43 protein-coding genes (1 of these 43 cut by a window edge) are annotated in these 46,338 nt (G+C 75.1%); 6 read left to right on the top strand and 37 right to left on the bottom strand.

Annotated elements, in window-relative coordinates; genetic code table 11:
- On the top strand, nt 1–769 hold a 769-nt coding region (locus tag ACI8AG_RS15565), incomplete at its 5' end, for an HNH endonuclease signature motif containing protein (RefSeq protein ID WP_456597762.1).
- A gap of 26 nt (nt 770–795) precedes the next feature.
- On the opposite strand, the gene ACI8AG_RS15560 is transcribed toward ACI8AG_RS15565, so the two are convergent.
- The 19 genes from ACI8AG_RS15560 to pyrR form a co-directional block, all read right to left on the bottom strand.
- Nucleotides 796–1,296, bottom strand: coding sequence for a hypothetical protein (locus tag ACI8AG_RS15560; protein WP_456597761.1), 501 nt, complete (start codon nt 1,294–1,296; stop codon nt 796–798).
- 25 nt (nt 1,297–1,321) lie between these two features.
- A complete protein-coding gene (locus tag ACI8AG_RS15555; RefSeq protein WP_456597760.1) occupies nt 1,322–2,707 on the bottom strand; it encodes an RsmB/NOP family class I SAM-dependent RNA methyltransferase in 1,386 nt (461 codons plus the stop codon).
- The gene (gene fmt, locus ACI8AG_RS15550) at nt 2,704–3,684 is read right to left on the bottom strand and encodes a methionyl-tRNA formyltransferase (RefSeq protein WP_456597759.1); all 981 of its coding nucleotides are present in this window, start codon (nt 3,682–3,684) and stop codon (nt 2,704–2,706) included. The genes ACI8AG_RS15555 and fmt overlap by 4 nt, the downstream gene beginning before the upstream one ends.
- Nucleotides 3,633–4,166, bottom strand: a complete 534-nt coding sequence (gene def / locus ACI8AG_RS15545; protein WP_456597758.1) for a peptide deformylase — start codon at nt 4,164–4,166, stop codon at nt 3,633–3,635. Before def ends, fmt begins: the two co-directional genes overlap by 52 nt.
- Before the next feature lie 142 nt (nt 4,167–4,308).
- On the bottom strand, nt 4,309–6,291 hold the full coding sequence (locus tag ACI8AG_RS15540) for a primosomal protein N' (protein ID WP_456597757.1): 1,983 nt from the start codon (nt 6,289–6,291) through the stop codon (nt 4,309–4,311).
- A gap of 130 nt (nt 6,292–6,421) precedes the next feature.
- On the bottom strand, nt 6,422–7,636 hold the full coding sequence (gene metK, locus ACI8AG_RS15535; RefSeq protein ID WP_456597756.1) for a methionine adenosyltransferase: 1,215 nt from the start codon (nt 7,634–7,636) through the stop codon (nt 6,422–6,424).
- A 105-nt stretch (nt 7,637–7,741) separates the two neighbouring features.
- Nucleotides 7,742–8,968: a bifunctional phosphopantothenoylcysteine decarboxylase/phosphopantothenate--cysteine ligase CoaBC gene (gene coaBC / locus ACI8AG_RS15530; protein ID WP_456597755.1), complete on the bottom strand. Its 1,227-nt coding sequence runs from the start codon at nt 8,966–8,968 to the stop codon at nt 7,742–7,744.
- A 152-nt stretch (nt 8,969–9,120) separates the two neighbouring features.
- Nucleotides 9,121–9,384, bottom strand: a complete 264-nt coding sequence (gene rpoZ / locus ACI8AG_RS15525) for a DNA-directed RNA polymerase subunit omega (protein ID WP_014376157.1) — start codon at nt 9,382–9,384, stop codon at nt 9,121–9,123.
- Nucleotides 9,385–9,444: 60 nt separating this feature from the next.
- The gene (gene gmk / locus ACI8AG_RS15520) at nt 9,445–10,044 is read right to left on the bottom strand and encodes a guanylate kinase (RefSeq protein ID WP_456597754.1); all 600 of its coding nucleotides are present in this window, start codon (nt 10,042–10,044) and stop codon (nt 9,445–9,447) included.
- Between the two features lie 45 nt (nt 10,045–10,089).
- Nucleotides 10,090–10,446, bottom strand: coding sequence for an integration host factor, actinobacterial type (gene mihF / locus ACI8AG_RS15515; protein WP_456582244.1), 357 nt, complete (start codon nt 10,444–10,446; stop codon nt 10,090–10,092).
- Nucleotides 10,447–10,774: 328 nt separating this feature from the next.
- On the bottom strand, nt 10,775–12,859 hold the full coding sequence (locus tag ACI8AG_RS15510) for a SpoIIE family protein phosphatase (RefSeq protein WP_456597753.1): 2,085 nt from the start codon (nt 12,857–12,859) through the stop codon (nt 10,775–10,777).
- Nucleotides 12,856–14,019, bottom strand: a complete 1,164-nt coding sequence (locus tag ACI8AG_RS15505) for an acyl-CoA dehydrogenase family protein (protein ID WP_456597752.1) — start codon at nt 14,017–14,019, stop codon at nt 12,856–12,858. Before ACI8AG_RS15505 ends, ACI8AG_RS15510 begins: the two co-directional genes overlap by 4 nt.
- A gap of 87 nt (nt 14,020–14,106) precedes the next feature.
- Nucleotides 14,107–14,946: an orotidine-5'-phosphate decarboxylase gene (gene pyrF, locus ACI8AG_RS15500; protein ID WP_456597751.1), complete on the bottom strand. Its 840-nt coding sequence runs from the start codon at nt 14,944–14,946 to the stop codon at nt 14,107–14,109.
- Nucleotides 14,943–16,313 carry a dihydroorotate oxidase gene (locus tag ACI8AG_RS15495; RefSeq protein ID WP_456597750.1) on the bottom strand — a complete coding sequence of 457 codons (1,371 nt, stop codon included), beginning with the start codon at nt 16,311–16,313 and terminating at the stop codon, nt 14,943–14,945. The genes pyrF and ACI8AG_RS15495 overlap by 4 nt, the downstream gene beginning before the upstream one ends.
- Nucleotides 16,310–19,639 carry a carbamoyl-phosphate synthase large subunit gene (gene carB, locus ACI8AG_RS15490; RefSeq protein ID WP_456597749.1) on the bottom strand — a complete coding sequence of 1,110 codons (3,330 nt, stop codon included), beginning with the start codon at nt 19,637–19,639 and terminating at the stop codon, nt 16,310–16,312. Before carB ends, ACI8AG_RS15495 begins: the two co-directional genes overlap by 4 nt.
- The gene (carA, locus tag ACI8AG_RS15485) at nt 19,639–20,805 is read right to left on the bottom strand and encodes a glutamine-hydrolyzing carbamoyl-phosphate synthase small subunit (RefSeq protein WP_456588666.1); all 1,167 of its coding nucleotides are present in this window, start codon (nt 20,803–20,805) and stop codon (nt 19,639–19,641) included. The genes carB and carA overlap by 1 nt, the downstream gene beginning before the upstream one ends.
- The gene (locus ACI8AG_RS15480; protein ID WP_456597748.1) at nt 20,802–22,091 is read right to left on the bottom strand and encodes a dihydroorotase; all 1,290 of its coding nucleotides are present in this window, start codon (nt 22,089–22,091) and stop codon (nt 20,802–20,804) included. Before ACI8AG_RS15480 ends, carA begins: the two co-directional genes overlap by 4 nt.
- On the bottom strand, nt 22,088–23,005 hold the full coding sequence (locus ACI8AG_RS15475) for an aspartate carbamoyltransferase catalytic subunit (protein ID WP_456597747.1): 918 nt from the start codon (nt 23,003–23,005) through the stop codon (nt 22,088–22,090). Before ACI8AG_RS15475 ends, ACI8AG_RS15480 begins: the two co-directional genes overlap by 4 nt.
- Nucleotides 23,002–23,625 carry a bifunctional pyr operon transcriptional regulator/uracil phosphoribosyltransferase PyrR gene (pyrR, locus tag ACI8AG_RS15470; RefSeq protein WP_456588663.1) on the bottom strand — a complete coding sequence of 208 codons (624 nt, stop codon included), beginning with the start codon at nt 23,623–23,625 and terminating at the stop codon, nt 23,002–23,004. The genes ACI8AG_RS15475 and pyrR overlap by 4 nt, the downstream gene beginning before the upstream one ends.
- A gap of 260 nt (nt 23,626–23,885) precedes the next feature.
- Between pyrR and bldD the strand changes: the two genes are divergently transcribed.
- From bldD to ACI8AG_RS15455, 3 genes are all read left to right on the top strand, one after another.
- Nucleotides 23,886–24,446, top strand: coding sequence for a transcriptional regulator BldD (bldD, locus tag ACI8AG_RS15465; protein WP_456597746.1), 561 nt, complete (start codon nt 23,886–23,888; stop codon nt 24,444–24,446).
- Nucleotides 24,447–24,616: 170 nt separating this feature from the next.
- Entirely contained in the window at nt 24,617–25,534 is a 918-nt protein-coding gene (locus ACI8AG_RS15460; protein ID WP_456597745.1) for an ABC transporter ATP-binding protein, read from the top strand.
- Complete coding sequence (locus ACI8AG_RS15455) at nt 25,531–26,562, top strand: hypothetical protein (RefSeq protein ID WP_456597744.1); 1,032 nt, start codon at nt 25,531–25,533, stop codon at nt 26,560–26,562. Before ACI8AG_RS15460 ends, ACI8AG_RS15455 begins: the two co-directional genes overlap by 4 nt.
- 115 nt (nt 26,563–26,677) lie before the next feature.
- On the opposite strand, the gene nusB is transcribed toward ACI8AG_RS15455, so the two are convergent.
- The 15 genes from nusB to ACI8AG_RS15380 form a co-directional block, all read right to left on the bottom strand.
- The gene (nusB, locus tag ACI8AG_RS15450; RefSeq protein ID WP_456597743.1) at nt 26,678–27,085 is read right to left on the bottom strand and encodes a transcription antitermination factor NusB; all 408 of its coding nucleotides are present in this window, start codon (nt 27,083–27,085) and stop codon (nt 26,678–26,680) included.
- 15 nt (nt 27,086–27,100) lie between these two features.
- Complete coding sequence (gene efp / locus ACI8AG_RS15445; protein ID WP_456597742.1) at nt 27,101–27,661, bottom strand: elongation factor P; 561 nt, start codon at nt 27,659–27,661, stop codon at nt 27,101–27,103.
- On the bottom strand, nt 27,662–28,777 hold the full coding sequence (locus ACI8AG_RS15440; RefSeq protein WP_456597741.1) for a M24 family metallopeptidase: 1,116 nt from the start codon (nt 28,775–28,777) through the stop codon (nt 27,662–27,664).
- Complete coding sequence (aroQ, locus tag ACI8AG_RS15435; protein WP_456588656.1) at nt 28,774–29,208, bottom strand: type II 3-dehydroquinate dehydratase; 435 nt, start codon at nt 29,206–29,208, stop codon at nt 28,774–28,776. The genes ACI8AG_RS15440 and aroQ overlap by 4 nt, the downstream gene beginning before the upstream one ends.
- Complete coding sequence (gene aroB, locus ACI8AG_RS15430; RefSeq protein ID WP_456597740.1) at nt 29,205–30,263, bottom strand: 3-dehydroquinate synthase; 1,059 nt, start codon at nt 30,261–30,263, stop codon at nt 29,205–29,207. Before aroB ends, aroQ begins: the two co-directional genes overlap by 4 nt.
- Nucleotides 30,260–30,793 carry a shikimate kinase gene (locus ACI8AG_RS15425; RefSeq protein ID WP_456588654.1) on the bottom strand — a complete coding sequence of 178 codons (534 nt, stop codon included), beginning with the start codon at nt 30,791–30,793 and terminating at the stop codon, nt 30,260–30,262. The genes aroB and ACI8AG_RS15425 overlap by 4 nt, the downstream gene beginning before the upstream one ends.
- Nucleotides 30,790–31,989, bottom strand: coding sequence for a chorismate synthase (aroC, locus tag ACI8AG_RS15420; protein ID WP_456588653.1), 1,200 nt, complete (start codon nt 31,987–31,989; stop codon nt 30,790–30,792). The genes ACI8AG_RS15425 and aroC overlap by 4 nt, the downstream gene beginning before the upstream one ends.
- Nucleotides 31,990–32,061: 72 nt before the next feature.
- Complete coding sequence (locus ACI8AG_RS15415) at nt 32,062–32,724, bottom strand: prepilin peptidase (RefSeq protein WP_456597739.1); 663 nt, start codon at nt 32,722–32,724, stop codon at nt 32,062–32,064.
- Between the two features lie 10 nt (nt 32,725–32,734).
- Nucleotides 32,735–33,541: a shikimate dehydrogenase gene (locus ACI8AG_RS15410; RefSeq protein ID WP_456597738.1), complete on the bottom strand. Its 807-nt coding sequence runs from the start codon at nt 33,539–33,541 to the stop codon at nt 32,735–32,737.
- Nucleotides 33,534–35,120: an endolytic transglycosylase MltG gene (gene mltG, locus ACI8AG_RS15405; protein ID WP_456597737.1), complete on the bottom strand. Its 1,587-nt coding sequence runs from the start codon at nt 35,118–35,120 to the stop codon at nt 33,534–33,536. Before mltG ends, ACI8AG_RS15410 begins: the two co-directional genes overlap by 8 nt.
- 59 nt (nt 35,121–35,179) lie before the next feature.
- Nucleotides 35,180–35,854: a Holliday junction resolvase RuvX gene (gene ruvX / locus ACI8AG_RS15400; protein ID WP_456597736.1), complete on the bottom strand. Its 675-nt coding sequence runs from the start codon at nt 35,852–35,854 to the stop codon at nt 35,180–35,182.
- A gap of 6 nt (nt 35,855–35,860) precedes the next feature.
- Nucleotides 35,861–38,545, bottom strand: a complete 2,685-nt coding sequence (alaS, locus tag ACI8AG_RS15395; protein ID WP_456588648.1) for an alanine--tRNA ligase — start codon at nt 38,543–38,545, stop codon at nt 35,861–35,863.
- 49 nt (nt 38,546–38,594) lie between these two features.
- A complete protein-coding gene (locus tag ACI8AG_RS15390; RefSeq protein ID WP_456588647.1) occupies nt 38,595–38,879 on the bottom strand; it encodes a hypothetical protein in 285 nt (94 codons plus the stop codon).
- Nucleotides 38,879–39,304 (bottom strand): DUF948 domain-containing protein, encoded by a 426-nt coding sequence (locus ACI8AG_RS15385; RefSeq protein ID WP_456597735.1) that lies wholly within the window; start codon nt 39,302–39,304, stop codon nt 38,879–38,881. Before ACI8AG_RS15385 ends, ACI8AG_RS15390 begins: the two co-directional genes overlap by 1 nt.
- A 100-nt stretch (nt 39,305–39,404) precedes the next feature.
- Nucleotides 39,405–40,742 carry a replication-associated recombination protein A gene (locus ACI8AG_RS15380; RefSeq protein WP_456597734.1) on the bottom strand — a complete coding sequence of 446 codons (1,338 nt, stop codon included), beginning with the start codon at nt 40,740–40,742 and terminating at the stop codon, nt 39,405–39,407.
- A gap of 36 nt (nt 40,743–40,778) precedes the next feature.
- On the opposite strand from ACI8AG_RS15380, the gene ACI8AG_RS15375 reads away from it, so the two are divergent.
- Together ACI8AG_RS15375 and ACI8AG_RS15370 are read left to right on the top strand one after the other, a co-directional pair.
- Nucleotides 40,779–41,633, top strand: coding sequence for an aldo/keto reductase (locus tag ACI8AG_RS15375; RefSeq protein ID WP_456597733.1), 855 nt, complete (start codon nt 40,779–40,781; stop codon nt 41,631–41,633).
- A gap of 711 nt (nt 41,634–42,344) precedes the next feature.
- Complete coding sequence (locus ACI8AG_RS15370) at nt 42,345–42,605, top strand: DUF559 domain-containing protein (protein WP_456597732.1); 261 nt, start codon at nt 42,345–42,347, stop codon at nt 42,603–42,605.
- Between the two features lie 10 nt (nt 42,606–42,615).
- Here the strand turns inward: ACI8AG_RS15370 and ACI8AG_RS15365 are convergent, their stop codons facing one another.
- The 3 genes in view from ACI8AG_RS15365 to aspS are tightly spaced (at most 60 nt apart) and all read right to left on the bottom strand, a layout consistent with a single transcriptional unit that may run on beyond the window.
- Nucleotides 42,616–43,539: a hypothetical protein gene (locus ACI8AG_RS15365; RefSeq protein WP_456597731.1), complete on the bottom strand. Its 924-nt coding sequence runs from the start codon at nt 43,537–43,539 to the stop codon at nt 42,616–42,618.
- A gap of 33 nt (nt 43,540–43,572) precedes the next feature.
- Nucleotides 43,573–44,664, bottom strand: coding sequence for a pyridoxal-phosphate-dependent aminotransferase family protein (locus tag ACI8AG_RS15360; protein ID WP_456597730.1), 1,092 nt, complete (start codon nt 44,662–44,664; stop codon nt 43,573–43,575).
- Nucleotides 44,665–44,724: 60 nt separating this feature from the next.
- A protein-coding gene (gene aspS / locus ACI8AG_RS15355; RefSeq protein ID WP_456597729.1) for an aspartate--tRNA ligase crosses the window boundary here: on the bottom strand, nt 44,725–46,338 show its 3' portion. The gene runs 162 nt beyond the window's last position; only the last 1,614 of its 1,776 coding nucleotides appear in the window; the start codon falls outside the window, past its right edge; the stop codon is at nt 44,725–44,727.

Below are 46,338 nucleotides of genomic sequence, written 5' to 3'. Positions count from 1 at the left end.
CATGCTGCGCACCGGAGCCCTCACCGATCTGCTGCTGCGCCCCTGGCAGCAGCAGCCATCGGTGACCGCGCACCTGACCGTGGTGGCCCCGCTGTCCGCGCTGACCCCGGCCGGGTTCCTCGCCGCCGGCGCCCCGGCCCCGGCCGCCTTCACCCCACCCGGCGCCGCGTCCCCGGTCGGGGAGGTGGACGGGGAGCCGATCACCGCCGCCCACCTGCGCGAACTACTCGCCGCCCTCGATGCCGCAGGCGTGCAGGCCCCACCCGGCGGAAGCCTGACCATCGCGCTCACCGACGCCACCGGAAGACTGCGGGCGGTCACCGGCCGCCGCGAAGTGGAGCGGCTGGCCACCCGCGGCTGCACCGACCACCCCGACCGGTCCTGCGACTGCTCGTTGCTCGGCCCACCGGGACCGACCGACCGCTACCGGCCCTCGGCCGCCCAGCAACGCTTCCTCGCAACGCGGGACCGCACCTGCCGGCACCCCGGCTGCACCGTGCCCGCCGGCTGGGCCGACCTCGACCACGTCATCCCGCACGCTGACCGCGGCGCCACCGCCTGCGACAACTTGTGCTGCCTGTGCCGCCACCACCACCGGCTCAAGACCTTCGCCCCCGGCTGGACCCACACCCTCAGCGACGACGGCGTGCTCACCGTCATCACCCCCACCGGGGTCACCCGCACCACCCGACCACCCGGCTACCGCGTCCTCACCGCACCACCGGAACCACCACCGCCACCACCGGCGGAGGACCCACCACCCTTCTGAGGCCCCGCCGCGGGCGCCGGCCGCCGTCAGTCGCGGGCAGGGAGCGCGTTCCACTCCGCCCAGGTGAGGTCCCGGCCGACGAGGCGGGCAGGGGCGGGCAGCGGCCACTCCTCGGCCAGCCACCGGGGCACGAACTCGTCCAGCGCGCGCTCGACGTCGCTGCCCACGAGCCGGTCGACGACCCACCACGACACCTCGGCCCCGACGTCGCCGGTCTTGGTGGGCGGGTCGATGTAGACACAGCCGAGCAGCTCGGCCTCGTCCTCGGGGAAGACCCCGTGGAGAAAGCTCTCGTGCGCGGCGATCTCGCGCTCGTGGTGCGCGAGGTCCTCGCGATCGGCCTCGACCGTCATGTGCGCCGGGGGCCAGCCCCACGCCTCGCCGTAGATCGACCACAGCCGCTCCCGCGATCCCATGACCGCCGGGTGGTCGATCTCGGTGTCCGCCGCCCCCATCGGGCGCAGGTGCTCTCCCGTGGGCAGCTCGGCACGCAGGGGGTGGGTGAAGGTCTCCGGCAACCAGGGCACGCGCCGGAACCTAGCGCCACCGGCGTCAGCGCGTCCGGCGGAGCAGCGCCATGAACATGGCGTCCGTGCCGTGCCGGTGCGGCCACAGCTGCGCGTAGTCGCCGCGTGCGATGCCGGGGACCTCGGGGAACAGCGGCGCGACCGGCAGCACCTCGACGTCGTCCCGGGCGGCGGCGGTGTCGACGACGGCCACCGTCTCCTCGGTGTGCGGCGAGCACGTGACGTAGGCCAGCACGCCGCCCGGGCGCACCGAGGCGAGCGCGGCGGCGAGCAGTTCGGTCTGCAGCTCCACCAACGGGGGGACGTCCTCCGCCGTCCGCCGCCAGCGGACCTCCGGACGGCGCCGCAGCGCGCCGAGCCCGGTGCAGGGCGCGTCCAGCAGCACCCGGTCGAAGCTCCCGGGCGCCCACGGTGGTTCGCGGCCGTCGACGGCCACCACCTCGACGTCGTCCTCGCCGGTGAGCGCCTGGCGCACCAGCTCGGCCCGGTGCGGGGCGCGGTCGGCCGCGGTGAGCCGCACGCCCTCCGGCCGGGTGACGGCGAGCAGCCCGGCCTTGCCGCCCGGCCCGGCGCACATGTCCAGCCAGGCGCTCTCCGGCCCCTCGATCGGCGCCCGGGTGAGCAGCAGCGCGGCCAGCTGGCTGCCCTCGTCCTGCACCGCGGCGCGGCCCGAGCGCACCGACGCCAGGCGGCCGGGGTCTCCCCCGCCCAGCCGTACCGCGTACGGCGACCACGGCCCCGGCTCGCCGCCGGACTCCTCGGCGAGGTCCTCCCGCGCCATGCGCCGGGCGACCAGGTGCACCTCCGGGGCGGCGTCGTCGGCCAGCAGCGCCTGCTCCAGCTCCGCCTCGTCGGCGAGCGCGTTCCGCCAGGCGTCGACGATCCACCGCGGGTGGTCGGTCGTCAGCGCCAGCCGCTCGTCGCCCTCGGGGGCCAGCCTCGCCAGCCACGCGGCCCGGTCACCGCCCGCGGCGACCTTCCGCAGCACGGCGTTGACCAGCCCGGAGGCGCCCGCGCCCACGATGGCCCGGGTGAGGTCGACGGTGGTGTCCACGGCCGCGTGCGAGGGCACCCGGAGGTCGACCAGCTGGTAGGCGCCCAGCCGGAGCAGGTCCAGCACCCGGGGGTCCAGCTCGCCCAGCGGGCGGGAGACGAGGCCGGAGAGGATCGCATCGAGCGTCCCCTGCGCGCGCAGCGTCCCGTAGGCCAGCTGGGTGGCGAAGCCGGCGTCCCGCGGGTCGAGCTTCCGCTCGCGCAGCAGCTGCGGCAGCAGCAGGTTGGCGAACGCCTTCCGCGAGGAGACGGCGTCCAGGACGTCGTAGGCGGTCAGCCGGGCGCCGTCCAGCACCGGGCGGCGGGTGGCCGGGTGCCGCCGTCGTCCCTGACCGCCGCCGCGGGCCGGGCGAGTCACTCGCCGCCCAGCCGCTCGCCGGGGGCCGGCCGGGCGCCGCGGGCCCAGTCGGCCGCCGGGAACATCCGCTTGCCCGCCGGCTGCACGTCGCCCAGCCGCACCGGGCCGCTCCCGGTGCCCACGAGCACCTCCCGGCCCTCGGCATGCACCTCGCCGGGATCCAGTGCGGCTCCGTCGGGCAGCGGCGTGACGGGCCCGAGCCGCAGCCGCTCGCCGCGCCACGTCGTCCAGGCGCCGGGCGCCGGCGTCACCCCCCGGATCCGCCGGTCCACCACGTGCGCGGGCAGCGCCCAGTCGACCCGGGCGTCCGCGGTCTCGACCTTCGGGGCCAGGCTGACGCCCTCGGCCGGCTGCGGACGGGCCTCCAGTGCTCCGGCGGCGATGCCGTCGAGGGTCGCCAGGAGCAGCTCCGCGCCGCTGACCGCCAGGCGCTCGAGCAGGTCACCGGCGGTGTCCCGCGGCCTGATCGTCTCGGTGAGGGTGCCGTACACCGGGCCGGTGTCCAGCCCCGCCTCCAGGAGGAACGTCGATGCCCCGGTCACCTCGTCGCCGGCCATGATCGCGTGCTGCACCGGCGCGGCGCCCCGCCACGCGGGGAGCAGCGAGAAGTGCAGGTTGATCCAGCCGTGCCGCGGCACGTCGAGCGCCGCCTGGGGCACGAGGGCGCCGTAGGCGACGACGGGCACGCAGTCGACGCCGAGCTCCACGAGCTGCTCGAGGAACTCCGGGTCCCGGGGGGTCCGTGGCTGGAGCACCGGGACGCCGGCGGCATCGGCCCGCTCGGCGACCGGCGAGCGGCTGACCTTGCGGCCCCGCCCCGAGCGGGCGTCCGGGCGGGTGAGGACGGCGACGACCTCGTGGTCGGAGGCGAGCAGCGCCTCCAGGGACGGGACGGCGGGTGCCGGGGTGCCGGCGAACAGGAGCTTCAGTGCGGACTCACCTTCACGACGGGGAGATAGCTGCCGTAGCCGGCCCACTCGGCGGCCTGGATCTCGGCGAGCGCGGCGGCGCGGTCGACCTCGGACAGCCGGTCGACGAACAGGACGCCGTCGAGGTGGTCGGTCTCGTGCTGGATGGCCCGGGCCAGCAGCTCCGAGCCCTCGACGCGCACCGGGTCGCCGTGCATGTTCCAGCCGGAGGCGACCACGTGCAGGTGCCGGCGGCAGTCGTAGCGCAGGTCGGGGATGGACAGGCAGCCCTCGGGGCCGTCCTGCACCTCCTCGCCCACGGCAGCGACGTCGGGGTTGACCAGGTGACCCACCTCGCCGTCGACGTACCAGGTGAACACACGCAGCCCGACGCCGATCTGCGGCGCCGCGAGCCCGGCGCCCCCGGCCGCCTGCATGGTCTCGGTCAGGTCGGTGACGAGCTGCCGGAGCTCGGCGTCGAAGTCGACGACCGGCGCGGCCGGCCGGTGCAGGACCGGGTCGCCGAACAACCGGATGGGGGTGACGCTCACCCGACGATCGTAGGCGGGAGCCCGGCACGGTCCTCGGCCAGCGCGTCCGGACGGCGGCGGCCACGTGCAGCGCCGTCGTCGGGAAGGTGGGCACGGCGACGTCGTAGGGCCGCCGGACTCCTCCCGGACGGTCCCCAGCACCTCACACCAGGTCGAGCGGGTCCAGGTGGACGCGGACGTGCTCGGGCACCTTCTTCGCGCTGCGGACGCCCTGCACCTCGGCCAGCGCGGAGGCCAGCGCCGCCCCGGAGCTGCGGGGCACCCGCACCAGGTAGCGCTCCCGCTCGCCCTCCTGCCCGGGCCGGGGACGTTCGGGGACGGGCCCCAGCAGGTCGGCGTCCTCGGGCAGCCGCAGCGCCGCGAGGAACTCGGCGAGGGCCGCGGGCGAGGCGGACAGCGATGCCATGCGGGTCACCGGGGGGAAGCCCAGCTCGCGGCGGTCGGCGAGCTCGCGTTCGGCCAGCCACGCCGGGTCCCAGCGCACCAGCGCCTGCACGACCGGGTGGGCGGCGTCGGCGGCGACGACGACCTGCCCGCCGGCCGGCGCCGGGCGCACCAGCGCCGCGGCGTTCATCCAGCGGCGCAGCGTCTCCTCCCCCGCCCGCAGATCGGCCCGGCCGAGCAGCGCCCACGAGTCCAGCAGCAGCGCGGCGCCGTAGCCGTCCTGGGCCACCGGTTCGGCGCCGGGCGTGGCCACGACCAGCGCCGGACCGGCCGGCACCGTGGCGAGCACGCCGGAGGTGCTGCCGGAGGTGCGCACGGTCGTGCCCGCGAACGCCCGCGCGAGCTCCTCGGCGGTGCGCGACTCCCCCACCACCGCGGCCCGCAGCTTCGTGCCGTGGCAGTGCGGGCAGTCGAAGGTGGCGGCCGGGCGGGCGCACCAGCGGCAGGCCGGGATCCGGGTGCCGCCGGGGCCCGGCCGCGGGGAGATGCCCAGCGGACCGGCGCAGTGGGCGCACCGTGCCGGCGCCCGGCAGCGCGCGCAGGACAGCGACGGGACGTAGCCGCGGCGGGGCACCTGCACCAGCACCGGGGCGCCGGCGGCCAGCGCCCTGCGCGCCGCGTCGTAGGCCAGCGAGGGCAGCCGGGCGGTGCGGGCCGCTGCGTCGCGCGCCAGCTCGAAGTCGTCCCCGAGCGCCTGCACCCGGGGAGCCGCGGCGCGCAGCACCGCGCGGTCGGCGACCAGCTCGTGCGCCCAGCCGGACTCCACCAGCAGCGCGGCCTCGGCGGTGCGCGAGGTCCCCGCGACGACCGCGGCGCAGGAGTCCAGCCAGGCCCGCTGCACCAGCACGTCGCGGGCGTGCGGGTAGGGGGCACGCTCCTCGGAGTGCAGGTCGTCGCCGTCGTCCCACACGACCACCAGACCGAGGTCGCGGACGGGGGCGAACATCGCCGCCCGGGTGCCCAGCACCACCTGGGCGGCGCCGCGGGAGGCCGCGAGGAAGCGGCGGTAGCGCTTCTCCGGCGCGTCGTCGGCCCGCAGCACCGTGAACGAGTGCTCCGGCAGCAGCCGCTCCGCCGCCGCCGTCAGCCGGTCCAGGTCCTTGCCGTCGGGCACGACGACCAGGGCCCCGCGTCGGCCCGACAGCGCGGCGCGGCAGAGCTCGACCAACCGGGTGGGCCAGTGCTCACCGGGCAGCGCCGTCCAGACGGCGCGCGCCGGGCGCCCCTCGGCCAGGGCACCCAGCAGCGCGGGGCCGGCCTGGTACCGGGCGAAGCCGACCGGATCCGGCGGGGCGGGCAGCTCCTCGGGGGTGGGCGTGGGCCGCTTCTCCGCGGCCGCCCGGCGCGGCGGCAGCGCCAGCCGCAGCACGTCGCTCGCGGTGCCCGCGTAGCGGTCGGCCACGGCGCGCACCAGCCGGGCGACCTGCGGGGTGAGCACCGGCTCCCCCGAGGGGACGTGCGAGAGCGGCTGCAGACTGCCGGCGAACTCGGTGCTGTCCGCCAGCTCCCACACCACGCCGTCGACCAGCCGGCCGCGGAACCGGACCCGCACCCGGCACCCCGGCCGCACCGTGTCGGCGAACTTCTCCGGGACTGCGTAGTCGAACGGCCGGTCCAGGTGCGCCAGCGGCACGTCCACGACTACCCGGGCCACCTGCACCGGTCCAGTCTCCGCGTTCATACCGACAGGACCTCGGTGGCGGCCCGGCTGCAGGGGCCCGCGCCGAGCTCGGTCGGCCCCGTCCCGAGGCTCGCCCCGAGCCTGCGAGGGGTGAGGAGGACGGGGTCCTTCTCGGGGGGCAGCGGGGTCCTTAAGCTACGGCCGAGCGCAGCGCCTCGACGCGGTCCAGCCGCTCCCACGGCAGATCGAGGTCCGCGCGGCCGAAGTGGCCGTAGGCGGCGGTGGGGCCGTAGATCGGCCGCAGCAGGTCCAGGTCCCGCACGATCGCGCCCGGGCGGAGGTCGAACACCGAGGTGATCGCCTTCTCGAGGACCTCGTCGGCGACGGTCCCGGTGCCGTGCGTGTCGACGAACAGGCCAACCGGGTGCGCGGCGCCGATGGCGTAGGCGACCTGCACCTCGCAGCGCCGGGCGAGCCCTGCGGCCACGACGTTCTTGGCGACCCAGCGCATGGCGTAGGCCGCGGAGCGGTCCACCTTCGACGGGTCCTTGCCCGAGAAGGCGCCGCCGCCGTGGCGGGCCATGCCGCCGTAGGTGTCGACGATGATCTTGCGGCCGGTGAGCCCGGCGTCGCCCATCGGGCCGCCGATCACGAACTTGCCCGTGGGGTTCACCAGCAGCCGGTGACCGGTCGTGGGCAGGCCGAGCGCGGCCAGCTCCGGCTCGACGACGAGCTCCTCGATGTCGGGGGTCAGCAGCGTCTCGATCGAGATGTCCTCGGCGTGCTGGGAGGAGACGACGACAGTGTCGACGGCGACCGGGCGGTCGTCCTCGTAGACGACGGTCACCTGGGTCTTGCCGTCGGGACGCAGGTAGGGCACCGAGCCGTCCTTGCGCACCGCGGAGAGCCGGCGGGACAGTCGGTGGGCCAGCGCGATCGGCAGCGGCATGAGCTCGGGGGTCTCGTCGGTCGCGTACCCGAACATCAGGCCCTGGTCGCCGGCGCCCTGGCGCTCGATCGCGTCCTCGACGGCCTGGTCCTGGTCGCGGACCTGGGCCTGCGTCCGCGACTCGTAACCGATGTCGACGCCCTGGGCGATGTCCGGCGACTGGGCGCCGATGGAGACGCTGACGCCGCACGAGGCACCGTCGAAGCCCTTGCGCGACGAGTCGTAGCCGATCCGCAGGACGGTCTCCCGGACGATCGCCGGGATGTCGACGTAGCCGGCCGTGGTCACCTCGCCGGCGATGTGGACCTGGCCGGTGGTGATCAGCGTCTCGACGGCGACCCGGCTGCGCGGGTCCTGGGTGAGCATCGCGTCCAGGATCGCGTCGCTGATCTGGTCAGCGATCTTGTCCGGGTGGCCCTCGGTCACCGACTCGGACGTGAAGAGGCGGCGTGGCACTCGGTACTCCCTGGGATCGAGGACGTGAACTCGGGGTCGTTCGGTGCGCGGGCACCGGGTGCGCACGTTACCGGCGGCCCGGGACGGCCGGCACGACGGCGTGCCTCAGGAGCGGGGCGACGGACCGAGCCGCGCCGCCACGGCGGCCCAGATGCCGGCGGCCACGGCATCCTTGCTCCCCGGCGGGACCTCGGTCTCGGGACCGTCGGCCGCGAGCACCACGACGGCGTTCTCCGACCGGCCGAACACCTGCCCCGCGGAGACGTCGTTGACCACCAGCAGGTCGCAGCCCTTGCGGGCGAGCTTCGCCCGGGCGTGGGTGAGCACGTCGGCCTCGGCGTCCCCGGTCTCGGCGGCGAAGCCGACGACCAGCTGCCCGGCGGGCCGGCTCCCGACCAGCTCGGCCAGGACGTCGGGGTTGCGGACCAGCGGCACCGACGTCGGCTCGCTGGCCGCCCCCTTCTTCATCTTGGTGGCGGCGACGTCCGCGGGCCGGAAGTCGGCGACGGCGGCGCTCATGACGACGACGTCGGCGTCCGCGCTCTCGGCGAGCATCGCACCGCGCAGCTCCTCGGCGGTGCCCACCGGCACGACCCGGACGCCGAAGGGCGCGGGCAGCTCCACGTTGGCGGCGACGAGGACCACGTCGGCGCCCCGGGCGGCGGCGACCCGGGCCAGCGCCCAGCCCTGCCTGCCCGAGGAACGGTTGCCCAGGTAGCGCACCGGGTCCAGCGGCTCGCGGGTGCCACCGGCGCTGATGACGACGCGACGGCCCGTGAGGTCCCGGGGCAGCGCGCCGCCCCCGCCCTCGAGCACGACCGCGGCCAGCGCGGCGACGTCGGCCGGCTCGGGCAACCGGCCCGGGCCGGAGTCGGGACCGGTGAGCCGGCCGACGGCCGGCGGCAGCACGACCGCTCCCCGCCGGCGCAGCGTGGCCACGTTCTCCTGGGTGGCGGGGTGCAGCCACATCTCGGTGTGCATGGCCGGCACGAACACCACCGGGCAGTGGGCGGTGAGCAGGGTCGCGGTCAGCAGGTCGTCGGCCCGGCCCGCGGCGGCACGCGCCAGCAGATCGGCGGTGGCGGGGGCGACGACGACGAGGTCGGCGGTCTGGCCGATGCGCACGTGCGCGACCTCGGGCACGTCGGACCAGACGTCGGTGGTGACCGGGTTGCCCGACAGCGCCTCGAAGGTCGCGGCGCCGACGAAGTGCAGCGCGCCGGGCGTGGGGACGACGCGGACGTCGTGCCCGGCCTCGGTGAAGGCCCGCAGCAGCAGCGCGGCCTTGTAGGCGGCGACGCCGCCCCCGACGCCCAGCACGATCCGGCTCATGCGCTCATCCTCCCCCACGCACGACGACGCCCCCGGCACAGGCCGGGGGCGCCATCACAACGAGCGAGACGACTGGGACGTCACCAGCCGTCGGCCCCGTCGCAGGGCCCCGCGCCGAGCGTGCGAGGCGTGGGGGGCGACGGGGTCCTTCCTCAGTTCTCGCCGGCGGTGTGCGCCAGGAGCCCCTCGTTGATCTCGCGGAGCGCGATGGACAGCGGCTTCTCCTGGGGCGCGGTGTCGACCAGCGGGCCGACGTACTCCAGCAGGCCCTCGGAGAGCTGGCTGTAGTAGGCGTTGATCTGGCGCGCGCGCTTGGCGGCGAAGATGACCAGGCCGTACTTGCTGCTGGTGCGCTCGAGCAGCTCGTCGATCGGCGGGTTGGTGATGCCCTCGGGGGCGGGTGCGACTCCGGACACGGTCGGACGGGTCTCCTCGATCGTTTTCGTGGGAGCGGGCGGGCCGGCTGACCGGCGGGCTCACTCGTGGGCGCCGCTGCCCGGAACGAGACCGGGTGACGGCGCAGTCAGCAAGCCTACCAACTCGTCCGCGGCGCGGGACACGTCGTCGTTGACGACCACCACGTCGAACTCCCCGGACGAGCCGAGCTCGGCCTGCGCGATCGCCAGCCGCCGCTCCTGCACGGCGACCGGCTCCGACCCCCGGCCGGCCAGCCGGCTGACCAGCTCGGCCCAGGACGGCGGGGCCAGGAAGACCAGCTGCGCCTCCGGCGCCCGCGCCCGCACCTGCCGGGCACCCTGCAGCTCGATCTCCAGCAACGCCGGCCGCCCGGTGGCCAGCTGGGCCCGGACCGGCGCCACCGGGGTGCCGTAGCGGTTGCCCGCGTACTCGGCCCACTCCAGCAGCCCGTCCTCGGCGATCAGCCGGTCGAACTCCGCGTCGGAGACGAAGTGGTAGTGCACGCCGTCGACCTCACCCGGCCGGGGACGACGAGTGGTGGCCGACACCGACACCCACACGTCGGGGTGCCGCCGCCGGACCTCGGCTATCACGGTGCCCTTGCCGACCCCGGAGGGTCCGGAGAGCACGGTCAGCCGTGCCGGTGTCGCTGCAGCCACTCGTCGTCCTCGCCCGGGGTCGTCGGCGGTGCCGGCGGCCCCTCCTCAGACGGAGCCGTCAGCGGGAACCTGCTCGGCGTCGACCTTCTCGCCGCCGAACTCGGCCTCCAGCGCCCGCCGCTGGTTGGCGCCCAGCCCCCGCACGCGTCGCGTGGGGGAGATCTCCAGGCGTTCCATGATCTTCGCAGCCCGGGCCTTGCCGACCCCGGGCAGGGATTCCAGGACGGCGGAGACCCGCATCTTGCCGATCACTTCGTCGGTCTCGCCCTGCTTGAGGACGTCGCCGACCGTGGCGCCCTTGCTCTTGAGTCGCTCGCGCAGCTCGGCGCGCGCCTTGCGGGCGGCGGCCGCCTTCTCGAGAGCGGCGGCCCGCTGTTCCGGGGACAGGTCAGGCAGGGGCATGGTGCAACCCAATCGTGTCGTTCGTCGACCGTGCTCCGGCCGGCGGTCGTTCGGTTCGCGGGGACGCACCGCGCCCCCGCTGCGAGCCTCACCGTCGCGTTGGTTCCCGGCAAATCCGCTGGTCACGCACGAACGAGCAGGGCGGTCGCGGAGCCGGACGACCCCGGGTCCGCACGATAGCCGCCCATTGGGTCACTCGGTGTGATCATGCCTGGTCAGCCCCGGTATCCGGACGGTCTGGTTTCGCCGGGGCGGCTCCCGGCGCAGGTGGCGCGCCCGCCCCCGACACGCCGACGACACGACACGCCCGGCAGGGATGCGGCGCTGCTCAGGGGCCCGGCCGGACGGCGACGATGGCCACGTCGTCCTGACCCCCGCGGGGCACCATCCGCGCGAGCACGGCGTCGCAGAGGTCCTCCAGCTCCGCCCCGGCGTGGTGGCCGACGGTCGCGAGCAGCAGCTCCAGCCCGTCGTCGAGCGTGTGCCCGCGGTCCTCGACGAGACCGTCGGTGAACAGCAGCAGGGTCGACCCGGGCGGCAGGGTGGTCTCCTCGGTGCGGCGGCGCGCGGCCGGGTCGACGCCCAGCAGCAGATCGGGCCGCCCGGCGCGGTAGGTGAGCAGCCGGGCGGTGCCGTCGCGGTCGAGGAGGACCGGTGGGGGGTGGCCGGCGTTGGACCAGCGCAGCCGTGCGCCGCCCCCGCCACCGGCACCCGTCGGCGACAGCTCGGCGAGGATCGCCGTCGCCATCGTCGCGAGCTCCAGCCCCTCGGCGGCCTCGTCGACCGCGGTCAGCACCTGGTCGGGCGCGCCCGCGGTGGTGTAGGCGATGCCGCGCACGAGCGACCGCAGCTGGCCCATGGCCGCCGCTGCCCGCGTGTCGTGCCCCACGACGTCGCCGATGACCACCGTCAGGTCACCGGTGCGCCGGCGGAAGGCGTCGTACCAGTCGCCACCCACCTGGGCCTCCCGCGCCGCGGCGACGTAGCGCACCGCGACGCGGGCGAAGGGCAGGTCCGGCGGGGCGGTGAGCAGGCTGTTCTGCAGCTCGGTGGCCAGGTGCCGCTGGCCGGCGTAGAGCCGGGCGTTGTCGAGCGCGATGCCCGCCCGCCGGCCGATCTCCCGCGCCAGGGACAGGTCGCGGTCCCCGAAGGGCGCGGCACCGGCCCCGCGGGCCAGCAGCAGCGAGCCCAGGATGCCGGACCGCCCGGGCACCGGCACCGCCAGCGCGCTCGCCGCACCCAGGCGCTCCACGAGACCGCGCAGCTCGACGTCGGGCATTTCCTCGGCCAGGGTGCCGGCGTCGACGACCGGCAGCAGGACCGCCTCCCCGGCCGCCGCCCGCCGGCCGAGCCCGCTCCCCGTACCCCGCGCGGCCACGAGCGCCTCGACCCGGCGGGCCACGGGCGCCAGCGCCGGGTCGCGCTGCCGGACGACGTGGGCGGCGAGCCGGTCGTGCTCCTCGCGCACCTGGACGCTCGCCCAGTCCGCCATCGCGGGGACCACCGCCTCGGCCAGCCGGGCGATCGATTCGGTGACGTCCAGGGAGCCGGCGAGCGACTCCGAGACCCGCGCGAGCAGGCTGACCTGACCGGCGAGCCGGTCCCGCTCCCGCTCCGCCTCCCGACGGGCGGTCACGTCGACCGCCAGGAGGAGCGCCACGGGCCGGCCGTCCTCGGCCTGGCTGCGGACCGCGGTCAGCTCCACGTCCACGCGGCCGCCGACGAGGACGTGGGCCGCCGTCGGGGTCGCCTCCGGGAGCTCGCTGCCGGAGGTTGCCCTGGCGAGGACCGGCGCCAGGAAGGCGGCGGCGCCCGGGAGCACGGTGTCCACCGGCCGGCCGGTGGGCGTGCGGACGAGCTCGAACAGGACCTCGGCACGGCGGTTCCAGCCCACCAGCGCCCCGGCCGGGTCCACGACGAGCACCGCGATGGGGGCGTGCTCGAGCACCCCGCCCACCTCCGCCGGGCCGCGCGGGGCGTCCTGGACCGCACCGGCCGCCCGGCGGGCCACTGCGGCCAGCACGGCGCTGTGCCGGCGCCGGTCGACGGCCGCCCGGCGGATGGCGCGCAGGCGCTCGGGCAGGTCCGGCTCGCCTGGCGAAGCGACCAGCAGCTCGAGCGGCACCCCCGGGGCGTACGACGTCTCGCGCCGCAGCGTCGTCGGGGTGGTCGACAGCACGGCCACGGCCGCCCCGGGCGCCAGCCGGTGCGCGCGCTGCACCAGCGCCACCGGAGCGGCGGCCAGCGAGCCGATCACCACCAGGTCGACCGGTTCGGGCGGGTCGACGAGGCGGACCTCCAGCTCCCCGGGGGCGACGTGGTCCATGCCGGGCAGCGCCCGGAGCAGCTCGACGTCGGTGGTGGAGGGCTCGACCAGGACCCAGCGGCCCGCGCCGTCCGGGGGGCCGGTCACTCGCCCAGCAGCGGCAGGCCGAGCGCCGCCCGGCCGGTCCAGGTGCGCAGGATGTCGGTCGTCGGGCTCATCACGTCGGCCGCCCGGGCGTCGCGCAGGTGACGCTCCAGCGGGGACCGGTCCCGGTAGCCGATGCCACCGACCAGGGTCATGGCCTCGTTGGTCACCTCGACGGCGCACCGGGCCACCTCGGCCTTCGCCGACGTCAGGCCCGGCAGCGCCGCGGGTCCGCCGGCGTCGGCCTCCTCGGCCGCCCAGTGGACCAGCCGGCGGGTGCGCTCCACCTGCGCCCAGAGGACGCCGAGCCGGTGCTGCAGCAGCGGCTCGCCCGCCAGCCGGCGGCCGGTGTGCGCGTGCGCCCGGCGGGACAGGTGCGCGGTGGCCTCGTCGAGCGACGCCTGGGCCACGCCGACGTAGGTGCCCGCCATGGCCATCAGGAAGTACGGCGCCACGACCTCGAAGACGTACCAGATCTGGTCGCCCTCGGTGCCGAGCAGGTGCTGGGGGGCCAGCCGGACGTCGTCGAGCCGCATGCCCCGGGAGGAGTTGCCGCGCATCCCGATGCCGGTCCACTCGTGCCCCCAGGCCACGCCCTCGGCGTCCGCCGGCACCAGGACGCAGGAGAACTCGCCCACCGGGGCCCCGGGGTCGGCTGCCACGGTGCTCACGACGTAGGAGTCGGCCCTGCCCCCGTTGGTCACGAACGACTTCTCCCCCGCGACCAGCAGGCCCTCGCTGTCCCGGGTCATCCGGGTCTGCGGCAACCAGAACTGGGCTCCAGTGCCCGGCTCGGACAGGGCCAGGGTGGTGAGGTGCTCACCGGCCACGATCGCGTCGAGGAACTCGCTCCGCTGCCGGTCGGTGTGCTTGGCCGACAGCACGGCGGTGGCCACGCAGTGCATGCCGAAGCACAGCGCCGTCGACGCGCACACCCGGCCCAGCGCCTCGCAGACCGCCTCCACCCCGCGCAGGCCCAGCCCGGAGCCGCCCACCGACCGGGGCGCGGCCAGCCCACCCAGCCCGGCAGCCTGCAGCGCGCGCACCGCTTCGGCCGGCCAGACCCCGGAGTCGGTCCGCTCCACCAGGGGCAGCGCGACGGTCCGCGCCACCTCCTCCACGCGGGCGACGGCGTCCGCCACGCTGGTCGGGGTCGTGGTCACGATCGCCGAGGATAGGCGGACCGCTGCGCGGTCGAGGCGGCCGGGAGCAGGGCGTTCACCCGACGGAGGCCCACGGCCGCACCCGCCTCACGCGGCCAGCGCCTCTGCCCAGCGCTCCGCGGCGGCGCGCAGTGCGGCCGGGTCCGGACCGGCGCCGAGCACGTCGCGGGAGACCGTCGGCACGACGGCGCGCCCGGCGCCGAAGAGCCGGCGCAGGTCGGCCGCTGTGCCCCCCTGGGCGCCGAGGCCGGGCGCCAGGATCGGCCCGCGGAGCCCGTCGAGGTCCACGTCGAGCCGCTCGAGCGTGGCGCCGACGACGACGCCGAAGGACCCCAGGGCCGGGCCGAATCCGCTGTCCGCCGTCCCGCCGGAGCCGTTCCAGCCGCGGACGGTGTCGACGACGACCTGGGCGACCGACCGCTCCCCCACCACGGCGTGCTGCAGGGCGGCCGCGTCGGGGTTGGACGTGCGGGCGAGGACGAACAGCCCGCCGCCGGCGGCGCTCGCCGTGGCGACCGCCGGCGCCAGGGACTCCGGCCCGAGGTAGGGGCTCACCGTCATCGCGTCCACGGCCAGCGGGTGGTCGGGGCGCAGGTAGTCGGCGTAGGCGGCCATCGTCGAGCCGATGTCGCCGCGCTTGGCGTCGAGCAGCACCAGGGCGCCCGCGGCACGGCTGGCGGTGACCGCCTCCTCCAGCACCGCGATCCCCGCGGAGCCGAAGCGCTCGTAGAAGGCCAGCTGCGGCTTCAGCACGGACACCGTGCCGGCGAGCGCCTCGACCACCGCGTCGGTGAAGCGGCGGAGCCCGTCCAGCGAGTTCCCCACCCCCCAGTCGAGCAGCAACTGCTCGTGCGGGTCGATGCCGACGCAGAGCGGGCCGCGCTCGGCGACGGTGGCCGACAGGCGCTGCCCGAAGGGGTCGGTCACGGGGCCTCCACGGCTCGGGGCAGGGTCTCCCCCAGGGCGGCGACGCACCGCTGGGCGAGGAACGGGTCGGCGAACGCGCCGGCCGCGGACTGCACCGCGTCGGCGCCGGCGGTGAAGATCGCCTCGAAGGACGCCGGGTCGGTGACCCCGCCCATGGCGAGGACGTCGAAGGGCACCCCGCCGGCCTCCCGCAGCGCGACGAGCCGCCGGGTGAAGTCCAGCGCGGAGTCGCGGACCGCGATGCCCGAGAGCCCGGCCAGCTCGCGGCCGGGGAAGGTGGGCCTGCCGTCGCTGCGGCGCACCCGGCTCTGCAGCGTGTTGATCCCGGCGATGCCGTCGACCAGCGGGGCGAGCCGCGGCACCAGGGCCGCGAGCCGGGCCTCGTCGAGCCAGGACAGCTTCGCCACCAGCCCGGTGCGGTCGTCCAGCGCCCGGCGCACCGCCTCCACCACGGCGACGGTCGCGTCGGGGTCCAGGCACAGCGGCGGCTTCACGCCGCTCCCGGAGGCCGACAGCGTGTTCGGGCACGACAGGTTCAGCTCGACGACCGACGCCCCGGCCTCCTGCGCCAGGCGTGCGGTCCGGGCGAAGTCCTCGACCAGGTCGAGCCCGTTCCCCTCCCCCATGACGCTCACCAGCAGCAGCTGCTCGTCGCCGACCGCGTCGACGGCGCGCGCCAGGTCGGGCATCCACTCCTCCGGCGCCGGGGAGGGGACGCCGAAGGAGTTGACGCTGCTGACCGCCGGCGAGCCCGGCGCGACCCAGTCCCAGGGGTCGGCGACCACGTCGGCGTCCGCTCCCGGCGGGAGGCCGGCGGTCTCCCGGGCGGCGAACACCCAGTTCGGCTGCTCGTTGGGCGGGTGGGCGCGGCCGCGGACGGTCTTGTAGGTCAGCACGTTCCAGCCGTTGGCCGCGTTGTGCCGCACCCACGCCTCGCTGCCGTTGAGCACGCAGGCGGGCACGCCGATCGGGAAGCCCACGGTGCGCCCCAGCAGCTGCCAGCGCCGGCTGCCTGCTGTCGGCCGCTCGGGCAGCCGCGGGCCGAGCGGCCGGTCGAGGTTCTCCCGGAAGGACCCGAGGACGTCGTACGCCGGCGTGGGCAGCCCGTGGGCGGCCAGCAGCTCGGGCTGCCGGGCGAAGAAGAGCACCCGGGTCAGCAGCGGCAGGTCGTCCTCGCCGGCCGCCCCGGAGGCCAGCCGGGCGGCCAGGTCGGTGGCCGCGCCGGTCAGCGCGTCGAGCTCCGGCCGCGGGGGCTGCCCGAACCGGGTGACCCCCGCGGCGAACGCCGCCGGCAGCCCCTCCAGGAGGCCGCGCGCGACGAGGTCGTCGCGCAGCCCCTGGACCGCACCCGGCGACGGCGTCGTCACGCCCCCGTCCCGGCGAAGCTGCTCGGCCCGCCGCGCGTGCCGCCGGCCAGCGCCGCGTGCACCTCCTGCAGGCTGCGCACGCCGATGCCGCCCTGCCGCAGCGCCTCGATGCCCTGGACCGCGGCCGCCATGCCCTGCACCGTCGTGATGCACGGGATGCCGGCGCTCACCGCGGCCGTGCGGATCTCGTAGCCGTCCAGGCGGGGGCCGCTGTTGCCCGGCGCACCGAACGGCGTGTTGAACACCAGGTCGACGTCGCCGGCCTGGATGAGCTCCACGATGTTGCCCGGGCCCTCGCTGAACTTGCCGACCACCTCGGCCGCCACCCCGTGGCGGCGCAGCACCTGCGCCGTGCCGGTGGTGGCCAGCAGGCGGAAGCCCAGGTCGGCCAGCCGCTTGATCGGGAAGACCGCGGAGCGCTTGTCCCGGTTGGCCAGCGACACGAACACCGTGCCCTCGGTCGGCAGCGAGCCGTAGGCGGCGGCCTGCGACTTGGCGAACGCCGTTCCGAACTGCGCGTCCAGGCCCATGACCTCGCCGGTGGACTTCATCTCCGGGGACAGCACGGTGTCCACCCCGAACCCCTCGACGGTGCGGAAACGGTGGAAGGGCAGCACCGCCTCCTTGACCGCGATCGGCGCGTCGTCGGGCAGGTCGGTGCCGTCGCCGGTGGCCGGGAGCACGCCGGCGGCGCGCAGGTCGGCGATGGACTCGCCGACGGCGATCCGCGCGGCCGCCTTGGCCAGCTGCACCGCCGTCGCCTTGGAGACGAAGGGCACCGTGCGGCTGGCCCGCGGGTTGGCCTCGATGACGTAGAGGATGTCGTCCTTGATCGCGTACTGGACGTTCATCAGCCCGCGGACGCCGATCCGCTCGGCCAGCTTCCCCGTCGCCGCGCGGATCTTCAGCAGGTCCGCGGAGCCGAGGGTGATCGGCGGCAGGGCGCAGGCCGAGTCACCGGAGTGGATGCCGGCCTCCTCGATGTGCTCCATGACCCCGCCCAGGTAGAGGTCGGTGCCGTCGTAGAGAGCGTCGACGTCGATCTCGACCGCGTCCTCCAGGAACCGGTCGACCAGCACCGGGTGGTCGGCGCTGACCTCGGTGGCCTTGGCGATGTACGCCTCGAGCGTGGCGTCGTCGTACACGATCTCCATGCCGCGCCCGCCCAGCACGTAGGAGGGTCGCACCAGCACCGGGTACCCGATGCCGGAGGCGACCTCGTGCGCCTCGGCGAACGTCGTCGCCGTGCCGTGCTTCGGGGCGAGCAGGCCGGTGTCGGCCAGCACCCGGGAGAACGCCCCGCGGTGCTCGGCGTCGTCGATCGCCTCCGGCGACGTGCCCAGCACCGGCACCCCGGCGTCCTTGAGCCGCTGCGCCAGCCCCAGCGGGGTCTGCCCGCCGAGGGTGCAGATGACCCCGGCCACCGGGCCGGCCGCGCGCTCGGCCTCGACCACCTCGAGGACGTCCTCGAACGTCAGCGGCTCGAAGTACAGCCGGTCGGCGGTGTCGTAGTCGGTGGAGACGGTCTCCGGGTTGCAGTTGACCATCACCGCCTCGTAGCCGGCGTCCTGCAGCGCCATGACCGCGTGCACGCACGAGTAGTCGAACTCGATGCCCTGCCCGATCCGGTTGGGGCCCGAGCCGAGGATCAGCACCGCCGGCTTCTCCCGCGGCTGCACCTCGGTCTCCTCGTCGTAGGACGAGTAGTGGTACGGCGTGCGGGCGGCGAACTCCGCGGCGCAGGTGTCCACGGTCTTGTAGACCGGCCGCACGCCCAGTCGCCAGCGCAGCACCCGGACGCCGTCCTCGCCGGCGAGCTCCGGCCGCAGCGCGGCGATCTGCCGGTCGGAGAGGCCGTGCCGCTTGGCCCGCCGGAGCAGCTCCGGTGTCAGGGCCGGTGCGTCGCGGACCTCGGCCGCCACCTCCTGCACCAGCACGATCTGGTCGACGAACCACGGATCGAACCCGCTGGCCTCCGCCACCTGCTCCACGGTGGCCCCGGCGGCCAGCGCCCGCTCCGCGGTGTAGAGCCGGCCGTCGACCGGGGTGCGCAGGGCCTCCAGCAGCTCCTCGGCCGAACGGGGATCCGGCGCCCCCGTCCAGAAGCCGGCCACCTTCGTCTCGGTGGAGCGCATCGCCTTGCCCAGCGCCTCCGGGAAGTTCCGCCCCATCGCCATGACCTCGCCGACGCTCTTCATCGTCGTGGTCAGCCGGGGGTCGGCGCCGGGGAACTTCTCGAAGGCGAACCGCGGGATCTTCACCACGACGTAGTCCAGCGTCGGCTCGAACGCCGCCGGGGTGACGCCGGTGATGTCGTTGGTGATCTCGTCGAGCGTGTAACCGATGGCGAGCTTCGCCGCGATCTTCGCGATCGGGAAGCCGGTCGCCTTGGACGCCAGCGCGCTGGAGCGGGAGACCCGCGGGTTCATCTCGATGACGACCATCCGGCCGTCGACCGGGTTGACGGCGAACTGGATGTTGCAGCCGCCGGTGTCGACGCCGACCTCGCGCAGCACCGCGATGCCGACGTCGCGCATCCGCTGGTACTCGACGTCGGTGAGGGTCATCGCCGGGGCGACGGTCACCGAGTCGCCGGTGTGCACGCCCATCGCGTCGATGTTCTCGATGGAGCAGATGACGACCACGTTGTCGCTGCGGTCGCGCATCAGCTCCAGCTCGTACTCCTTCCAGCCCAGCACCGACTCCTCGATCAGCACCGTGTGCACCGGGGAGTCGGCCAGCCCGTGGGCGGCCATGCGGCGCAGCATCGGCTCGTCGGTGGCGAAGCCGGACCCGAGGCCGCCCATGGTGAAGCTCGGCCGGATGACGACCGGGTAGCCGACCTCCTCGGCGGTCTCCAGCGCCTCCTCGACGGTGCCGCAGACCCGCGACCGCGGGGCGTCGGCGCCGATCGAGCGGACGATGTCCTTGAACAGCTGCCGGTCCTCACCGCGGTTGATCGCGGCGACGTCGGCCCCGATGAGCCGGACGCCGTACTTCTCCAGCACGCCGTTCTCGTACAGGCCGATGGCGATGTTGAGCGCGGTCTGGCCGCCGAGGGTGGCCAGGAGCGCGTCGGGCCGCTCCTTGGCGATGACCTTCTCGACGAACTCCGGCGTCAGCGGCTCGATGTAGGTGGCGTCGGCGATCTCCGGGTCCGTCATGATCGTCGCCGGGTTGCTGTTCACCAGGCTGACCCGCAGCCCCTCGGCCCGGAGCACCCGGCAGGCCTGGGTGCCGGAGTAGTCGAACTCCGCGGCCTGCCCGATCAGGATCGGCCCCGAGCCGATCACCAGCACGTGCTCGATGTCGGTGCGCTTGGGCATCAGTTCTTCTCCCCCGTGCTGGACTGGACCTGCGGTGCCGGCCCGCCGGCGCGGGCCTCGCCGTCGCGGGCGGACTGCATGAGGTCGACGAAGCGCTGGAACAGGGGTGCGGCGTCGTGCGGGCCGGCCGCCGACTCCGGGTGGAACTGCACGCTGAAGGCCGGCGTCTCGAGCAGCCGCAGGCCCTCGACGACGTCGTCGTTGAGGCCCACGTGGCTGACCTCGACCTGCCCGTAGGGGGTGTCGGTGGGCCGGTCCAGCGGGGCGTCCACGGCGAACCCGTGGTTGTGGCTGGTCACCCGGACGGTCCCGCTGACCCGGTCGAGCACCGGCTGGTTGAGCCCGCGGTGCCCGAAGCGCAGCTTGTAGGTGCCCAGGCCCAGCGCGCGGCCGAGGATCTGGTTGCCGAAGCAGATGCCGAACAGCGGCCGGCGGGCGTCGAGCACCCCGCGCACCGCCTCGACGGCGTAGTCGGCGGCCGCCGGGTCGCCGGGGCCGTTGGAGAGGAACACCCCGTCCGGGCCGGCCGCCAGCAGCTCCTCGGCGGTCGCCGTCGAGGGCAGCACGTGGGTCTCCACGCCGAGCGCCGCCAGGTGCCGCGGGGTCGCCGTCTTGATCCCCAGGTCGAGCGCGGCGATGGTGAACCGCTTCTCCCCCACCGCCGGGACGACGTAGGGCTCGCCGGTGCTCACCGTCGGTGCGAGGTCGGCGCCGGTCATGCCCTCGGCCGCGGTGACGCGGGCCAGCAGCTCCTCGGCGGTCAGCTCGGTGCTGATGCCGGCGCGCATCGCGCCGCGCTCGCGCAGGTGGCGGGTGAGCGCGCGGGTGTCGATCCCGCTGATGCCCACCACCCCCTGCGCGACCAGCTCGTCGTCGAGGGTGCCGGTGGCCCGCCAGTTGGCCGGGCGGCGGGCGGGGTCGCGCACGACGAAGCCGGCCACCCACATGCGGCTGCTCTCGTCGTCCTCGCCGTTGACCCCGGTGTTGCCGATGTGCGGGGCGGTCATCGCGACGATCTGGCCCGCGTAGCTGGGGTCGGTCAGCGTCTCCTGGTAGCCGGTCATGCCGGTGGCGAACACCGCCTCGCCGACCGTCGTCCCCGTCGCTCCGTAGGCCTCGCCCCGGAACGTGCGCCCGTCCTCGAGCACGAGGAGCGCTTCTGTCACTTGACTGCCTTTCCGTCCAGAACGGTCGGCGTCCCCCGTAGGAACGTCGCGACCACCCGGCCGGGGAGCTCCCGGCCGGCATAGGGGCTGTTGCGGCTGCGGCTGGCCAGCGCCGCGGGGTCGACCACCGCGCGGGCGGCCGGGTCGACGAGCACCAGGTTGGCCGGCTCGCCGGGGGCGATCGGCCGGCCGTGCTCACCGAGGCGGCCGATGGCGGCGGGCCGGACCGACATGCGGTCGGCGACGCCGGCCCAGTCCAGGCGACCGGGCTCGACCATCGTCTCGATCACCACCGAGAGCGCCTGCTCCAGCCCGAGCATCCCGGGCCGGGCCTGCGCCCACTCGCTCTCCTTGTCCTCCACCGCGTGCGGGGCGTGGTCGGTGCCGACGGCGTCGATGGTGCCATCGGCCAGGCCCGCCCGGAGTGCCTCGACGTCGGCGTCGGTGCGCAGCGGCGGGTTGACCTTGAAGACCGGGTCGTAGGACTCGGCGCAGGCGTCGGTGAGCAGCAGGTGGTGCGGCGTGACCTCGGCGGTCACCTGCACGCCGCGGGACTTCGCCCAGCGCAGGATCTCCACCGACCCGGCGGTCGAGACGTGGCAGACGTGCAGCCGCGCACCGACGTGCTCGGCCAGCAGCACGTCGCGGGCGATGATCGCCTCCTCCGCGGCGGCCGGCCAGCCGGTCAGCCCGAGCCGGGCCGAGCGGTCGCCCTCGTGCATCTGCGCGCCGGCAGTCAGCCGCGGCTCCTCCGCGTGCTGGGCGACCACACCGTCGAACGCCTTCACGTACTCCAGCGCCCGCCGCATGAGCGCCGGGTCGGCGACGCAATGCCCGTCGTCGGAGAACACCCGCACCCGGGCGGCGGAGTCGGCCATCGCGCCGAGCTCGGCCAGCCGCTCCCCCGCCAGCCCGACCGTGACGGCGCCGACCGGGACGACGTCCACCAGCCCGGCCTCCTGCCCCAGCCGCCACACCTGCTCGACGACGCCGGCAGTGTCGGCGACCGGATCGGTGTTGGCCATCGCGTGCACCGCGGTGAACCCGCCCAGCGCGGCGGCGCGGCTGCCGGTCTCGACGGTCTCGGCGTCCTCCCGGCCGGGCTCGCGCAGGTGGGTGTGCAGGTCGACCAGGCCGGGCAGCGCGACCAGACCGGCGGCCTCGACCACCTCGGCGCCGGGGACGTCGAGCGACGCGCCGACCGCGGCGATCCGGCCGTCGGTCACCAGGATGTCGGCAGGGTCGCCGCCCAGCGGCCGGGCGCCCGTGATCAGGAAGGTGCTCATGCGTTGCCTCCGAGCAGCAGGTAGAGCACGGCCATGCGGGTCGAGACCCCGTTGGCGACCTGCTCGACGATCGTGGAGCGGACGGAGTCGGCCACCTCCGCGGCGATCTCCATGCCGCGGTTCATCGGGCCGGGGTGCATGACGATCGCCTCGTCGGGCAGCGCGGCCATCCGCGGCGCGTCGAGGCCGTAGCGGCGGCTGTACTCACGGGCGCTGGGGAAGAACGAGGCGTTCATCCGCTCGGCCTGGACCCGCAGCATCATCACCACGTCGCTCTTGGGGAGCACGGCGTCGAGGTCGTAGCCCACCTCCGCCGGCCAGCTGCCCACGCCCACCGGCAGCAGCGTCGGCGGCGCGACCAGCGTGACCTGCGCTCCCAGCGTGTGCAGCAGCCCCACGTTGGAGCGGGCCACCCGGCTGTGCAGGACGTCGCCGACGATCGTCACTCGGACGCCGTCGAGCCGCCCGAGACGCTGCCGGATCGTGTAGGCGTCCAGCAGCGCCTGGGTGGGGTGCTCGTGGGTGCCGTCGCCGGCGTTGACCACGCTGCCGCGCACCCAGTTCGCCAGCCGGTGCGGCGCACCGGAGGCCGAGTGCCGGACGACGACGGCGTCGGCGCCCATCGCCTCCAGGGTGAGCGCGGTGTCCTTGAGGCTCTCCCCCTTGGAGACGCTGCTGCCCTTGGCCGAGAAGTTGATGACGTCGGCGGAGAGGCGCTTGGCGGCGAGCTCGAAGCTGATCCTGGTCCGGGTGGAGTCCTCGTAGAAGAGGTTGACCACCGTGCGCCCGCGCAGCGTCGGGAGCTTCTTCACCTCGCGGCCGGCCAGGGCGGCGTCGATCTGGGCGGCGGTGTCCAGCACCAGCGTCGCGTCGTCCCGGTCGAGGTCCGCGGCCTCCAGCAGGTGCCGCTTCACGCGCCTTCCCCCTCGGTCAGCAGGACCTCGTCGATGCCGTCGACCTCCTGCAGGTGCACCTTGACCTGCTGGCTGCGTGCGGTCGGCACGTTCTTGCCGACGAAGTCGGCCCGGATCGGCAGTTCCCGATGCCCGCGGTCGACCAGCACCGCCAGCTGGACGCCGCGCGGGCGGCCCAGGTCGCGCAGCGCGTCGAGCGCCGCCCGGACCGAGCGCCCGGAGAACAGCACGTCGTCGACGAGGACGACGAGCCGGCCGTCGATGCCGGCGTCCGGGAGCACGGTGGGCTCGAGGGCCCGGACGCCGCGCAGCCGCAGGTCGTCGCGGTACAGGGTGATGTCGGCGGTACCGACGTCCACCGCGGTGCCGGTGAACGCCTCGATGCGCGCGGCGAGGCGGCGGGCGAGCGGGGCCCCGCGGGTCGGGATGCCGACGAGGACCAGGTCGGAGAGCCCGCCGTCGGCGTGGTCGGCGCCGTCGTCGGCCCGGAGGCTCGCCGCCCGCTCGATGAGCTGGTGGGCCATGCGGTCGACGACGCGGGCGACGTCGGCGGAGGAGAGCAGGGTGCCGGGGGCGCTGCCGGGAGACGGGCTGCGGGCAGGCTCGGGTGAGCGGGCCATGAGGCCTCCTTCCCCGCCTCACTGGACGGGTCGTTAAAGGAGTGGTCGGACCGCGGTCGACGGTACTGCACGCCCGCTCGCGTCCCGCCGGCGCCCGGCCCGGTGCCCGGCGCGGTCGCCCGGCGCGGTGCCCGCGGCAGCGCCCGCCCCGGCACCAACCTGCGCTTTCACGTCCACCCGCCTGTTGTGATCCCCGCTTCGCACGTACGCTGCGTGACGAACAACCCCGATCCGAGACGACGGACAGTGAGCAGACAGCGATGAGCACCGACTACTCACGGGCCCTCGGCGCCCGGCTTCGCGCGATCCGCAACCAGCAGGGCCTCTCCCTGCAGGGTGTGGAGGACAAGTCGCACGGCCGCTGGAAGGCGGTCGTGGTCGGCTCCTACGAGCGCGGGGACCGCGCCGTGACCGTGCAGCGCCTCTCCGAGCTCGCCGTCTTCTACGGCGTCCCGGTCTCCGAGCTGCTGCCCGACCCGCGGCCCAGCTCCGCGGTCACCTCGACGAACAAGATCGTCCTGAACCTGGAGTCGCTGGGCTCCCTGCCCGCGGACGAGGCCGGCCCGCTGGCCCGCTACGCCTCGACCATCCAGGCCCAGCGGCACGACTACAACGGCAAGGTCCTCTCGATCCGCGCCGAGGACCTCAAGTCGCTGGCGATCATCTACGACATGAGCCCCGACGAGCTCACCTCCCGGCTGATCGAGTGGGGCGTGCTCTCGCCCGGCATGGAGGGCATCGTCAGCTCCGGTGGCGACGAGGACCTCGAGGAGGACGTCGACGACTCCGCCTGGGGCGACCGCCGGCGCGCCCCCCGCTGACGACCGGCTCCACCCAGCGAGTCACGAGGGCCCCCGCCGATCGGCGGGGGCCCTCGTCGTTTACGGCCCGGCCCGGTCTCGACACGCAGGTCGGGACACTGGTCCCGCAGCACCACGTGTGCCACTGTGCTGCCAGCCGGGTGCCCGGCCCGGATGAGCAGGGAGGCCGCATGCCGGCGGTGCAGATGGCGGGGGTCACCAAGACCTACCGCGGGAAGGGCGGGCAGCCGCACCAGGCGCTCGACGGGCTGGACATGACCGTCCAGTCCGGCGGCGTCCACGGCCTGCTCGGCCCGAACGGCTCGGGCAAGACGACGTCGATCCGGGCGCTGCTCGGGCTGGTGCGCATCGACGCCGGTGACATGCAACTGCTCGACCGCCCGGTGCCCGCCGGCCTGTCCGGCGTGATCGGCGACGTCGGAGCCCTGGTCGAGACACCGCTGTTCTTCCCCGGCTTCTCCGGCCGGCGCAACCTGCGCCTGCTGGCCGAGACCGCCGGCGTCGCGCGGGCCCGCGTCGAGGAGTGCCTGGAGCTGGTCGACCTGCGCGAGCGGGCCGACGACCGGTTCAAGGGCTACTCCCTCGGCATGAAGCAGCGCCTCGGCATCGCCGCCGCGCTGCTCAAGGCGCCCCGGCTGCTGATCCTCGACGAGCCGAGCAACGGGCTGGACCCCGCCGGCATCCGCGACGTCCGCGAGCTGATCCGACGCCTGGGGTCCGACGGCCGCACGACGGTGCTCGTCTCCTCCCACCTGCTCGCCGAGATCCAGCAGGTGTGCGACTCCGTGACGATCCTGGCCCGCGGCCGGCGGGTGGCCTCCGGGCCGGTCGCCTCGGTGCTCTCCCAGGCCGGCACCGGCGACGTCCGCGTGGCGGTCCCCGACCCGGCGGCCGCGGCCGCGGTGCTCGGCGCCGCCGGGTTCAGCCTCTCTCCTGCGCCCGACGGCCAGGTGCTGGTGCACGGCGCGCCCGCCACCGGCGAGATCACCCGCGTGCTCGCCGAGCACGGCCACTACGTCGAGGAGCTGGTCCGCGTGACCCCCGACCTGGAGAGCGCGTTCCTCGCCATCACCGGGGGCCAGGCATGAGCGCGGTGACCGAGCAGCCGACTGCCTCGCCCGAGCCGACGTCGGCCCGGCGGGGCGGCAGCCTGTTCCGGGCCGAGCTGCACCGGTTCACCGCCCGCCGGTTCATCCAGGTCCTGCTGGGGCTGGCCGTCCTCGGCTGGCTGGCTGCGATCGTCATCGGGTTGGTCCAGTTCGGCGAGCCGACCGACGCCGACTACGCCGCCGCCCGCGAGCGCATGGACGAGATCATCGCCAGCGAGGAGGCCTGGCGCGCGGACTGCGCGATCGAGGCCGAGAACGTCGGCGAGCCGGTCGACCAGTTCTGCGGCCCACCGCTGGATGCCTCCGCCTGGCGCGTCGAGGACTTCCTCGACAAGGCCCCCTTCGACCTCGGCGCGCTCGGGGAGCCCGGCGCGATCGGCTTCGCGGCCGCCGCCGCGGTGCTCGCCTTCCTCGTGGGCGCCACCTGGATCGGCGCGGAGTGGTCCACCCGGACCATCGTGGCGCTGCTGTTCTGGGTGCCGAACCGGCTGCGGGTCATCGGCACGAAGATCGGCGTCCTGGTCCTGGCCGCGCTGGTCATCGGCGTGGCGGCCCAGGTCGCCTGGCTGGTCATGGCCTGGGTCCTGCGGACCTTCGTGGGCACCGACCAGGCTCTGCCGGAAGGGTTCTGGGGAGAGCTGCTGGCCGCGCAGGGGCGCGGGGTCGTGCTCGGCGTCCTCGTCGCGCTGATCGGCTTCGGGCTGGCCAACCTGGTGCGCAACACCGGGGCGGCGCTCGGCATCGGGTTCGTCTACTTCGCGATCGTCGAGACCGCGCTGCGGATCTACGACCCCATGCTCGAGCGCTGGCTGCTGTCGACCAACGCGGTCGCCCTCGTCGTCCCCGGCGGCGTCCCGGTCGTCGACTACAGCGTCATGAGCACCGGGCCCGAGGGACCGCCGACCTACCTGGTCACGAACCTGCAGGGCGGCCTGGTCGTCGGCGCGTTCGCCACGGTGATCCTCGGCGTCGGCATCTGGCTCTTCGCCCGCCGCGACCTGCAATGACATCGTCGTCCTCCGGACGACACCGCGGCCAATGGCCGTTCCCGACCGGCGACGAGCGTGTCCGCGCGCTCCTCGCCGGACCCTCCGGGCCCACCTCGTCGGCCGTGCGCCCTCGCTAGGCCGTGGGGACCTCGGCGGCGAGGATGGCGCCGAGGACGCCGTTCACGTACTTCGGCGACTCGTCGGTGGACAGCGCCTTGGCCAGCTCCACCGCCTCGTCGATGACGACGGCGTCGGGCACGTCGTCGACCCAGAGCAGCTCGAAGGTTGCCATCCGCAGGATCGCGCGGTCGACGTCGGGCAGCCGCTCCAGCGACCAGCCGGAGGTGTGCGCCTCGATCAGCGCGTCGATGCGCGCGCCCTGCTCCTCGACGCCCTCGACCAGCCGGATGGTGTGCTCCGGGACCGGCGGGTTGCCGTCAGCGACCCGCTCCCGGAGCAGCTCCAGCCGGTCCTGCCCCCGGACGTCGGCCTCGTACAGGACGTCCACGGCGCGCTTGCGGGCCTTGGACCGTGCAGCCACGCGTCTGGCCCGCGCTCAGTTGACGCGGCCGAGGTACCGGCCGTCGCGGGTGTCGACCTTCAGCTTCTCGCCGGTCGTGATGAACAACGGCACCTGGATCTGCGCGCCGGTCTCCAACGTGGCGGGCTTGGTGCCGCCGGTGGAGCGGTCGCCCTGCAGCCCCGGGTCGGTGTGCTCGACGACGAGCTCCATGGTGACGGGGAGCTCGACGTACAGCGGGGTGCCGTCGTGCACCGCCACGATGACCTCGGTGTTCTCGAGCAGGTAGTCCGCGCCCCCGCCGACCGTCTCCGCCGGCACGTAGATCTGGTCGAACGTGTCGCCGTCCATGAAGACGAAGTCGGTGCCGTCCTTGTAGAGATACGTCATCGACCGCTTGTCCACGTTGGCCGTCTCGACCTTGGTGCCGGCGTTGAAGGTCTTGTCCACGACCTTGCCCGACAGCACGTTCTTCAGCGTCGTGCGCACGAAGGCCCCGCCCTTGCCGGGCTTGACGTGCTGGAAGTCGGTGACGGTCCAGAGCTGGCCGTCCAGGTTGAGGACGATGCCGTTCTTCAGGTCGTTGGTGGTAGCCATCTAGAGGACCAGCAGTTCCTTGCTCGTGAGGGTCAACAACTCGGGCGCGTCGTCGGTGACGATCAGGGTGTCCTCGATCCGGACACCGCCGTGGCCGGGCAGGTACACGCCTGGCTCCACGGTGACGGCCATACCGGCGGCAAGCCTACCCGCGCCCTGGGGGCCGATGCCGGGCGCCTCGTGGATCTCCAGCCCCACCCCGTGGCCGAGGCCGTGGGTGAAGTGCTCCCCGTGGCCCGCGGCGACGATCACGTCGCGGGCGGCGGCGTCCACCGCGACGACGTCGGCGCCCACCGCCAGCGCGGCCCGGCCGGCGGCCTGGGCGGCGGCGACGAGCTCGTAGATCTCCCGCTGCCAGTCGGCCGCGTGGCCCAGCACCAGGGTGCGGGTCATGTCGGAGTGGTAGCCGTCCACGGTGGCGCCGAAGTCGAGCTTGAGGAAGTCGCCCTCACGCAGGACGGTCGAGTCCGGGCGGTGGTGCGGGATCGCCGAGTTGGCGCCGGTGGCGACGATCGTCTCGAACGACGGCGCCTCGGCGCCGAGCGCCAGCATGCGCGCGTCGAGCTCGCGGCCGACCTCCAGCTCGGTGCGCCCCGGCCGCAGCGACCCCTCGGCGGCGAGCTCGGCCAGCGCCTGGTCGGCGACGGCGCACGCGCGGCGCAGGTACTCGACCTCGGTGTCGTCCTTGATCGCCCGCTGCCCCTCGACCGCCCGCCGCACGGAGGCCAGCTCCGGGATCGTGCCACCCGCGGCGGCGTCCGCCAGCACCCGCTCCAGGCCGTGCAGCCCGTCGACGGTGAGGTCGTGGGACTCGTAACCGATCCGCCCCGCGCCGCGCCGCACCGCCTCCCGGGCCAGGGCCGGCACCGTGGCCCGGTCGACGAGCAGCTCGACGTCGGGCACCTGCGCGCCGGCCTGGGTGGTGTAGCGCCCGTCCGTGCCGAACACGTCCCCGCCGTCCACCCGCAGCAGCAGGGCGCCGTTGGAGCCGGTGAAGCCGGTCAGGTACCGGACGTTGAGCAGGTTGGTGACCAGCACCGCGTCCAGGCCGCGCCCGGCCGCGGCGGTCCGCAGCGCGTCACGCCGGGCGGCCTCCCGCGCGGTGTCCCGGCTCACGACACGCCTCGCAGGGTCATCCACTGCAGCGCCAGCACGTAGCCGTGCACGCCGAGCCCGGCGATCACCCCGTCGGCGACCCGGGAGACGTAGGAGTGCTGGCGGAACTCCTCGCGGCGGTGGATGTTGCTGATGTGCACCTCGATCACCGGTGCGCCCACCGCGGCCAGCGCGTCGTGCAGCACCACCGAGGTGTGCGTCCAGCCGCCGGGGTTCACCACGATGGGGTCACCGGCGTCGGTCGCCTCGTGGATCCAGCGCAGCAGCTGGCCCTCGTCGTCGGTCTGGCGCACCAGCACGTCGACGCCGAGCTCCCGCGCCGCGGTCTCCACCAGCTCGACCAGCTGCGCGTAGGTCGTCGTGCCGTACACCTCGGGCTCGCGCGTGCCGAGCCGGCCGAGGTTGGCGCCGTTGAGCACCTGGATGGTCATGGCGTCTCCGATACTGCGGCCCACGCCGCATCGAGCCAGGCCTGCTGCGGGCCGGTCAGGATCCTGGGATGGCCGAGCCCGTCGAGGACGACGAACCGCAGCGACGCGCCTCGCGCCTTCTTGTCCACCCGCATCACCTGCTGCAGGCGCGCCCAGTCCCCGGCGTAACTGGTCGGCAGCCCCATCGCCGCGATCAGCGTGCGGTGCCGCGCGACCTCCGCCGGGGTCAGGAGGCCCGCCTGCCCGGCCAGCTCGGCGGCGAAGACGAGGCCGACGGCGACGGCCTCGCCGTGCCGCCAGCCGAAGTCCTCGACCCGCTCGATCGCGTGGCCGAGGGTGTGGCCGTAGTTGAGGAACTCGCGCACCCCGGTGTCGAGCAGGTCCTCCCCCACCGCCGCGGCCTTCACCCGCACCGCACGCTCGATGAGCTCCTCGGTGTCCCGGCGGCCGGTCGGATCGGCGTCCAGCAGCTCGAGGATGCGGCCGTCGGCGATGAACCCGCACTTGACCACCTCGGCCAGCCCGGCGCGGAACTCCGCCTCGGGCAACCCGGCCAGGAGGTCGGTGTCGGCCAGCACGGCGGCCGGCGGGTGGAAGGCACCGACGAGGTTCTTCCCGGCGGCGGTGTTGATGCCCGTCTTGCCGCCCACGGCCGCGTCGACCATGCCGAGCAGGCTGGTGGGCACCTGCACGACGCGGATGCCGCGGGTCCACGTGGCGGCCAGGAAACCGGCCAGGTCGGTGACCGCGCCCCCACCCACCCCGACGACGGCGTCGGAGCGGGTCAGCCCGAGCCGGCCGAACTCCTCCCACACCTCGGCGGCGACCTGCGCGGTCTTCGCGGCCTCGCCGTCGGGGACGACGACCGCCTCGGCGGCCACACCGGCGGTCTGCAGCGTCTCGACCGCGGCGCCGGCCGCGGCGGCCAGCGGTGGCGCGTGGACGACGGCGACCTTCGCCGTGCCGGCCAGCACGAGCGCCAGCTCGGTCTGGGCGCCGGCACCGATGACGACCTCGTAGGGCTGCTCCCCCGCGACCGCGACGCGACGGCTCACCGGGCCTCCTCCGGGGTCAGGACGGCGAGCACCTCGGCGACGACCTCCTCCGGCGACCGCCCCGCGGTGGCGACCCGGTGCGTGGCCACCTCCGTGTAGAGCGGCGCACGCTGTTCGAGCATGGTGCGCAGCATGGCCCGCGGGTTGACCGCGAGCAGCGGCCGGTCCCGGGAGAGCCCCACGCGCCGCGCGGCGGAGGCGACGTCGACGTCGAGCCAGACCACGGCCCCGCCGGCGCTGCCGTGGGTGACCAGCAGCTCGCGGGTGGCGGCGCTGGTCACCGCCCCGCCGCCGAGCGCCAGCACCCCGGTGTGGTCGGCGAGCGCCCGCGCGACCGCCTGCTCCTCCAGCGCGCGGAAGTGCGGTTCACCGTGCTGGACGAACAGGTCGGCGACGGTCGACCCGGTCGCCTCCTCGACGTCGCGGTCGGTGTCCCGGAACGCCAGCCCCCGCGCATCGGCGACGGCCGTGCCGACCGTCGTCTTCCCCGACGCGGGCGGGCCGACGAGGACCAGGGCCGGCCCGCTCACCGGTACGGCAGGGAGTCGAGGTAGGCCCGCGCGTTGCGCCGGGTCTCGGCCACCGAGTCCCCGCCGAACTTCTCCAGCGCCGCGTCGGCCAGCACCAGCGCCACCATCGCCTCCATCACCACGCTGCCGCGGGGCACCGCGCAGGCGTCGCTGCGCTGGTTGATCGCGACCGCGGCCTCCCCGGTGGCGACGTCGACGGTCTGCAGCGCGCGCGGCACGGTGCTGATCGGCTTCATCGCGGCGCGCACGCGCAGCACCTCGCCGTTGGTCATCCCGCCCTCGATGCCACCGGCCCGGTCGGTGAGCCGCTGCACCCGCTGCACGCCGGCGCCGGCGTCCGCGTCGGCGAGCACGATCTCGTCGTGGGCGACCGAGCCGCGGCGGCGGGCGGTCTCCAGCCCGTCGCCGACCTCGACGGCCTTGACCGACTGCACGCCCATCAGCGCCGCGGCCAGCCGGGCGTCCAGGCGGCGGTCCCAGTGCACGTGGCTGCCCAGGCCCGGCGGGAGCCCGTGGACGACGACCTCGATGACCCCGCCGAGGGTGTCACCGTTCTTCCGGGCGTCGTCGATCTCGGCGGTCATGCGTGCGCTGGTGCCCGGGTCGGCGCAGCGCACCGGGTCCTCGTCGAGACGCGGGTTGTCGTCGGGCCCGGGGACGATGCCGTCGGGCGCGACGACCGGGCCGATGCCGACGACGTGGCTGACCACCGAGACGCCGAGCGCCTGGCGCAGGAACGCCTGGGCGATCGCGCCGAGCGCCACCCGGGCGGCCGTCTCGCGGGCGCTGGCACGCTCCAGCACCGGGCGGGCGTCGTCGAAGCCGTACTTCTGCATGCCGGCGAGGTCGGCGTGACCGGGGCGGGGCCGGGTGAGCGGCGCGTTGCGCGCCTGGCCGGCGAGGATCTCGGGGTCGACCGGGTCGGCGGACATGACCGTCTGCCACTTGGGCCACTCGGTGTTGCCCACCTGCACCGCGATCGGGCCGCCCTGGGTGCGGCCGTGGCGCACCCCGCCGGTGAGGGTGACGACGTCCTGCTCGAAGGACATGCGGGCGCCCCGCCCGTGCCCGAGCCGGCGGCGGGCGAGCTGCAGGTCGAGGTCGGCGGTCGCCACCTCGACCCCGGCCGGGAGCCCCTCGAGGATGGCGGTGAGCTGCTGGCCGTGCGACTCACCGGCGGTCAGCCAGCGCAACATGCCGGCAATTCTAGAAGGACCACCCTTCCCCCCTTCCCTCGCGGGCTCGGGCGGGCCCCGGAAGGGTGGCCGTCAGGGGGCTGGGACGCCGCCGACCGCCAGCGCCAGGACGGCACCGACCAGCAGCGGCGGGCCGAACGGCACGGTGCTGCGCCACCCCGCCCGCCCGGTGGCCACCAGGACCACCGACACCGCGGCGCCGGTGACCAGGCCGAGGAACAGCCCGGCGATCAGCACCCCCCAGCCGGACCACCCGAGCACCAGCCCCAGCAGGCCGAGCAGCTTGACGTCACCGAGACCGAGGGCGGCCGGGGCGGCCAGCCGTGCCGCACCGGAGACGGCCAGCGCGGCGGCCCCCGCCGCGACGCCCCGGACCAGCGCCCCCCACGTGCCGAGGACGGCGGCGTCGACGAGCAGGGCCGCGCCGCAGACGACGGCCGCCGGGAGGAGGACGCGGTCGGGCAGCCGGTGGGCGGCGAGGTCGACGCCGGCCAGCACCACCGCCGCGCCCGCGGCCCACACCAGCGCGGCGGTGGCCGGGCGGCCACCCCCGAGCAGGACGGCGGCGGCGAGCAGGCCCGAGGTCAGCGCAGCGGTCAGCGCCGTGCGGGAGCCGGACGGCGCCGCCGCGTCGTCGCGGGTGGCCAGCCGGACGGTGCTGCGCGCCAGCGCCGGCCCGACGAGGAGCCCGGCCAGCACGGCGACCCCGGCGAGGACGGGGCGGGAGACGTCCACGGCGGGGAGGTCAGCGCGCGTCGAGCGCCGCGCGCATCGCGCCGATGGGGGCCGGCCGGCCGGTCATGAGCTCCACCTGCACGGTGGCCTGCCAGAACAGCACCTCCAGCCCGCTGATCACCGCGCCGCCGGCGGCGGAGACGCGCTCGGCCAGCGGCGTGGGCCAGGGTGCGTAGAGGACGTCGAGCACCGTCTGCCCTCCGCGCCACTCCAGCGCGGCGACGGCAGGCTGACCGTCGACCGGAACGGTGCTGACGACGACCGGGGCCTCGACGCGCACCCCGGCCAGGGGGAGCACCCGCGTGGGCACGCCCAGGGTGTCGAGGACCCGCACCACCTCACCGGCGCGGGCGGGCTCGCGCACGACGACGTCGACCCGGTCGGCCCCCAGCGAGGCCAGCGCCACCGCCGCGGCAGCCGCGGTCCCCCCGGCGCCGAGGATCGCGGCGTGCCCCACCTGGTCGACCCCGGCCACCTGCAGGGCGGTGCCCACGCCGGTGACGTCGGTGTTCTCGGCCCGCCAGCCGGCCCCGGTGCGGACCAGGGTGTTCGCCGCGCCCAGCAGCCGCGGGAGCGGCTCCACCTCGTCGGCGACCTCGACCGCGGCCTGCTTGCACGGCATGGTCACCGAGAAGCCGCGCCACTCCTCGCCCAGCCCGGCCAGCAGCTCGGGCAGGTCCCCGGCACCCACGTCGAGCGCGTCGTAGGACCAGTCGGCCAGCCCGAGCGCCGCGTAGGCGGCGCGGTGCAGCAGCGGCGAGAGCGAATGGCCGACCGGCCGCCCGAGGACCGCTGCCCGCTGCGGCCGCTCAGCCACCGCACCCGAGACCGGCGTCGGCACACCGCTGGCGGGCCTGCTGGAACTCGGCGTAGTCGCTGGTGAAGAAGTGCGACCCGTCCTCCGACTCGAGCACGTAGTACAGGAGGTCGCCGCTGCTCGGGGCCAGCGCCGCCTCCAGGCTGGCCTCCCCCGGCGAGCTGATGGGGGTGGGCGGCAGCCCCTGGCGCGTGCGCGTGTTGTACGGGCTGTCGGTCTGGAGATCGGTGACGGTGAGCTCGTTGCCGCTCTTGTCCAGCCCGTAGGCCAGCGTCGCGTCGATGCCGAGCGCGATGCCGGCGTCGAGCCGGTTGTAGATCACCTGGGCGACGTCGGGCCGCTCCTCGTCCAGCCGGGTCTCCGACTGGACCATGGAGGCGACCGTCACGATCTCGCCCGGGGTCCGCCCGAGGGCGGCGGCCCGCTCCTCCAGCCGCAGCCGGGCGGCCGTCTGGTTGAAGGTCTCGACCATGCGCTGCAGCATCTGCTGCGGCGTGGTGCCGGGCTCGAAGTCGTAGGTGGCCGGGAAGAGGTAGCCCTCCAGCTGCCCACCCGCGTGCACGGGCAGCGGCAACGCCGCCGGATCGGCCGCCGCCTCCAGCTCCGGGAGCGGTGTGCCGGTCTGCTCCGCGAGCCGGGCGAGGATCTGGTCGACCGTGAACCCCTCGGGCACCGTCACGCGGGAGATCTGCCGGGAGGCCGGGTCCAGCAGCAGCTCCAGTGCGGCCTCGCCGCTCATCTGCTCCCGGAGGGTGTACACACCGGGCTGGATCGAGGTGGCCGCCGGGTTCTCCTGGGCGGCGCTCACGAACGGCCCGGTGGAGGCGATGACGTCGGCGTCGGCCAGGGTGCGGGCGATGTCGGTGAGCGTGTCCCCCTGCTGCACCCGCACGTCCACGCTGCCGCTGCCCGTGCCGGTGTAGTCGCGCGCGGCCGGGTCGAGCATGGAGAGCAGTTGCTGGCCGCCGACGACGATGCCGGCGACGATGCCGCCGAGCACCAGGACGACCAGCGCGATCGCCAGCGGGCGGCGGCGCCGGCGACGCCGGTCCCGGTCGCTGCGCGAGTCGTAGGGCGCGATCGGGATCTCGTCGTCGTGCAGCAGGGCGCCGTCGTCGAGGTGGTCCCCGTCGACCGCGGTGGCCCCGTGGGCGGCGTCGTCGTCCTGCCAGCCCGTCCGGTCGTCGTCGACGTTCGCGCCGATCACGTCCAGCCCGCCGGTCGGGTCGTCCGCCGAGGCGGGGCCGGGTGCGGCCGGCGTCTCGTCCGGGGTGTCGTCGGGTCCGGTGGACAGCCGGGGCGCGGCGACGGTGGCGTCGTCGCCCACGGCGTCCTCGCGCGGCCGCAGCCGACCCCACGCACCGGTCGGCAGCGGCGGCAGCGGGGCGGACGGGTGCTGGGCGCCGTAGCCGTGCCCGTCCCCGTCCCCGTGCCGGGAGGTCATCGGGAACCCCGGCGACGTCCAGCCGGATGCGCCCAGCGGCCCGGTCTGGTCGCCGGCGTGCCGCGGGTACGCGGTGCGGCCCGGCGGGAAGCCGCCGACAGGGGAACCGGAGCCGGTCGGGAACGGGAACGGCATGCCACCGGTCCCGTCGTCGAACGCGTGCCTCCCCCGCGGCGGCCGTCCGCCGGGCGCCGTCACGAGGGCGCCTTCCGGCTGTCCAGGTACTGCTGCAGGATCACCACGGCCGCGGCCTGGTCGATCACCGCCCGCTGGCGACGGCTGTCGATGCCGCCCTCCCGGAGGTGGCTGGCTGCGGTCACGGTCGAGAGCCTCTCGTCGATCAGGTTCACCGGCACGTCCGGGATGCGGTCGGCCAGTTCCTGTGCGTAATCGGCAGCATCCTGCGCGGAGACACCGGCCGCGCCCGACAGGTGCACCGGCTCTCCCACGACCACCTCTGTCACCTCGTGTTCCACCACCAGCGCGGCGAGCCGGTCGAGGTCTGCCTTGTCCTTGGCCCGGCGGAGGGTCTCCAGCGGGCTGGCGAGCGTGCCCGTGGCGTCCGACAGCGCCAGGCCCACCCGGACGGTCCCGACGTCGACGCCGAGGACCCGGCCGCGGGCGCGCGGCGCGCCGGGGCGGCGCGGCGGGATCTTGAGGTGCTGCGGCCAGCCACCGGACAGGTCGATCTCCGTGGTCTCGTGCTTGACCGGCGGGAACCCCTGGGTCAGGTCGATCTCGGTGGTCGGGTGGTGCGTCGGCTGCTCCCCCGTGGCCGGGCGCGGACGCGCCGGCGGGACGGCGGGCAGCTCCCGCCGCCGGCCGCCGACCGGCCCGGTGTCCTCGGGGCTGTGCTCGGATCCGGACACGATGCTCTACCTCCCAGTGACGGCCGCGACCGCCTGCTCGCCGGCCTGCAACGCCGCGGGGATACCCGCGGGATCGGTTCCGCCTCCCTGGGCGACGTCGGACTTGCCGCCACCGCGGCCCCCGACGGGGGCCGAGGCCGCCTTCAGGACGTCGTTGGCCGACAGCCCCTGCGAGACCGCGGCCGGGTTGAGTGCGGCCACCAGAGCTACCTTGCCACCGGACTCCGATGCCAGCAGCACGACGGCCGGCCGGTCGGACCCCAGCCGCCCGCGGACGTCGAGGGCCAGCGTGCGCAGATCGCCGCCGCCGAGGCCGGCCGGGGACCCGGTGACGACGGCGACGCCTCCGACGTCGCGGGCCGAGGCGGCCAGCTCGCCGGCGGCGGCGAGCGTCTGCTGCGCCCGCAGGTCGGCCAGCTCGCGATCCAGGTCGCGCAGCCGGGCGACCATGCCGCTGACCCGCTCCACCAGGCCGTCCTGCGGCGCCTTGAGGATGTCCGCCAGCTGGCGCACCAGGTCGCGCTCGCGCGCGAGGTACCGGAACCCCTCGAGCCCGACGACGGCCTCGACCCGGCGGGAGCCCGAGCCCACCGACGACTCACCGGTCAGGGCGAGGGTGCCGATCTGCGCGCTCCCCCGCACGTGGGTGCCGCCGCAGAGCTCGCGCGACCACGGGCCGCCGATCTCCACGACGCGCACCTGCTCGCCGTAGGTCTCGCCGAACAGCGCCAGGGCGCCGAACGCCTGCGCCTCCGGCAGCGTCATCCACGAGGCGGTGACCGTGTGGTCGGCCCGGACGGCGGCGTTGGCGACGTCCTCGATGTCGGTGCGCTGCTGCTGGGTCAGCGCGCCCTGCCAGGCGAAGTCCAGCCGCAGGTAGCCCGGCCGGTTGTAGGAGCCGGACTGCAGGGCCTGCGGGCCGAGCACCTGCCGCAGCGCCGCGTGCACCACGTGCGTGCCCGAGTGGGCCTGGCAGGCGGACAGGCGCCACTCCCGGTCCACCTCGGCGGTGAGCTCCGCACCACGGGAGAGCTCGCCCTCGAGCACCCTCACCTGGTGGGCGACCAGACCCTTCACCGGGCGCTGGACGTCGATGACCTCGGCCCGGCCGCCGTCCCAGGTGAGGAGTCCGGCGTCGGCCACCTGGCCGCCGGACTCCGCGTAGAACGGCGTCCGGTCCAGCACCACCCGGGTGATCTCCCCGGGGCCGGCCGGCCGCTCGCCCTCGTCGTCACCCTCGGCCACGATGCCCAGCACCCGCGAGTCGGTGCGCAGCGTCTCGTAGGCCCGCCAGTCGGTGGGCCCGTGCTCGGCCAGCAGCCGGCGGTAGGCCAGGACGTCGACCGAGCCGGTGCGCTTGGCCCGGGCGTCGGCGCGGGCGCGGTCGCGCTGCTCCTTCATCAGGGCCCGGAAGCCCTCCTCGTCGACGGTCACGCCCTGCTCGGCGGCCATCTCCAGGGTGACGTCGATCGGGAAGCCGTAGGTGTCGTGCAGCGAGAACGCCTGCTCGCCGGAGAGGGTCGGGGCGCCGGCCTGCTTGGCCTGCTTGACCGCGGTGTCGAACAGCGCCGTCCCCGACGTGAGGGTGCGGCGGAACGCCTCCTCCTCGGCGTAGGCCACCGACGAGATGCGGGCGAAGTCGGTGTCCAGCTCGGGGTAGCTGGCCTGCATGGCGTCCTTCGACACCGGGAGCAGCTCCGGCAGCGTCGACTCGTCGACGCCCAGCAGCTTCATGGAGCGCACGGCGCGGCGCAGCAGCCGGCGCAGGATGTAGCCGCGCCCCTCGTTGCCCGGGGTCACGCCGTCGCCGATCAGCATCAGCCCGCTGCGCACGTGGTCGGCCACCACCCGCAGCCGGACGTCGGCGTCGACGTCCTTGCCGTAGGTGACCCCGGCGAGGTCGGCGGCCCGGCGCAGCACGGGGGCGACCTCGTCGATCTCGTACATGTTGTCGACGCCCTGCAGCAGGTACGCGACCCGTTCCAGGCCCATCCCGGTGTCGATGTTCTTCTTCGGCAGCTCGCCGACGACCGTGAACTCCTCCTTGCCACGGACGTCGGTGAGCTCGTACTGCATGAAGACGAGGTTCCAGATCTCCAGGAACCGGTCGCCGGCGGTGTCCACCAGCGGGCCGCCGTCGGGACCGAACTGCGGACCGCGGTCGAAGTAGATCTCCGAGCACGGGCCCCCGGGGCCGGCCGCCCCGGTGTGCCAGTAGTTGTCCTTCTTCCCCAGCCGCTGGATCCGCTCGACCGGGAGGCCGGCGATGCGGCGCCAGGCGTCGGCAGCCTCGTCGTCGTCGAGGTAGACGGTCACCCAGATCCGGTCGGGGTCGAAGCCCAGCCCGCCGTCCTCCAGCCGCCCGGTGATCAGCTCCCAGGCGTGCTGGATCGCCCCCTCCTTGAAGTAGTCGCCGAAGGAGAAGTTGCCGTTCATCTGGAAGAACGTGCCGTGGCGGGTCGTCTTGCCCACCTCCTCGATGTCGAGGGTGCGCACGCACTTCTGCACGCTGGTGGCCCGCGGGAACGGCGCGGGTTCGCGGCCGGTCAGGTACGGGATGAACGGCACCATGCCGGCGACGGTGAACAGCAGCGACGGGTCGGGGGACACCAGCGAGGCGCTGGGCACGACGGTGTGCCCGCGCTGGGCGAAGTGCTCCAGGAAGCGGCGGCGGATCTCGGCGGTCTGCATCGTCTACTCAGTTCTGCGGGGCCCGCCACGGGTGCGGCGGGCCGGGGGGTCAGAGGTCGGCGGCGTGCGATCCGCGGCGCAGGGCCGCGGCGTCACCTGCGTCGGGCAGGGGCGCGTCCAGGCCGGTGCCGGCACGCAGCTCCAGCTCCCGCTCGCTCATCGCCTCGCGGACGTCGGCGCCGAAGTCGCCGATCGCGTCGGCGAGGTCGCGCAGCCCCTCGGCGATGGAGGCCCCGATCCCCGCAGGTGTCATCTTCTCCGCCGCGGCGGAGAGCTTGCGGACGACGAGCGCCCCGATGGTGATCCCCATGGCGAGCCAGAACAGCCGGCGCATCAGGCGGCCCGCCGGGCGGCCCGGCGCGCGTGGCGCGCCTCCTTGTCGCGACGGGCGGCGTCGGCGATGGCCTGGCCCTCCCGCTTCTTCTTCGCGGCGCTGCGCACGCCGTAGCTGAACGCGGCAACCTTGATCAGCGGGCTGCCCAGGGTGGCGGCGACGACGCTGGTGAGCGCGGCGACGTTGCTGGAGACGTTGGCGGCGTTGCCGGTGATGTCGTCGACCCGCTCCAGGTTGCTGTTCACGTGCGCGACCGTGGTGCTGGCCTGGCCGAGGATCGGCGCGCTCTGCTCGCGGACCTGGCGGATGGTCAGGGTGGTCTCGTCGAGCGTCCGGCCGAGCTTGAGCAGCGGGACGGCCACCAGGACCACCAGCAGCACCAGGGCCCCGGCTGCGATCAGCCCGGCGATCTCTCCTACGGACACGCGTGCTCCTGTTCTGAGGGGAATCGGCGCCGGGAAGCGACGTTCCGGCCACGCCACACTAGTCGCGGGCCCGCCCCGCCGTCCGTCCCCCGCCGGAGCGTCAGCGGGTTCGGCGGAGGATCGCCCGCAGCTTGCCCAGCCGTTCCGCCAGCCGCGCCTCCACGCCGCGGTTGGTCGGGCGGTAGTAGTCCCTGCCCACGAGCGCGTCGGGCGGGTACTGCTGCGGCACGATCCCGTCGGGGTGGTCGTGCGGGTACTGGTAGGTCTTCCCGTGGCCGAGCTTCTTGGCCCCCGCGTAGTGCGCGTCGCGCAGCCCCGCCGGCACCGGGCCGGCCAGGCCCGCGCGGACGTCGGCCACCGACTCGCCCATGGCCACGGTGACCGCGTTGGACTTCGGGGCGGTCGCCAGGTGCACGACGGCCTGGGCCAGCGGGAAGTGCCCCTCGGGCATGCCGATGAACTGCACCGCCTGCATCGCGGCCACCGCGACCTGCAGGGCCGTCGGGTCGGCCATGCCGATGTCCTCGCTGGCGCTGATCACCAGCCTGCGGGCGATGAAGCGCGGATCCTCCCCGGCCTCCACCATGCGGGCCAGGTAGTGCAGCGCGGCGTCCACGTCGCTGCCGCGGATCGACTTGATCAACGCGCTGGCGACGTCGTAGTGCATGTCGCCCTGCCGGTCGTAGCGCACCGCCGCCTGCGCCACCGCCGTCTCCAGGGTGGCGAGGTCGATCTCCGTCGCGCCGACGGCCCGCGCCGCCCCGGCGCCGGACTCCAGCGCGGTGAGCGCCTTGCGCCCGTCGCCGCCGGCGATCCGGACGAGGTGCTCCTGCGCCTCGTCGGTGAGCGTGACCTCCCCGTTCAGCCCGCGCTCGCTGGTGAGCGCGCGGTGCAGCAGCGCGCGGACGTCGTCGTCGGTGAGCGGCTGCAGCGCCAGGACGAGGCTGCGGCTCAGCAGCGGGCTGACCACGGAGAAGAACGGGTTCTCGGTGGTGGCGGCGATGAGGCTGACGATCCGGTCCTCGACCGCGGAGAGCAGGCTGTCCTGCTGGGTCTTGGAGAACCGGTGCACCTCGTCGATGAACAGCACGGTGCGCCGGCCGGCGTAGGTGAGCTCGCGCTTGGCGCTGGAGATGACCGCCCGCACCTCCTTCACCCCCGAGTCGAGGGCCGACAGCTGCACGAACTGGCGCTTGGTGGCCAGCGAGATCACGTGGGCCAGGGTCGTCTTGCCGGTACCGGGCGGGCCGTAGAGCACCAGCGACATCGGCTCGTCGGACTCGACCAGCCGGCGAAGCGGGGCGCGGTCACCCAGGAGGTGCTGCTGCCCGACCACCTCGTCGAGCGCGCGCGGGCGCATCCGCACCGCCAGCGGCGCCCCCGGGTCGACGACCGGCGCGCCGTCCTCCTCGGGAGCGGGGTCGAACAGCGAACTCACGGGTGAGGACGCTACCCGCGGGGCACGACGCTTCCCATGCAGCAGCGACGCATCGGGGACGCGACGGTCAGCGCGATCGGGCTGGGGGCGATGCCCCTGTCCACCAAGCAGGACCGGCCCTCCCGCGAGGAGGCGGTCGGCGTCGTGCGAGCCGCCCTGGACGCCGGCGTGACCCTGATCGACACCGCCGACGCCTACGCCCGCGACGAGGCCGAGTTCGGGCACAACGAGGAGCTGGTCGCCGAGGCGCTGCGCTCCATCGGCGGCGGCGACGTCCTGGTGGCGACCAAGGGCGGGCACACCCGCCGCGGCACCGACTGGGAGCTCGACGGGTCGCCGGCCTACCTGCGGCGGGCGTGCGAGGCATCGCTGCGCCGGCTCGGGGTCGACGCCATCGGGCTGTACCAGTTCCACCGGCCCGATCCCGCGACCCCGTGGGAGGAGTCGATGGGGGCGCTGCGACAGCTCGCCGACGACGGGCTGGTGCGGATGGTCGGCATCTCCAACGCCGACGTGGGGCAGATCGACGTCGCCCGGTCGATCGTGGGCGACGCGCTGGTGAGCGTGCAGAACCAGTTCTCGCCCGGCTGGCGCTCCTCCGCCGACGAGCTGGCCCACTGCGCCGAGCTCGGGCTGGCGTTCCTCCCGTGGAGCCCGTTCGGCGGGGTGAGCGCCGCGGGCTCCCTCGGCTCGTCGGCACCGGCGTTCGCGGAGGTGGCCCGGGAGCTCGGGGTGTCGGTCTACCAGGTGACGCTGGCCTGGCACCTCGCGCAGAGCGAGGCCGTCGTCCCCATTCCGGGGGCGTCCCGGGCGGCGACGATCGTCGACTCCGCGGCCGCCGCCGACCTGACCCTCTCCCCTGACCAGCTCGCCCGCCTGAACGCCGCCTGACGGGCCGGCCGGCGGTATCCCGACCGCCGAGTGCGCAGTTGCTGCCGCCGACACGCGCCGACACTCCGGCGGCGGCGACAAGGACCACGCACTCGGCGCCGTCCACAGGATGGGCGCCGTCCACGGATGGCGCCGCGACGATCGCGACGGGCGCACCACGCCCGACGCTCCGCCGGTGGACCGGACCGAGCTCTCCCCGACCTACACCCGGGGCCAGGCGCTGGCCGCCGGGCTGACCCGCGCGCACCTCCGGGACGACGGCGTGCGGGTGACTCGCGGCGCCTACGTCTCCCGGGCCGTACCGCTGTCGCTCCGAACGGCCTGCGCGGCGGCCCTGCCGGTGCTGCCACCGGACGTGACGTTCTCCCACCGGACCGCAGCCGGCCTGCTCGGCGCACCCGTGCCGCACGAGTGGCCCCTGTCTGTCAGCGTCCCGCCCGGGTCGACACGACCCAGACGGGAGCGCATCACGCACGTACGCCGGCTCGAAGCCGCCGACGTGGTGCGGCACCGCGGCATCCCGGTGACCAGCGGCACCCAGACCTGGCTCGACCTCGTCGCGGCGCTGCCTCCCGGCTCGAGCGGGCCGGTGGCACGCGGGGCATCGTCCTCGCCCGGGAGCTGGCGCCGCTGCTCTCGCCGTTCGCCGCCTCCCGCCCGGAGAGCCTGGTCCGGTATGCGTTGGTCAGCGCCGGACTCCCCCACCCCCGCGTGCAGGTCCCCATCCTCGACCGGGCGGGCCGCGTGGTGGCGCACGCCGACCTCGGGTGGGAGCGCTGGAGGGTGGCGCTGGAGTACGAAGGCCGGCAGCACGCCGAACGCGAGCAGTTCGGCCGCGACATCGACCGGTACTCGCTCATGGCAGCCGGCGGGTGGCTGGTCCTCCGGTTCGCCGGCCGCCACCTGGGCCGCCTGGACACCGTCGTCGACCGTGCAGCCGGCGCACTGCGGAGGCGTGGCGCCCAGTGGTGAGCCCGAAGCGTCAGCCGGGCCGGGCGGAGAGCTCCTGCGGCTGATCGGCCCGCCAGCCCGCCGGCGGTCGCAGCCGCGGGAGGACGACGGCCACCGCCGCCGCTCCCGCGATGGCGGCCAGCCACGGCACCAGGTCCCGGCTCGCCGGCAGCGACGCGAGGCCGAACACATGCCAGGCCGCGTCGAGCGCGTCGGGCAGCGTGGCCGGCAACCCGGCGCCTGGCCGCAGCAGCTGCTCGAGGTAGCTCACCGCGGTCAGGGCCGGGGCGACGAACCACGCGAGGAGCACCACGGCCGGCCACCACGCGAGCCGGGCGACCGGCCGGGCACCCACCACCACCAGGGCCGTTCCGAGCAGCGCGGCACCCAGCCACGACCCGAGGCGCCCCAGGGAGCCCGCACCGCCGACACCGACGAGGGCGAGCACGACCTGCGACACCCACCAGGAGGCGGCACCGGCGAGCACCGCCAGCCCCGGCGCGGCAGCGGCGGCACCGAGGGCGGCCGGCGCGCCCAGCGTCCAGCCCGCCGCCGAGACCAGCACGACGACCACGCTCAGGCCTCCGACGACCGCCGGGTCCGTCTCGAACGTGTCCGGCGCGTTCGTCCGGAGCGTCGACGCCGTGCTCACCAGGGCGAGACCGACGGCCAGCGCCATCCCCGCCGCAGTGGCCAGCACCCCGGCCGCACGGCGCTCCGCGGCCCGGGCGAGCAGCCCCGCGGCCACGCCCCCGACCAGGGCCCCCAGCACGAGAGCACCGATCATCGAGGGCAGCAGCGGGAGCGCGGTCCGGGCCCCGACCGGCACCATCCGCAGGCCGTCGAGCAACCAGGACAGGTAGCCGCCGACCCACCAGACGGCGGCCGCGAGCGGGACCAGCGCCCACCAGGGCAACCGCCGCCTGGCCCGGTTCGCGGGGACGACCTGGGCCACGGGCACCTCCTGGTTGCGGAACGCCCCAGGACCCTAGCGCCCGAGGACCGCCTTCAGCGCCGACAGCACGAACGCCACCTTCGCGGGGGCCGCGTTCGGGCCCATCAGGCCGATCCGCCAGACGGTCGAGGCGTACGCGCCCACTCCCCCGCCGATCTCCAGGTCGAAGCGCTCCAGCAGCTCGCGGCGGACGGCGGCCGAGTCCACGCCGTCGGGCACCTTCACCGTGGTCAGCTCCGGCAGCCGGGAGCCCTCGGCGGCGAAGAGCTCCAGGCCCATCTCCTGCAGCCCCTCGTGCAGCAGCCGGCCGGCGTCGGCGTGCCGGGCGTGCACCGCGTCCAGCCCCTCGTCGAGGATCCGGCCGAGCCCCGCGTGCAGCGACACGACCATCCCGGTCGGCGCGGTGTGGTGGTACGTGCGGCCACCGGACCCGGCCGCCTCGCCCGCGTACCCGCCGAGCATGCCCAGGTCGAGGTACCAGCTCTGCGGCTTCTCGATCCGCCGCTCCCACGCGCGGTCGTTGATCGTGAACGGCGCGAGCCCCGGCGCGACGCCCAGGCACTTCTGCGACCCGGAGTAGGCGAGGTCCACCCCCCACTCGTCGAGCTGCACCGGGATGCCGCCGAGCGAGGTGACGCAGTCGGCCAGCAGCAGCGCGTCACCCTTGCCGGCAGCCAGCGGCTGGAGGTCGGAGCACACCCCCGTGGAGGTCTCGGCGTGCACGGCGGCGATGAGCTTCGGCGACGGGTGGGCGGCCAGCACGCGCTCGGCGTCGACCGGCTGCCCCCACTCGTGCTCCACCGCGATCACCTCGGCGCCGCAGCGGGCGGCGACGTCGGTCATCCGCTGGCCGAACAGGCCGTTCACCGCGACGACGACGACGTCTCCTGGCCCCACGGTGTTGACGAACGCCGCCTCCATGCCCGCCGACCCGGTGGCCGACAGCGGCAGCGTGCGCCGGTTCGCCGTGCCGAACACCTGGCGCAGCCGGTCGGACGTCTCGTCGAGGATCCGCAGGAACTCCGGGTCGAGGTGGCCCAACAGCGGCTGCGCCAGCGCGACCTGCGCCTCCGGGTACGGGTTGGACGGGCCGGGTCCGAGCAGGGTGCGGGCGCGCAGCGACATGCCCGCGACGCTACCGGCGCCCGGAGGCGCGGGCCCGGTCACCGCCGGGGCGATCGGCCGCTACTTCGTCGGGTCGGACGGCCCGGGCGCCCCGGGCTCACCGGGCAGCGGCGGCTCCTCCGGCTTCGCGTCGATCCCGGCCTCCTTGCGCTGCGCCTCGGTGATCGGCGTCGGCGCGCCGGTCAGGGGGTCGAAACCGGCGCCGGTCTTCGGGAAGGCGATGACCTCGCGGATCGACTCCACCCCCGACAGCAGCGCCGACAGCCGATCCCACCCCAGCGCGGCACCGGCGTGCGGCGGCGGGCCGTAGGCGAACGCCTCGAGGAAGAACCCGAACCGCTCGCGGGCCTCCTCGCGCGACATCCCCAGGGTCTCGAACACCCCCTCCTGCAGCTCGGCGTCGTGGATACGCACCGACCCGCTCATGACCTCGTTGCCGTTGATCACCATGTCGTAGGCGTCGGACAGCGCCGCGCCCTTGTCCTCGGCGAACCGGTCCCGCCACTCGGGGGTGGGCGAGGTGAAGGGGTGGTGCATGAACGTCCAGTCGCCGTCCTCGGTCTCCTCGAACATCGGGAAGTCGACGACGAACAGGAACGACCAGGTGCCGGGCTCGATCAGGTCGAGGCGCTTGGCGATCTCGTTGCGCGCGGCGCCGAGCAGTTCCTGGGAGGAGCGCCGGGCCCCGGCGGCGAAGAAGACGCAGTCGCCCGGCTTGGCACCGACGGCCTCGATGAGACCCTCGCGCTCGGCGTCGGAGATGTTCTTGGCCACCGGGCCGCCGAGCGTGCCGTCCTCGGCGATCGTCACGTAGGCCAGCCCGCGGGCACCGCGGGACTTGGCCCAGTCCTGCCAGGCGTCGAACGCCCGCCGGGGCTGCGACCCGCCGCCGGGCATCACGACGGCGCCGACGTACGGCGCCTGGAAGACGCGGAACGGCGTGTCGGCGAAGTAGGAGGTCAGCTCGGTCAGCTCGACGCCGAACCGCAGGTCCGGCTTGTCCGAGCCGAACCGGTCCATCGCCTCGCGGTAGGTCATCCGCGGGATCTCGGGGATCTCGTACGACGCCAGCTCCCGCCACAGCGAGCGGACGACGTCCTCGGCGATCGCGAGCACGTCGTCGCGCTCGACGAAGCTCATCTCGAAGTCCAGCTGGGTGAACTCCGGCTGCCGGTCGGCGCGGAAATCCTCGTCCCGGAAGCAGCGGGCGATCTGGTAGTAGCGCTCCAGCCCACCGATCATCAGCAGCTGCTTGAACAGCTGCGGCGACTGCGGCAGCGCGTACCACTTGCCCTGCTGCAGCCGCACCGGCACGAGGAAGTCCCGGGCGCCCTCGGGCGTGGAACGGGTGAGGTTCGGCGTCTCCACCTCGACGAAACCGTGCTCCGCCATCACGCCGCGGGCGATGCGGCTGATCTCCGAGCGCAGCCGGATCGCCCGCGCCGGGCCCTGACGGCGCAGGTCGAGGTAGCGGTACCGGTAGCGGACGTCGTCGCTGGCGGCCTGGTCGGTCTCGATCGGGAACGGCAGCGGGGCCGACGTCGACAGCACCCGCAGCTCGGAGGTGGCCACCTCGATCTCGCCGGTGGGCAGCTCGGGGTTCTCGTTGCCCTCGGGCCGCCGGCGCACCTCGCCGGTGACGAGCACGCAGTACTCGTTGCGCAGGTGGTGGGC

This window comes from Blastococcus sp. SYSU DS0552, from assembly GCF_054050815.1.
This window is presented reverse-complemented; position numbering and strand designations above follow the sequence as displayed.

Bases quoted from the DNA above. Each gene is read 5' to 3' on its own strand.
- bldD (WP_456597746.1), top strand. From the start codon at position 23,886: ATGAGCACCGACTACTCACGGGCCCTCGGCGCCCGGCTTCGCGCGATC.
- ACI8AG_RS15540 (WP_456597757.1), bottom strand. From the start codon at position 6,291: ATGAACGCGGAGACTGGACCGGTGCAGGTGGCCCGGGTAGTCGTGGAC.
- ACI8AG_RS15390 (WP_456588647.1), bottom strand. From the start codon at position 38,879: ATGCGCCGGCTGTTCTGGCTCGCCATGGGGATCACCATCGGGGCGCTC.
- coaBC (WP_456597755.1), bottom strand. From the start codon at position 8,968: ATGAGCCGGATCGTGCTGGGCGTCGGGGGCGGCGTCGCCGCCTACAAG.
- ACI8AG_RS15360 (WP_456597730.1), bottom strand. From the start codon at position 44,664: ATGTCGCTGCGCGCCCGCACCCTGCTCGGACCCGGCCCGTCCAACCCG.
- mihF (WP_456582244.1), bottom strand. From the start codon at position 10,446: ATGCCCCTGCCTGACCTGTCCCCGGAACAGCGGGCCGCCGCTCTCGAG.
- ACI8AG_RS15480 (WP_456597748.1), bottom strand. From the start codon at position 22,091: ATGAGCACCTTCCTGATCACGGGCGCCCGGCCGCTGGGCGGCGACCCT.
- mltG (WP_456597737.1), bottom strand. From the start codon at position 35,120: ATGCCGTTCCCGTTCCCGACCGGCTCCGGTTCCCCTGTCGGCGGCTTC.
- carB (WP_456597749.1), bottom strand. From the start codon at position 19,639: ATGCCCAAGCGCACCGACATCGAGCACGTGCTGGTGATCGGCTCGGGG.
- alaS (WP_456588648.1), bottom strand. From the start codon at position 38,545: ATGCAGACCGCCGAGATCCGCCGCCGCTTCCTGGAGCACTTCGCCCAG.
- ACI8AG_RS15375 (WP_456597733.1), top strand. From the start codon at position 40,779: ATGCAGCAGCGACGCATCGGGGACGCGACGGTCAGCGCGATCGGGCTG.
- efp (WP_456597742.1), bottom strand. From the start codon at position 27,661: ATGGCTACCACCAACGACCTGAAGAACGGCATCGTCCTCAACCTGGAC.
- ACI8AG_RS15460 (WP_456597745.1), top strand. From the start codon at position 24,617: ATGCCGGCGGTGCAGATGGCGGGGGTCACCAAGACCTACCGCGGGAAG.
- aroC (WP_456588653.1), bottom strand. From the start codon at position 31,989: ATGTTGCGCTGGCTGACCGCCGGTGAGTCGCACGGCCAGCAGCTCACC.
- aroQ (WP_456588656.1), bottom strand. From the start codon at position 29,208: ATGACCATCCAGGTGCTCAACGGCGCCAACCTCGGCCGGCTCGGCACG.
- pyrR (WP_456588663.1), bottom strand. From the start codon at position 23,625: ATGGCCCGCTCACCCGAGCCTGCCCGCAGCCCGTCTCCCGGCAGCGCC.
- ACI8AG_RS15455 (WP_456597744.1), top strand. From the start codon at position 25,531: ATGAGCGCGGTGACCGAGCAGCCGACTGCCTCGCCCGAGCCGACGTCG.